58 protein-coding genes and 1 pseudogene (2 of these 59 running past the window's edge) are annotated in these 55,302 nt (G+C 75.8%); 38 read left to right on the top strand and 21 right to left on the bottom strand.

The window, feature by feature from the left end; translation table 11 throughout:
• The 4 genes from HLV61_RS14440 to HLV61_RS14425 form a co-directional block, all read left to right on the top strand.
• A protein-coding gene (locus HLV61_RS14440) for an AAA family ATPase (RefSeq protein ID WP_369256572.1) crosses the window boundary here: on the top strand, positions 1 to 591 show its 3' portion. The gene continues 300 nt to the left of window position 1, outside the view; only the last 591 of its 891 coding nucleotides appear in the window; its start codon lies beyond the left edge, outside the window; its stop codon occupies positions 589 to 591.
• Positions 592 to 714: 123 nt separating this feature from the next.
• Positions 715 to 1,566, top strand: a complete 852-nt coding sequence (locus tag HLV61_RS14435) for a VWA domain-containing protein (protein WP_369256570.1) — start codon at positions 715 to 717, stop codon at positions 1,564 to 1,566.
• Positions 1,567 to 1,578: 12 nt separating this feature from the next.
• Complete coding sequence (locus HLV61_RS14430) at positions 1,579 to 2,610, top strand: nitronate monooxygenase (protein ID WP_369256568.1); 1,032 nt, start codon at positions 1,579 to 1,581, stop codon at positions 2,608 to 2,610.
• 88 nt (positions 2,611 to 2,698) lie between these two features.
• The gene (locus tag HLV61_RS14425; RefSeq protein ID WP_369256566.1) at positions 2,699 to 4,399 is read left to right on the top strand and encodes an AMP-binding protein; all 1,701 of its coding nucleotides are present in this window, start codon (positions 2,699 to 2,701) and stop codon (positions 4,397 to 4,399) included.
• Positions 4,400 to 4,448: 49 nt separating this feature from the next.
• Here the strand turns inward: HLV61_RS14425 and HLV61_RS14420 are convergent, their stop codons facing one another.
• From HLV61_RS14420 to HLV61_RS14410, 3 genes are all read right to left on the bottom strand, one after another.
• Entirely contained in the window at positions 4,449 to 5,576 is a 1,128-nt protein-coding gene (locus tag HLV61_RS14420; RefSeq protein ID WP_369256564.1) for an NDMA-dependent alcohol dehydrogenase, read from the bottom strand.
• A 140-nt stretch (positions 5,577 to 5,716) separates the two neighbouring features.
• A complete protein-coding gene (locus tag HLV61_RS14415; protein WP_204264048.1) occupies positions 5,717 to 5,878 on the bottom strand; it encodes a hypothetical protein in 162 nt (53 codons plus the stop codon).
• A 9-nt stretch (positions 5,879 to 5,887) separates the two neighbouring features.
• Positions 5,888 to 6,664 carry a class E sortase gene (locus HLV61_RS14410; protein ID WP_369256562.1) on the bottom strand — a complete coding sequence of 259 codons (777 nt, stop codon included), beginning with the start codon at positions 6,662 to 6,664 and terminating at the stop codon, positions 5,888 to 5,890.
• A gap of 53 nt (positions 6,665 to 6,717) precedes the next feature.
• On the opposite strand from HLV61_RS14410, the gene HLV61_RS14405 reads away from it, so the two are divergent.
• From HLV61_RS14405 to HLV61_RS14395, 3 genes are all read left to right on the top strand, one after another.
• Positions 6,718 to 8,178, top strand: a complete 1,461-nt coding sequence (locus HLV61_RS14405; RefSeq protein WP_369256560.1) for a bifunctional 3-(3-hydroxy-phenyl)propionate/3-hydroxycinnamic acid hydroxylase — start codon at positions 6,718 to 6,720, stop codon at positions 8,176 to 8,178.
• Between the two features lie 39 nt (positions 8,179 to 8,217).
• Positions 8,218 to 8,448, top strand: coding sequence for a hypothetical protein (locus tag HLV61_RS14400; RefSeq protein WP_369256559.1), 231 nt, complete (start codon positions 8,218 to 8,220; stop codon positions 8,446 to 8,448).
• A gap of 289 nt (positions 8,449 to 8,737) precedes the next feature.
• On the top strand, positions 8,738 to 9,724 hold the full coding sequence (locus HLV61_RS14395; RefSeq protein ID WP_369256557.1) for an oxidoreductase: 987 nt from the start codon (positions 8,738 to 8,740) through the stop codon (positions 9,722 to 9,724).
• Between the two features lie 106 nt (positions 9,725 to 9,830).
• On the opposite strand, the gene HLV61_RS14390 is transcribed toward HLV61_RS14395, so the two are convergent.
• Positions 9,831 to 10,292, bottom strand: coding sequence for an SRPBCC family protein (locus tag HLV61_RS14390; RefSeq protein WP_369256555.1), 462 nt, complete (start codon positions 10,290 to 10,292; stop codon positions 9,831 to 9,833).
• A 45-nt stretch (positions 10,293 to 10,337) separates the two neighbouring features.
• On the opposite strand from HLV61_RS14390, the gene HLV61_RS14385 reads away from it, so the two are divergent.
• Positions 10,338 to 11,558, top strand: coding sequence for a cysteine desulfurase-like protein (locus HLV61_RS14385; protein ID WP_369256553.1), 1,221 nt, complete (start codon positions 10,338 to 10,340; stop codon positions 11,556 to 11,558).
• A 62-nt stretch (positions 11,559 to 11,620) separates the two neighbouring features.
• Here the strand turns inward: HLV61_RS14385 and mftR are convergent, their stop codons facing one another.
• Complete coding sequence (gene mftR, locus HLV61_RS14380) at positions 11,621 to 12,256, bottom strand: mycofactocin system transcriptional regulator (protein ID WP_369256551.1); 636 nt, start codon at positions 12,254 to 12,256, stop codon at positions 11,621 to 11,623.
• A gap of 134 nt (positions 12,257 to 12,390) precedes the next feature.
• On the opposite strand from mftR, the gene mftA reads away from it, so the two are divergent.
• Genes mftA through mftC form a run of 3 tightly spaced genes read left to right on the top strand, consistent with a single transcriptional unit; the run spans position 12,391 to position 14,053 of the window.
• Positions 12,391 to 12,513: a mycofactocin precursor MftA gene (gene mftA, locus HLV61_RS14375; RefSeq protein WP_369256549.1), complete on the top strand. Its 123-nt coding sequence runs from the start codon at positions 12,391 to 12,393 to the stop codon at positions 12,511 to 12,513.
• An 11-nt stretch (positions 12,514 to 12,524) separates the two neighbouring features.
• Positions 12,525 to 12,818, top strand: a complete 294-nt coding sequence (gene mftB, locus HLV61_RS14370) for a mycofactocin biosynthesis chaperone MftB (RefSeq protein WP_369256547.1) — start codon at positions 12,525 to 12,527, stop codon at positions 12,816 to 12,818.
• Positions 12,815 to 14,053, top strand: coding sequence for a mycofactocin radical SAM maturase (mftC, locus tag HLV61_RS14365; protein WP_369256545.1), 1,239 nt, complete (start codon positions 12,815 to 12,817; stop codon positions 14,051 to 14,053). The genes mftB and mftC overlap by 4 nt, the downstream gene beginning before the upstream one ends.
• Before the next feature lie 244 nt (positions 14,054 to 14,297).
• On the opposite strand, the gene HLV61_RS14360 is transcribed toward mftC, so the two are convergent.
• The gene (locus HLV61_RS14360; RefSeq protein WP_369256543.1) at positions 14,298 to 14,789 is read right to left on the bottom strand and encodes a pyridoxamine 5'-phosphate oxidase family protein; all 492 of its coding nucleotides are present in this window, start codon (positions 14,787 to 14,789) and stop codon (positions 14,298 to 14,300) included.
• 90 nt (positions 14,790 to 14,879) lie between these two features.
• On the opposite strand from HLV61_RS14360, the gene HLV61_RS14355 reads away from it, so the two are divergent.
• Genes HLV61_RS14355 through HLV61_RS14345 form a run of 3 tightly spaced genes read left to right on the top strand, consistent with a single transcriptional unit; the run spans position 14,880 to position 18,466 of the window.
• Entirely contained in the window at positions 14,880 to 16,163 is a 1,284-nt protein-coding gene (locus tag HLV61_RS14355; protein ID WP_369256541.1) for a multidrug effflux MFS transporter, read from the top strand.
• Positions 16,164 to 16,208: 45 nt separating this feature from the next.
• Complete coding sequence (mftE, locus tag HLV61_RS14350) at positions 16,209 to 16,892, top strand: mycofactocin biosynthesis peptidyl-dipeptidase MftE (RefSeq protein WP_369256539.1); 684 nt, start codon at positions 16,209 to 16,211, stop codon at positions 16,890 to 16,892.
• A 53-nt stretch (positions 16,893 to 16,945) separates the two neighbouring features.
• A complete protein-coding gene (locus HLV61_RS14345) occupies positions 16,946 to 18,466 on the top strand; it encodes a purine-cytosine permease family protein (RefSeq protein WP_369256537.1) in 1,521 nt (506 codons plus the stop codon).
• Between the two features lie 4 nt (positions 18,467 to 18,470).
• Here HLV61_RS14345 and HLV61_RS14340 read toward each other — a convergent pair whose 3' ends face one another.
• Positions 18,471 to 19,481 (bottom strand): ABC transporter substrate-binding protein, encoded by a 1,011-nt coding sequence (locus HLV61_RS14340; protein ID WP_369256535.1) that lies wholly within the window; start codon positions 19,479 to 19,481, stop codon positions 18,471 to 18,473.
• Positions 19,482 to 19,574: 93 nt separating this feature from the next.
• Here HLV61_RS14340 and HLV61_RS14335 point away from each other — a divergent pair, with 93 nt between their 5' ends.
• The 8 genes from HLV61_RS14335 to HLV61_RS14300 all read left to right on the top strand — a co-directional run bounded on the left by HLV61_RS14335 (position 19,575) and on the right by HLV61_RS14300 (position 29,573).
• Entirely contained in the window at positions 19,575 to 20,114 is a 540-nt protein-coding gene (locus HLV61_RS14335; RefSeq protein ID WP_369256533.1) for a cysteine hydrolase family protein, read from the top strand.
• Entirely contained in the window at positions 20,111 to 21,538 is a 1,428-nt protein-coding gene (gene mftF / locus HLV61_RS14330; RefSeq protein WP_369256531.1) for a mycofactocin biosynthesis glycosyltransferase MftF, read from the top strand. The genes HLV61_RS14335 and mftF overlap by 4 nt, the downstream gene beginning before the upstream one ends.
• An 80-nt stretch (positions 21,539 to 21,618) precedes the next feature.
• Complete coding sequence (locus HLV61_RS14325; protein ID WP_369256529.1) at positions 21,619 to 22,938, top strand: phytochrome sensor protein; 1,320 nt, start codon at positions 21,619 to 21,621, stop codon at positions 22,936 to 22,938.
• A 77-nt stretch (positions 22,939 to 23,015) separates the two neighbouring features.
• A complete protein-coding gene (locus HLV61_RS14320; protein WP_369256527.1) occupies positions 23,016 to 24,239 on the top strand; it encodes an MFS transporter in 1,224 nt (407 codons plus the stop codon).
• Between the two features lie 236 nt (positions 24,240 to 24,475).
• Positions 24,476 to 24,970: a (2Fe-2S)-binding protein gene (locus HLV61_RS14315; protein ID WP_369256525.1), complete on the top strand. Its 495-nt coding sequence runs from the start codon at positions 24,476 to 24,478 to the stop codon at positions 24,968 to 24,970.
• Complete coding sequence (locus HLV61_RS14310; protein ID WP_369256523.1) at positions 24,967 to 27,465, top strand: xanthine dehydrogenase family protein molybdopterin-binding subunit; 2,499 nt, start codon at positions 24,967 to 24,969, stop codon at positions 27,463 to 27,465. Before HLV61_RS14315 ends, HLV61_RS14310 begins: the two co-directional genes overlap by 4 nt.
• Positions 27,466 to 27,493: 28 nt before the next feature.
• On the top strand, positions 27,494 to 28,351 hold the full coding sequence (locus HLV61_RS14305; RefSeq protein WP_369256521.1) for an FAD binding domain-containing protein: 858 nt from the start codon (positions 27,494 to 27,496) through the stop codon (positions 28,349 to 28,351).
• A gap of 94 nt (positions 28,352 to 28,445) precedes the next feature.
• Positions 28,446 to 29,573 carry an SRPBCC family protein gene (locus HLV61_RS14300; RefSeq protein WP_369256519.1) on the top strand — a complete coding sequence of 376 codons (1,128 nt, stop codon included), beginning with the start codon at positions 28,446 to 28,448 and terminating at the stop codon, positions 29,571 to 29,573.
• A 73-nt stretch (positions 29,574 to 29,646) separates the two neighbouring features.
• Here the strand turns inward: HLV61_RS14300 and HLV61_RS14295 are convergent, their stop codons facing one another.
• The 3 genes from HLV61_RS14295 to HLV61_RS14285 are packed head-to-tail and all read right to left on the bottom strand — an operon-like array spanning position 29,647 to position 31,618.
• On the bottom strand, positions 29,647 to 30,279 hold the full coding sequence (locus HLV61_RS14295; RefSeq protein ID WP_369256517.1) for an alpha/beta hydrolase family protein: 633 nt from the start codon (positions 30,277 to 30,279) through the stop codon (positions 29,647 to 29,649).
• Positions 30,276 to 30,932 (bottom strand): HAD family hydrolase, encoded by a 657-nt coding sequence (locus HLV61_RS14290; protein WP_369256515.1) that lies wholly within the window; start codon positions 30,930 to 30,932, stop codon positions 30,276 to 30,278. Before HLV61_RS14290 ends, HLV61_RS14295 begins: the two co-directional genes overlap by 4 nt.
• Entirely contained in the window at positions 30,929 to 31,618 is a 690-nt protein-coding gene (locus HLV61_RS14285; RefSeq protein WP_369256514.1) for a DedA family protein, read from the bottom strand. Before HLV61_RS14285 ends, HLV61_RS14290 begins: the two co-directional genes overlap by 4 nt.
• An 81-nt stretch (positions 31,619 to 31,699) precedes the next feature.
• Here HLV61_RS14285 and HLV61_RS14280 point away from each other — a divergent pair, with 81 nt between their 5' ends.
• On the top strand, positions 31,700 to 32,995 hold the full coding sequence (locus HLV61_RS14280) for an amidohydrolase family protein (protein ID WP_369256512.1): 1,296 nt from the start codon (positions 31,700 to 31,702) through the stop codon (positions 32,993 to 32,995).
• 98 nt (positions 32,996 to 33,093) lie between these two features.
• Here HLV61_RS14280 and HLV61_RS14275 read toward each other — a convergent pair whose 3' ends face one another.
• A complete protein-coding gene (locus HLV61_RS14275; RefSeq protein ID WP_369256511.1) occupies positions 33,094 to 33,567 on the bottom strand; it encodes a hypothetical protein in 474 nt (157 codons plus the stop codon).
• A gap of 23 nt (positions 33,568 to 33,590) precedes the next feature.
• Between HLV61_RS14275 and HLV61_RS14270 the strand changes: the two are divergent.
• From HLV61_RS14270 to HLV61_RS14260, 3 genes and pseudogenes are all read left to right on the top strand, one after another.
• Positions 33,591 to 34,259, top strand: a pseudogene (locus tag HLV61_RS14270) (endonuclease/exonuclease/phosphatase family protein); the annotation flags it as partial.
• A 60-nt stretch (positions 34,260 to 34,319) separates the two neighbouring features.
• Positions 34,320 to 34,682, top strand: coding sequence for an ArsR/SmtB family transcription factor (locus HLV61_RS14265; RefSeq protein WP_369256509.1), 363 nt, complete (start codon positions 34,320 to 34,322; stop codon positions 34,680 to 34,682).
• Positions 34,679 to 35,158 (top strand): SRPBCC family protein, encoded by a 480-nt coding sequence (locus HLV61_RS14260; RefSeq protein WP_369256507.1) that lies wholly within the window; start codon positions 34,679 to 34,681, stop codon positions 35,156 to 35,158. The genes HLV61_RS14265 and HLV61_RS14260 overlap by 4 nt, the downstream gene beginning before the upstream one ends.
• 31 nt (positions 35,159 to 35,189) lie before the next feature.
• Here the strand turns inward: HLV61_RS14260 and HLV61_RS14255 are convergent, their stop codons facing one another.
• Positions 35,190 to 35,993 carry an MBL fold metallo-hydrolase gene (locus tag HLV61_RS14255; protein ID WP_369256505.1) on the bottom strand — a complete coding sequence of 268 codons (804 nt, stop codon included), beginning with the start codon at positions 35,991 to 35,993 and terminating at the stop codon, positions 35,190 to 35,192.
• 135 nt (positions 35,994 to 36,128) lie between these two features.
• Here HLV61_RS14255 and HLV61_RS14250 point away from each other — a divergent pair, with 135 nt between their 5' ends.
• The 7 genes from HLV61_RS14250 to HLV61_RS14220 all read left to right on the top strand — a co-directional run bounded on the left by HLV61_RS14250 (position 36,129) and on the right by HLV61_RS14220 (position 43,259).
• On the top strand, positions 36,129 to 36,467 hold the full coding sequence (locus tag HLV61_RS14250) for a UBP-type zinc finger domain-containing protein (RefSeq protein WP_369256503.1): 339 nt from the start codon (positions 36,129 to 36,131) through the stop codon (positions 36,465 to 36,467).
• Positions 36,468 to 36,553: 86 nt separating this feature from the next.
• Complete coding sequence (locus tag HLV61_RS14245) at positions 36,554 to 38,065, top strand: TldD/PmbA family protein (RefSeq protein WP_369256501.1); 1,512 nt, start codon at positions 36,554 to 36,556, stop codon at positions 38,063 to 38,065.
• A complete protein-coding gene (locus HLV61_RS14240; protein ID WP_369256499.1) occupies positions 38,062 to 39,450 on the top strand; it encodes a metallopeptidase TldD-related protein in 1,389 nt (462 codons plus the stop codon). The genes HLV61_RS14245 and HLV61_RS14240 overlap by 4 nt, the downstream gene beginning before the upstream one ends.
• A gap of 186 nt (positions 39,451 to 39,636) precedes the next feature.
• On the top strand, positions 39,637 to 39,939 hold the full coding sequence (locus HLV61_RS14235; protein ID WP_369256497.1) for a hypothetical protein: 303 nt from the start codon (positions 39,637 to 39,639) through the stop codon (positions 39,937 to 39,939).
• 96 nt (positions 39,940 to 40,035) lie between these two features.
• The gene (locus HLV61_RS14230; protein ID WP_369256495.1) at positions 40,036 to 40,485 is read left to right on the top strand and encodes a hypothetical protein; all 450 of its coding nucleotides are present in this window, start codon (positions 40,036 to 40,038) and stop codon (positions 40,483 to 40,485) included.
• Between the two features lie 186 nt (positions 40,486 to 40,671).
• Positions 40,672 to 41,700 carry a C40 family peptidase gene (locus HLV61_RS14225; protein ID WP_369256493.1) on the top strand — a complete coding sequence of 343 codons (1,029 nt, stop codon included), beginning with the start codon at positions 40,672 to 40,674 and terminating at the stop codon, positions 41,698 to 41,700.
• Positions 41,701 to 41,774: 74 nt separating this feature from the next.
• The gene (locus tag HLV61_RS14220; RefSeq protein ID WP_369256491.1) at positions 41,775 to 43,259 is read left to right on the top strand and encodes an APC family permease; all 1,485 of its coding nucleotides are present in this window, start codon (positions 41,775 to 41,777) and stop codon (positions 43,257 to 43,259) included.
• Here HLV61_RS14220 and HLV61_RS14215 read toward each other — a convergent pair.
• On the bottom strand, positions 43,256 to 43,834 hold the full coding sequence (locus HLV61_RS14215; RefSeq protein WP_369256489.1) for a YdeI/OmpD-associated family protein: 579 nt from the start codon (positions 43,832 to 43,834) through the stop codon (positions 43,256 to 43,258). The two genes, HLV61_RS14220 and HLV61_RS14215, sit on opposite strands and share 4 nt — an antisense overlap.
• A 109-nt stretch (positions 43,835 to 43,943) precedes the next feature.
• Here HLV61_RS14215 and HLV61_RS14210 point away from each other — a divergent pair, with 109 nt between their 5' ends.
• The 5 genes from HLV61_RS14210 (at position 43,944) to HLV61_RS14190 (ending at position 46,932) form a co-directional block, all read left to right on the top strand.
• Positions 43,944 to 44,351 carry a hypothetical protein gene (locus HLV61_RS14210; protein ID WP_369256487.1) on the top strand — a complete coding sequence of 136 codons (408 nt, stop codon included), beginning with the start codon at positions 43,944 to 43,946 and terminating at the stop codon, positions 44,349 to 44,351.
• Between the two features lie 6 nt (positions 44,352 to 44,357).
• The gene (locus tag HLV61_RS14205) at positions 44,358 to 44,603 is read left to right on the top strand and encodes a helix-turn-helix transcriptional regulator (RefSeq protein WP_369256485.1); all 246 of its coding nucleotides are present in this window, start codon (positions 44,358 to 44,360) and stop codon (positions 44,601 to 44,603) included.
• Entirely contained in the window at positions 44,584 to 44,895 is a 312-nt protein-coding gene (locus HLV61_RS14200; RefSeq protein ID WP_369256483.1) for a hypothetical protein, read from the top strand. Before HLV61_RS14205 ends, HLV61_RS14200 begins: the two co-directional genes overlap by 20 nt.
• 57 nt (positions 44,896 to 44,952) lie before the next feature.
• Positions 44,953 to 45,531 (top strand): gamma carbonic anhydrase family protein, encoded by a 579-nt coding sequence (locus tag HLV61_RS14195; protein WP_369256481.1) that lies wholly within the window; start codon positions 44,953 to 44,955, stop codon positions 45,529 to 45,531.
• A 159-nt stretch (positions 45,532 to 45,690) separates the two neighbouring features.
• Positions 45,691 to 46,932, top strand: coding sequence for an epoxide hydrolase family protein (locus HLV61_RS14190; protein WP_369256479.1), 1,242 nt, complete (start codon positions 45,691 to 45,693; stop codon positions 46,930 to 46,932).
• Positions 46,933 to 46,992: 60 nt separating this feature from the next.
• Here the strand turns inward: HLV61_RS14190 and HLV61_RS14185 are convergent, their stop codons facing one another.
• The 8 genes from HLV61_RS14185 to HLV61_RS14150 all read right to left on the bottom strand — a co-directional run.
• Positions 46,993 to 47,373: an ATP-binding protein gene (locus HLV61_RS14185; protein ID WP_369256477.1), complete on the bottom strand. Its 381-nt coding sequence runs from the start codon at positions 47,371 to 47,373 to the stop codon at positions 46,993 to 46,995.
• 19 nt (positions 47,374 to 47,392) lie between these two features.
• Positions 47,393 to 47,734, bottom strand: coding sequence for an STAS domain-containing protein (locus HLV61_RS14180; protein WP_369256475.1), 342 nt, complete (start codon positions 47,732 to 47,734; stop codon positions 47,393 to 47,395).
• The gene (locus HLV61_RS14175) at positions 47,731 to 49,764 is read right to left on the bottom strand and encodes a glycosyltransferase family 2 protein (protein WP_369256473.1); all 2,034 of its coding nucleotides are present in this window, start codon (positions 49,762 to 49,764) and stop codon (positions 47,731 to 47,733) included. Before HLV61_RS14175 ends, HLV61_RS14180 begins: the two co-directional genes overlap by 4 nt.
• Positions 49,761 to 51,029: a PP2C family protein-serine/threonine phosphatase gene (locus tag HLV61_RS14170; protein WP_369256471.1), complete on the bottom strand. Its 1,269-nt coding sequence runs from the start codon at positions 51,027 to 51,029 to the stop codon at positions 49,761 to 49,763. Before HLV61_RS14170 ends, HLV61_RS14175 begins: the two co-directional genes overlap by 4 nt.
• Entirely contained in the window at positions 51,026 to 51,964 is a 939-nt protein-coding gene (locus HLV61_RS14165; protein ID WP_369256469.1) for a glycoside hydrolase family 26 protein, read from the bottom strand. Before HLV61_RS14165 ends, HLV61_RS14170 begins: the two co-directional genes overlap by 4 nt.
• Before the next feature lie 104 nt (positions 51,965 to 52,068).
• Positions 52,069 to 53,139 carry a threonine aldolase family protein gene (locus HLV61_RS14160; protein ID WP_369256467.1) on the bottom strand — a complete coding sequence of 357 codons (1,071 nt, stop codon included), beginning with the start codon at positions 53,137 to 53,139 and terminating at the stop codon, positions 52,069 to 52,071.
• A gap of 79 nt (positions 53,140 to 53,218) precedes the next feature.
• Positions 53,219 to 54,340, bottom strand: a complete 1,122-nt coding sequence (gene metX / locus HLV61_RS14155) for a homoserine O-acetyltransferase MetX (RefSeq protein ID WP_369256465.1) — start codon at positions 54,338 to 54,340, stop codon at positions 53,219 to 53,221.
• Position 54,341: 1 nt separating this feature from the next.
• On the bottom strand, positions 54,342 to 55,302 hold the 3' portion of the coding sequence (locus HLV61_RS14150; protein ID WP_369256463.1) for a bifunctional o-acetylhomoserine/o-acetylserine sulfhydrylase. 332 nt of this gene lie beyond the right edge of the window; 961 of the gene's 1,293 nt are visible here — the last part of the coding sequence; its start codon lies off the right edge, out of view; it ends in the stop codon at positions 54,342 to 54,344.

Genomic DNA, 55,302 nt, shown 5'->3' with positions numbered 1-55,302 from the left:
CTGCTCTACCTCGAGGAGCTCAACCGCATCCCCGAGGAGACGCTCAACGTCCTCATCACCGTGCTCACCGAGGGCGAGATCACCGTGCCGCGCCTCGGGCACGTGCGGGCCGCCGCCGGGTTCCGGCTGATCGCGGCGATGAACCCCTTCGACGCGATCGGCACCGCGCGCGTGGGCCAGGCGATCGCCGACCGGATGTGCCGCGTCGTCCTCGGCTACCAGGACGCCGAGGCCGAGCGGGCCATCGTCACCGCCGTCACGGGGGCGCCCCCGGCGCTCATCGGCCTCGCCGTCCGGCTGGTGCGCGCCACCCGCGAGCACCGCGACGTCCGGATGGGCTCGTCGGTGCGCGGCGCCACCGACCTCGTGCTGCTGCTCGGCGGCCTGCTCGACGTCCGCGGGCAGTCCGGCCTCGGCGCCGAGGGCGCCCGCGAGACCGCCCGCGACGCCGCGTACGCCGCGCTGTCGGGGCGCATCCGCGTCGCCGACGGCGTCGAGCGCACGCCCGAGGCGGTCATCGACGACATCCTCGACGACGTCTGGCCACCGGACGGGCCGCCACCGCAGGACGACGAGTCGGCCGACCCTTGAAGGGCCCCTGGGGAGGGAGGAGGTGAGGGCCCGCCGGAGTCCCCGGCGGGCACCGACTCCCCCTCCGCGCCGCGCCGCGACCGCTCGGGCGGTGGCCGCCGGAGGCAGACCGGCAGGCGGGAGATGGCCGCCCGGCACGACGCCTTCGAGGAGGTCAGCCCGGAGGTCGGCGAGCTCGACGAGGAGGCCTTCGCCGCGCTGATGGCCGAGGACGCCGACGCCGCGGCCGCGCTGCTCACCGACCTCGCCGCGGCCACCGACCGGGAGCTGCGGACGGCGGCCCAGCGGCTCGCCGCGCGGGTGTTCGTGCAGGTGGGCCGGGTCGGGCGGGCGCGCACCCGCGGCACGCGCCGGCTGGTGCCCGACCGCCGGGGCGACGGCGACCTGGACCTCGACCGCACGCTCGACCGCTGGGACGTCGGGACGCCGCTGGCCGAGGGCGACCTGGTGACGCGCCGCTGGACGGGGCACCGCCGCACGGTCTGCCTCGCCGTCGACACGTCGGGGTCGATGACGGGGCTCGGCGTGGCGATCGCGGCGGTGGCCGCGGCCGGCGTCGTCCTCACCGGCGACGAGAAGCTGCGCACCAGCCTGCTCACCTTCGGCCGGGAGGTCGACGTCGTGCAGCGGCCGGGCCAGCGGCGCGCCGCCGAGGACGTCGTGACGCACCTGATCGGGCTGCGCGGGCACGGGATGACCGACCTGTCCGCCGCGCTGCGGGCCGCGCGGCTGCAGCTGGCGCCCGAGGTCGCCGACGAGCGGGTGGTCGTGCTGCTCTCGGACTGCCTGCACACCACCGGCGACCCGCCGGAGACGGCGCTGGCCGGCATCGACCGGCTCGACGTGCTCTGCCCGCTGCCCACGCCCGAGGCGGAGGAGGCGGCCCGCGCCCTGGCCGCCCGGGGCGGGGGGACGGCGCAGATGGTGCGGACGGTGCGCGACCTCGGCCCCGCCCTCACCCGCCTGCTCGGCTGAGAGGCTGGGTGCATGGTGCTGGGACTCCGCGAGCCGATCGTGCAGGCCCCGATGGCAGGTGGTCCGTCCACCCCGGCGCTGGCCGCCGCGGTCTCGGGAGCCGGCGGCCTGGGCTTCCTCGCCGCGGGCTACCGGTCGCCGGAGGCCGTGCGGGAGGAGATCCGGGCGACCCGGGAGCTGACGCCGGAGCGCTTCGGCGTCAACGTCTTCCTCCCGGGGCCGCCCGGCGACGACGCGGCGGTGCGCCGCTATGCCGCGCAGCTGAGCGCGGAGGCCGGGCGCCGGGGCGTCGAGCTGGGCGAGCCGCGATGGGACGACGACGCGTGGGAGGCGAAGGTCGCCGTCCTCGCCGAGGAGCGGGTGCCGGTGGCGTCGTTCACCTTCGGCCTGCCCCGGCCCGACGTCGTCGCGGTGCTGCACGACGCCGGCGCCACCGTGCTGGTCACCGTGACCAGCCCCGAGGAGGCCGTGGCCGCCGCGGAGGCCGGTGCGGACGCGCTGGTCGTCCAGGGCGTCGAGGCCGGCGGCCACCGGGGCGGCTTCCGCGACGAGGACGGCATGGGCGAGTACGGGCTGCTCGTGCTGCTGCGGCTCGTCGCCCGGGCCGTGGACCTGCCGCTGGTGGCCGCCGGCGGGCTCGGGGACGGCGCCTCGGTGGCCGCGGTGCTGGTGGCCGGGGCGGAGGCGGCGCAACTCGGCACGGCGTTCCTGGGGTGCCCCGAGGCCGGCACGAGCCCGCTGCACCGCGCGGCCCTCGCCACGGGCGGGGAGACGGCGCTGACCCGCGCGTTCAGCGGCCGCCGGGCCCGGGCCCTGGTCAACCGCTTCCTCGCCGAGCACGGCGCGACCGCCCCGGCCGCCTATCCCCAGGTCCACCACCTGACGACGCCGCTGCGCGCCGCCGCCCGCTCGGCCGGGGACGCCGACGGGATCAACCTGTGGGCCGGGCAGGGGCACCGCCTGGTCGAGCCGCTGCCCGCCGGCGAGCAGGTCCGCCGCCTCGCCGACGACGCCCGGGCGGCGCTGGCCCGCGCCGCCCGCTGACCGGTCGCCGGGCGAGGTCGGGGTGGTGGCCGCGGGCCGATCGTCCGACCATGCCGGGGCCACGACCGCACGATCGAGGAGCCGCCGCATGACCGGCACCGCCACGACCGCCTACCGCGCCGCCCGCGACCAGTTGCTGGCGCTGCGCGGGGACCCCGTCCGGGCCGCCGCGGAGTTCCGCTGGCCGGTGATCGACGGCCCGTTCAACTGGGCGGTCGACTGGTTCGACGAGATCGCCCGGGGCGTCGAGCGGCCCGGGCTGGTGATCGCGCAGGACGACGGCAGCGAGGGCAGCTGGACCTTCGACGGGCTCGCCCGCCGCTCGGACCAGGTGGCCGCATGGCTGCGCGAGCGCGGCGTGCGGCGCGGTGACCGCGTCGTCCTCATGCTCGGCAACCGGGTGGAGCTGTGGGAGTCGATGCTCGCCGTCATGAAGCTCGGCGCGGTGATCATGCCGACGACGACGGCCCTGCCGCCCGCGGACCTCGCCGACCGCATCGGCCGCACCGGCGCCCGCCACGTGGTCGTCGACGTCGCCGAGACCGCCAAGTTCGCCGACGTCCCCCCCGGCGACTACGGGCGGATCGCCGTGGGCGGCGAGGCGCCCGGCTGGGCGCCCTACGCCGACGCGGCCGGTGCCCCCGACCGACCGCTGGGACATCCCGGCACCGAGCCCGGTGACCCGCTGCTCCTGTACTTCACCAGCGGCACCACCAGCCGGCCCAAGCTGGTCGAGCACACCCAGGTCAGCTACCCGGTCGGGCACCTGTCGACGATGTACTGGCAGGGCCTGCAGCCCGGCGACCGGCACCTCAACATCAGCTCCCCGGGCTGGGCCAAGCACGCCTGGAGCTGCTTCTTCGCCCCGTGGGCGGCGGAGGCGACCGTCCACCTGCTCGACTACCGGCGCTTCGACCCCGCGGTGCTGCTCGGCCGCATCCGCGACGCCGGCATCACCACGTTCTGCGCACCGCCCACGGTGTGGCGGATGCTCATCCAGGCCGACCTCACCGGCGGGCCGGGGCAGCTGCGGGAGGTGCTGGCCGCCGGCGAGCCGCTCAACCCCGAGGTCATCGAGCAGGTCCGCCGGCGGTGGGGGCTGACGCTGCGCGACGGCTACGGGCAGACCGAGACGACGGCGGCGGTGGGCAACCCGCCCGGCGCCGAGGTGCGGCCGGGCTCGATGGGCCGGCCGCTGCCGGGCGTGCCGGTGGTGCTGGTCGACCCGGTCACCGGCGAGCGGGGCGACGACGGCGAGATCTGCCTGGACCTCGCGCAGCGGCCGCTGAACCTGATGACCGGCTACCGGGGCGACCCCGAGCGGGCGGCCGAGGCGATGGCCGGCGGCTACTACCACACCGGCGACGTCGCGACCCGGGACGCCGACGGCTACGTCACCTACGTCGGGCGCACCGACGACGTGTTCAAGGCCAGCGACTACAAGATCAGCCCGTTCGAGCTGGAGAGCGTGCTCATCGAGCACCCGGCGGTGGTGGAGGCCGCCGTCGTCCCCGTGCCCGACCCGGTGCGGCTGGCGGTGCCCAAGGCCTACGTCACGCTGGCGCCGGGCTGGGAGCCGGGGCCGGAGACGGCGCTGGCGGTGCTGCGGCACGCGCGTGAGCGGCTGGCGCCCTTCCTGCGGGTGCGGCGGGTGGAGTTCGCGGAGCTGCCGAAGACGATCTCGGGGAAGATCCGCCGGGTCGAGTTGCGGCAGCGCGAGGAGCGGGCGGCTCCGCGGGGCACCGGCACCGACTGGGCCGACACCGACTTCCCGGAGCTGCGCGGCTGAGGCGCCCCCGTTCCCGCCGGCGCGGCGCCGGCGGGAACGGGGGAGCGGGTCAGCGGTCGGAGTCGGAGTAGACGACCATCCCGCGGATGTTCTTGCCGTCGCGCATGTCCTGGTAGCCCTGGTTGATGTCCTCGAGCTTGTACTTCGTGGTGGCGAGCTCGTCGAGCTTGAGCTGACCCTCCTGGTAGAGGCTGAGCAGCTCGGGGATCGCCGCCCGCGGGGCCAGGCCGCCGAAGATCGCGCCCTGCAGGTCCTTCTGCAGCAGCGTGAGCTCGAAGAGGCTGAGCTTGACGTCGGTGTTGGCGGCGTTGCCCATGCCGGTGACGACGGCGCGGCCGCCCTTGCCGGTCAGGGTGAGCGCGGCCTGGATGTCCTCGCCCTGGATGTCGCCGACGGTGATGATCGTCTTCTCGGCCATCCGGCCCCAGGTCAGCTCGTTGACCTTCTCCGTGGCCTCCTCGGCCGACTCGAAGACGTGCGTGGCGCCCATCTCCATCGCCCACTCGCGCTTGCGCGCCACCGGGTCGATGACCATGACCCGCTTGGCCCCGGCCGCCGCCGCGCCCTGCACGGCGTTCATGCCGACGCCGCCGGCGCCCATGACGACGACGTTCTCCCCGGGACGGACGTCGGCGACCTTGGTGGCCGAGCCCCAGCCGGTGGTGACGCCGCAGCCGACCAGCGCGGCGATCTCCAGCGGGATGTCGGGCTCGATCTTCACCACCGACGCCTGGTGCACCGTGACGTAGGGCGAGAAGGTACCCAGCAGGCACATCGGGATGACGTCCTGGCCGCGGGCCTGGACGCGGTAGCTGCCGTCGGAGATCGACGTGCCGGCGAGCAGGCTGGCCCCGAGGTCGCAGAGGTTCTGCATCCCCTTCGAACACGGCGGGCACTGCCCGCACGCGGGGATGAACGCGGTGACGACGTGGTCGCCCTCCTGCAGCCCCGTGACGCCGGGACCGACCTTGGTGACGACGCCGGAGCCCTCGTGCCCGCCGATCACCGGGTAGAAGGCGACGGGGGTGCCGCCGGTGACCAGGTGCTCGTCGCTGTGGCAGAGCCCGGAGGCGGCCAGCTGGACCTGGACCTCGCCCTCCCTCGGGTCACCCAGCTCGATCTCCTCGATCGACCACTCCTCGCCCACGCCCCACAGGATCGCGCCCTTGGTCTTCACCCGGTCTCCTCTCGGTCCGGCCCGCCGACGGTGGCGGGCAGGCTGGTACGCACACTCCACCGGAGTGTGCGCCAGGCCACAGACTCTGTGCGGCACCGGGTGCCGTCAAGGGGCGCAACGGTGTGCAACGCGCCGCGGCGTCACCGCCCGTCGACGGTCACCGCGGTGAAGGGGAGGTGCGGTTCCACCCACGGGAAGACGACGAACAGCAGCAGCGCGGCCACCGCCAGGGCGAGCAGCAGCGACAGCCCCGAGCGGGTCGCCGTCCCGCCGGGCAGGTGCCGCCAGATCCACCGGTACACCGGTCCTCCTCAGCCCTCGGTCAGGGCCGGCGGCCCGTCGGGTGCCTGTGCGCGGGTGACGCCCGGGCCGTCGAGGACGGCGTGCACGACCAGCCGCTGCCGCGCCGAGTACCGGGGGTGGCAGGTGGTGAGCGTCAGGTAGGCACCGGTGGGCGCGGCGTCGGGGGCGCCGCCGGGCGTCGGCGCGATGACCTCGACGTCGGCCGGTGACACGATCTGCGAGCCGGGGACGCCGTTCGGGTCCTGGCCGTCGGCGAGCACGCGGTAGGTGAACCAGCCGTCGGCCACCTCGACGACGATCGGGTCGCCGGGCCGCATCCGGTCCAGGTCCAGGAAGGGCGAGCCGCGGCCCACCCGGTGCCCGGCGAGGGCGACGTTGCCCGGCCGGCCGGGCATGGCCGTCCCCGCGTAGTGGCCCGGCCCCTGCGACAGCTGGTCCTCGGCGGTCCCCTCGAGGACGACGCGCGACCAGTCCTCGCCCAGCCGCGGCACGTGCAGCACGGCGAACGGCTGCCCCACCGGCACCGCGGCCGGCGACGTCGGCACGCCGGCGGCCGGCTGCTGCGCGGTCCACTCGGTCTGCAGCCGGTCGGCGAGCCGGTCCTGGTCGCGGGCGCTGAACAGGTCGGTGACCCACAGCTCGTAGACGGCGAACAGCAGCAGCACGACACCGGCGGTGAGCAGCGTCTGCCCCAGGCCGCTGACGAGCGTGCGCCAGCGGTCCCCGCCCGTCCGGCCGTACCGGCGCCACTCGGCCGGGGGCGCCGGCGCCTCCGTGGATGTCATCGCGCGCCCACGATGCCAGCCCGGACCCGGGGCGGTCGGCGACACTGGACGGCGTGTCGTCGCAGACGGTGGTACCCCCGGTGGTGGTGGTCGGCGCCGGACCCGTCGGCGCCACCGCTGCGCTGCTCCTCGCCCGGCGCGGGCTGCCCGTGCTCCTGCTCGACCGGCGGCCGCGCCCCTCCGGGCTGCCGCGGGCGGTCCACCTCGACGACGAGGCGCTGCGCGCGCTGGCCGACGCCGGCGTCGCCGAGGAGTTCCTGGCGGTCAGCCGGCCCATGGCGGGGCTGCGGCTGCTCGACGCGGAGCACCGCACCCTCGCCGAGTTCCGCCGCACCGAGGGCGCCGGGCGGCACGGCTGGCCGCAGGCGTCGATGTTCCACCAGCCCGACCTCGAGCGGCTGCTGCGCGCCGCGATCGACCGCACCCCGGGCATCGAGGTGCGCGGCGGCGAGGAGGTCGTGGGGCTGTCGGAGGCTGACCGGTCCGTCACGGTGGCGGTGCTCGAGCGGGCCACCGGGCGCCGCCGCGACGTCGTCGCCTCGGCCGTGCTGGGCTGCGACGGGGCGAACAGCTCCGTCCGCGGGCTGGTCGGCGCGCGCCTGCGCGACCTCGGCCGGCCCGACCGGTGGCTGGTCGTCGACCTGCGCAGGCGGGTCCCGCTGCCGGTGTGGCCCGGCGTGCACCAGGTGTGCGACCCGGTCCGCGCGGCGACGTTCATGCCGGTCAGCGGCGACCGCTACCGCTTCGAGGCGCGGCTGCGGCCGGGGGAGGACGCCCCGGACCTGGCCGGCCCGGCGCTGACCGCCCTGCTGGCGCCGTTCGGGGCGCAGGACGCCGAGGTGGTGCGCGCCTCGGAGTACGTGCACCGCGCGCAGGTGGCCGACCGCTGGCGGCGCGGCCGGGTGCTGCTGGCCGGCGACGCCGCCCACCTCACCCCGCCGTTCGTCGGGCAGGGCCTGGGGCTGGGCCTGCGCGACGTGCACCAGCTGGCGTGGAAGGTGGCCGCCGTGGTGACCGGCGCGGCCGGCGAGGACCTCCTCGACACCCACGGGGCCGAGCGGGGGCCACACGCACGGGCGCTGGTCCGGCTCGCGGCCCTGGTCGGGCGTCTGATGACCGGCGGGGGTGCCGGCGCGGTGCCGGTGCGGCGGGCGGTGCTCGCCGCCGTCGCGCGGGTGCCGGCGCTGGCCGCCTACGCCACCGACAGCCGGACGCCGCCGCTGCGCCGGGGTCCCCTGGTCGACCGGCGCGGCCCGGCCGGCCGCCGGCTGGCCGGGACCCTCGTGCCGCGCGCCCGGGTCCGCTCCGGCGGGGAGGAGTGCCGGATCGACGACGTCCTGGGCCCCGGCACCGCGGTCGTGGCGCTCGCGGGCCCGGGGCGCGTCGCGGTGACCTCCGGCGACCGGCGCACCGAGGTGGAGGACGCCGACGGCACGCTGACCTGCTGGCTGAAGGGGGCGGGAGCGCGCTTCGCCGTCGTCCGGCCCGACCGCGTCGTGCGCGCGGCCGGCTGAGGCGCATCCCCGCGCGCCGGGCGGGGTACGGGGCCGGTCATGCAGATCGACAAGGCACAGATCCTCCAGCTGCTGCAGTCCCAGGGCGACGACGCCAAGGCGCAGCAGGCCGACCAGGAACTGCCCGGGACGGTCGACACCGACCAGCACGCCGGGATCCTGCAGAAGCTCGGACTCGACCCGATGGACCTGATCAAGATGCTCGGCGGTGGCGGAGGGGGCCAGGGCGGCGGCATCGGCGGCGCGATCGGCGGCATCCTCGGCCGCTAGGCGAAGGCCCCCCTGCCCCCCGCTCGCAGGCTCGCGGCGGACCACTGCAGGGGGGGCGTACGGCGCCGGGTGGGGGGCGTCCCCCGCCCGGCGTCGTCGGCCGAGCGGTCCACCCGCGACACGGAGCTGCCGCCCGCCGGTTCCGAGCTCGGCCTGATCTGACACGCCGCCCGTACCGCGGCGACACGCGCATGACACCCTGTAGTCGCTCCACGACGCGTGACTGCCACGCCGGGAGCCGGCGTCGGAGGTGCCGTCCGGCGGCCACCCGGCCCTAGGTTCGCCCGGCATGACGACCACCGTGACGCGCTCCGGACAGGTCTCCCTCGGCGAGCGCGTGGTGCACCGCATGGGCTATGGCGGCATGAGGCTCACCGGGCCTCGGATGACGGGGCCGCCGGCCGACCGCGAGTCCGCTCTCGCCGTCCTGAGCCGGGCGGTGGAGCTGGGGGTCGACCACATCGACACCAGCGGCCTCTACGGCCCGCACGTCGTCGACGACCTGATCCGTGAGGCCCTGCACCCCTACCCCGAGGACCTGGTCATCGTCACCCGGGTGGGTGCCCGCCGGACCCCGGAGGGGGGCTGGGACGAGGCGCTGGGTCCCGATGAGCTGCGCCGGGCGGTGGAGGAGGAACTGGAGCACCTCGGGCTCGACGCGCTGCACGTGGCCAACCTGCGGATGCCGGGACTGGGCGAGCCCGCGGAGCGCTCGCTCACCGAGCCGTTCGAGGCGCTGGCCCAGCTGCGGCAGCAGGGTCTCGTCCGCAACCTCGGGGTGAGCCACATCACCGCCCGGCAGGTCGACGAGGCGCGCCGCATCGCGCCGCTGGCGTGCGTGCAGAACCACTACAACCTGATCCACCGCACCGACGACCGCCTCGTCGAGGACCTGGCCCGCGACGGGATCGCCTTCACGGCGCTGGAGGGGGTCTCCTACACGTCGTTCTTCCCGATGGGGGAGATGACGCCGCCGCAGACGGCGGTGCTGGAGACGGTCGCGCGGCGGGTGGACGCGAGCCCGGTGCAGGTGGCCGTGGCGTGGCTGCTCGCCCGCTCACCGAACGTGCTGGTCATCCCGGGCGCCACCTCGGTGGCGCAGCTGGAGGAGGTGCTCGCGGCGGGCGCGGTGGTGCTCGGCTCCGCCGACATCGAGGAGCTGGACCGCATCGTGACGATGGGCGGACCGCCCGCTGGCGGCGCACCCGCGTGGGGCGGCGGTCCCGGCGGCCGGCCTCCCGGCGGTGGGTGGCCCGGGGGCCGGCCTCCCGGGTGACCGCTCAGCGGCCGGCGGCGCGGGGGGCGGCGTCGGTCCACGCGGGCCGTCGGCCGCGAACCGGGAGGTCCGGTCCGCGTCGGACACGGCCCCGGCTCAGCCGGGATCAGGCCTCGGCGACCCGCTTGATCGCCGCGAGGGTGGCGGGGATGCCCTCGTGGGCGGCACGGATGCGGGCCTGCACCTGCTGCGGGGCGTCGTCGCCGTAGCGCTCCTCCATGAAGGCCAGGCCGTCGGGCAGGAACTCCCAGGTCTCGGTCAGCCGGGTGCCGCCGTCGACCGGCTCCAGCAGGTAGCCCCAGCGCGCCCGCGAGCCGCCCACCAGCCAGGCGAACTCCCGGCCGCGGTCGGCCACGTCGACCCGGCTGCGGGTCTCCCACGTCCGCTCCGGGGTGACGTTGCGGCCGGTGAACCAGTCGCCCACCTGCCCGGTCGCGCCCTCGTCCCACCAGCAGGCGACGCACACCGGGCTCCACTCGCCGGTGCGGGTCACGTCGCTGACCAGGTCGTAGAGCGCCTCCGGGGAGACGGCGACGACGACGGAGTCCGAGTGCGTGAGGTCGTCCACGTCCGGGAGTGTGCCGTCCTCCGCCGTGGCGCATGCTGTCCGGCGATGACCAGCACGAGCACCGCCTACGACGTCGCCGCCGTCCGCGCGGACTTCCCCGCCCTGCGCGCCGGGGCCGCCCACTTCGACGGCCCGGGCGGCTCGCAGGTGCCGCGCCAGGTCGCGCACGCGGTGGCCGCCACGCTGACCGCGCCGATCGCCAACCGCGGCCGGCTCACCGAGGCCGAGCGCAACGCCGACGACGTCGTGCTGGCCGCCCGCGCCGCCGTCGCCGACCTGGCCGGGGGCGACCCCGGCGGCGTCGTGTTCGGGCGCTCGATGACGCAGCTGACCTACGACCTCTCCCGCGCGCTGGCGGCGGGCTGGGGCCCCGGCGACGAGGTGGTCGTCACCCGGCTGGACCACGACGCGAACGTGCGCCCCTGGGTACAGGCCGCGGCCGCCCGGGGGGCCACCGTCCGCTGGGCCGACCTCGACCCGGCCACCGGCGAGCTGACCCCCGAGGCGCTCGCCGCGGTGCTGTCCGACCGCACGCGGGTGGTCGCGGTCACCGGCGCCTCGAACCTGATCGGCACCCGGCCCGACGTCCCGGCGCTCACCGCGCTGGCCCACGAGGCCGGCGCGCTCACCTACGTCGACGGCGTGCACCTCACCGCGCACGCGCCGGTCGACGTCGCGGCACTCGGCGCGGACGTCTTCGCCTGCTCGCCGTACAAGTTCCTCGGCCCGCACCTGGGCTGCGTGGTCGCCGCGCCGTCGCTGCTGGAGACGCTGCACCCGGACAAGCTGCTGCCCTCGACCGACGCCGTCCCCGAGCGCTTCGAGCTCGGCACCCTGCCCTACGAGCTGCTCGCCGGGACCACCGCGGCGGTCGACTACCTCGCCTCCCTCGGTGGGGACGACGGCGACCGGCGGGCGCGGCTGCTGGCCGGCATGGCCGCCGTCGAGGCGCACGAGGACCGGCTGCGCGAGCGGGTCGAGGAGGGCGTCGCGGAGCTGCCCGGCGTCACGCTGTGGTCGCGCGCCCGGCACCGCACGCCGACGCTGCTGCTGACCTGGGCCGACCGGCCCGCCGCCGAGGTGTCCCGCGCGCTGGCCGGGCGCGGCGTCAACGCCCCGGCCGGCAGCTTCTACGCGATCGAGGCATCGCGGGCGCTGGGCCTCGGCGACGCCGGCGGCCTGCGGGTGGGCCTGGCGCCCTACAGCGACGACGACGACGTCGACCGCCTGCTCGAGGGCCTGCACGCCGCGACCTCCCGGGCATAGGAAGCTCTCCCCACGTTCCGCGGCCCGGGACCTGCGTAGCGCTTCCCCTGCCGCGCCGGGGGTCAGCGCAGGCCGGGGAAGCCCTCCGCGAGCTGGCCGAACGCCGTCCGCAGCGCCTCGGCCAGCGAGCCGTCCTCCCCCGCCAGCCACACCTCGAAGGCGGTGGTGGCCGCCGCGCGGGTGGTGGTGGCGACCAGCCGGGGGAGCAGCGCCGAGGGGGCCTGCCCGCACCGGCGGGCGACGTAGCGCGCCACCACCTCGTCGACGTCGGCGTAGCGCACCTGCGAGTGCGCCTGCAGCGCCGGCTCGGTGAGGATCAGCCGCATCCGCCGGCGCAGCACCGGGAGGTCGGCCTCGGCGTAGTCGTTGGCCTCGACGTAGGCGCCGAAGACGGCGGGCAGCACGGCGACGTCGTCGCCGGCCGCGTCGAGCAGGGCGGCCAGCCGGGCCACGTGGCCGGCGAAGTCGCCCCACACGGCGTCGGCCTTGCTGCCCACGTGCCGGAAGAACGTGCGGCGGCTCGTGCCCGCGACCGCGGCGATCTCCTCGATGGTCACCTGCTCGAACCCCTGCGCGCCGAAGAGCTCCAGGGCCGCCCGCTCGATCCGGGCGCGGGTGCCCCCCCGGCCGTCCCCCACGCGCAGCGGGACGGCGGAGAGGGTCCCGGGCGGGACGTCGGCGGCCGACGACGAGCTCACGGGTCCATCCTGGCCCACCCCGCCGGGGAGGTCAGCCCCCGACTCCCCGGGGGTGACCGGCCCTCGCTTGCCGGTGGCACTCGGTGTCTCTAACGTCCCCCGCATCCCGTTCCGCCGTTCCCCCGGAGGTCCGCATGCCCGAGACGACCGCCTCGACCGAGACCCAGGCAGAGACCCAGACGGCCGCCGAGGAGGCCCTGGTCGAGGAGTCCCTCGTGGAGGAGGTCTCCATCGACGGCATGTGCGGCGTCTACTGAGCGCACCCGTCGTGGACCCCACCGCTCCGGCCGCGGACGTCTTCGACCCCGCGCTGCCCTGGCGGCGCGCCCGGTCGGTGGCCCTGCGGCCGGAGCCGTTCGGGGCGCTCGTCTACCACTTCGGCAACCGGAAGCTGTCGTTCCTCAAGTCGAAGACGCTGGTCACCGTCGTCGAGACGCTGGCCGACCACCCCAGCGCCGACGCGACCCTCGTCGCGTGCGGCGTCCCCGAGGCCCAGCGGCCCGCCTACGTCAAGGCGCTCGCCGACCTCGCCCGCTCCCAGATGATCGAGGTGCGCGCATGACCGCCGTGGTTCCCCAGCGGCCGACCGGTGGGCGGCTCGTCGACCAGTTCGAGTACGGCCTCGACGCCCCCATCTGCCTCACCTGGGAGCTCACCTACGCCTGCAACCTGGCGTGCGTGCACTGCCTGTCCTCCTCGGGCCGGCGCGACCCGCGCGAGCTGAGCACCGCCGAGGCCGAGGGCGTCATCGACGAGCTGCAGCGGATGCAGGTCTTCTACGTCAACGTCGGCGGCGGCGAGCCCACCGTCCGGCCGGACTTCTGGCACCTGCTCGACTACGCCATCGGCCACGACGTCGGCGTGAAGTTCTCCACCAACGGCGTCAAGCTGGACCGGGAGCGGGCCGCGCAGCTGGCGGCCACCGACTACGTCGACGTGCAGATCTCCCTCGACGGCGCGACCGCCGAGGTGAACGACCGCGTCCGCGGCACCGGCTCGTTCGCCACCGCCGTCACGGCCCTGGAGAACCTCGCCGAGGCCGGGATGAAGGACTTCAAGGTCTCCGTGGTGGTCACGCGGGAGAACGTCTCCCAGCTCGACGAGTTCCGGGCACTGACCGACCGCTACGGCGCCCAGCTGCGGATCACCCGGCTGCGGCCCTCCGGCCGCGGGGCCGACGTCTGGGACCAGCTGCACCCCACCCAGGCCCAGCAGCGCGAGCTGTACGCGTGGCTGCTGGCCAACGGCGACCGCGTGCTCACCGGTGACTCGTTCTTCCACCTGTCGGCCTACGGCGAGGCGCTGCCCGGCCTCAACCTCTGCGGTGCCGGGCGCGTGGTGTGCCTGATCGACCCGGTCGGCGACGTCTACGCCTGCCCCTTCGCCATCCACGAGCAGTTCCTCGCCGGCAACGTGCGCGGCGAGGGCGGCTTCCAGCGGGTGTGGCAGCAGTCGGACCTGTTCCAGGAGCTGCGCAGCCCGCAGACCGGCGGCGCGTGCACGAAGTGCGCGCACTTCGACGCCTGCCGCGGCGGCTGCATGGCGGCGAAGTTCTTCACCGGCCTGCCGCTGGACGGGCCCGACCCCGAGTGCGTGCAGGGCCACGGCGAGTCCGCCCTGGCCGCGCGGGACCTCGACCTGGTCACGCCCAGGAGCCACCTCGACCACTCGCACACCGGCCCGGTCCGCGGCCAGCCCACGCTGCTCGGCATGCCCGCGATCCCGACTCGGCCCACACCCGCACCACCCGCCCGGATCTGCGACGAGTCGCCGCTCGCCGGCGTCCCGCTCGGCTGACGCTCAGCGGGTCGGGGCCACGACGGACGGCTGCGACCCTGGCGGGCAGGAGACCGGGGGCGAGGTCGGCCAGGGTCATGGTCGCGAACAGGGCGACCAGGACGGCGAGGATGAGCACGGGGCACCTCCGGGTGACGTGCCCCCAGCCTGACCGCCGTCCCTGACCGCTCCCGGGGACCTGCCCGGGAGCCGGCTGGACACCCGCGCGGGTGCGGCGGCCGAACGGGCCGCCGCACCCGTGGCGTCACGGGAGGTCGACGACGTCCTTCTCACCGGTGCTGGGCTGGCTGCCGGTGGCCTTGGCCTTGACGAAGCTCAGCGCCGTCGCCAGGCGGTTGCCCGGGCTGTCCCAGTACTCCGCGGTGTCGCCCTCGACCTTGACCAGCACCACGGCGGGGTCCTCGGGGCCCTGGGGCAGCCACGCCTCGACGCCGCTGTTCCACAGCTCCTTCTTCTTCGCGACGTCGTCGACCACCCGGGCGGTGCCGGTCAGGGAGACCCAGGTGCCGCCGGAGCCCAGGCCCACGTTGACCTGCGGCGAGGTGGTGATGTGTGCCAGCCACGGGGCGTCGTGCTCGGCGAAGAACCAGAGGTCGCCGTCGAACTCGACCTCCTGCAGCGCCATCGGGCGGCTGGTCAGCCGGCCGTCGGGCATGGTCGTGGTGAGGAAGCCGAACTTCTGGCCCTTGAGGAGCTCGGCGACCTTACGGGTGGCTTCCGGGGAGTCGGTGGTCATGTCCCTGCTCTTCCCCGATTCCGCCGGGGAACACGGGCACCGACGCGTGTCGGGCCGGGAACGGTCCTGTGACCTGCCCGGCACGGCGGAATGCACCGGTACCGGGGTGGCTTCGCCATCGACGTGACGACGATCCAGGACCGGCCGACCGCGCCGCCCGCGACGACCGACCGGCCCGGGACGGCCCGCACCGCCCTCACCCTCGGCGCCTTCGTGGCGCTGGGCCCGCTGACGGTGGACATGTACCTGCCCGCGCTGCCGACCATCGCCGACGACCTGCAGACCAGCGCGTCGACGGTGCAGCTCACGCTCACCGGCACCCTGGTCGGTCTCGCGCTCGGCCAGCTGGTCCTGGGCCCGCTGTCCGACGCCCTCGGGCGCAGGCGGCCGCTGCTGGCCGGGACGGCGCTGCACGTCGTCGCCTCGCTGCTGGTGCTCGTCGCGCCGTCGATCGAGGTGCTCGGCCTGCTGCGCTTCGTGCAGGGCGTGGGGACGGCGGCCGGCGCGGTGATCGCCCTCGCCGTCGTGCGGGACCTGTTCGAGGGGCGGGCCGCGGCGACCATGCTGTCGCGGCTCTTCCTCGTCCTCGGGGCGGCACCGGTGCTGGCGCCGACCGTGGGGGGCGAGGTCCTGCGGATCACCTCCTGGCGCGGCGTCTTCCTCGTGCTCGCGGTGTACGGGCTGCTGCTGCTCGCCGTCGGCTGGTTCGCCGTCCGCGAGACGCTCCCCCCGGAGCGCCGGCGCAGCAGCGGCCTGGCCGGGACGCTGCGCAGCTACCGGGCGCTGTTCCGCGACCGGGCCTACGTCGGCCTGGTGCTGGTCGCCGGCCTGACCATGGCCGGGCTGTTCAGCTACGTCTCGGGCTCCTCGTTCGTGTTCCAGGACCAGTTCGGCCTCGACGAGCAGCAGTTCGGCCTGCTCTTCGGCGCCGGCGCCATCTGGCTGATCGGGGCCACCCAGCTCAACCCGGTGGTCCTGCGCTGGTTCTCCCCGGCCCAGGTGCTCGTGACCGGCGTCGTGGCCGGCGCGCTGGCCGGCGCGGTCCTGCTCGTGCTCGCGGGCACCGGGACCGGCGGGCTGTGGGCGGTCGCGCTGTCGCTGTGGGCGGTGCTGTTCGCCTGCGGGCTGGCGCTGCCCAACGCCCCCGCGCTGGCGCTGTCCCGGCACGGCGAGGCCGCCGGTACCGCCGCGGCGCTGCTCGGCGCCGTGCAGTTCGGGGTCGGCGCGGCGGTCGCCCCGCTGGTCGGCGTCCTCGGCAACGACGCGGTCGCCATGGGCACCGTCGTCGTCGGCGCGCTGGTGATCGCGCTCGCCGTCCTGGTGTTCGTCGTCCGGCCGTGGCAACTGCCCGTGGACGACGACGCCACCGCCTGACCCCGGGCGGCAGGAACGGCCGTTCCTGCCGCCTAGGGTGGGCGCGTGCCCGACCTGGCCGGGGCCGCGTGGCCGGAGCTGCCCGAGCGGCCGCTGCTGGTCGTCCCGCTCGGCTCGGTCGAGCAGCACGGGCGCCACCTGCCGTCCGCCACGGACACGGTCGTCGCCGAGGCGGTCACCCGGGCCGCCGGCCTGGACGCCGTGCTGGCCCCCGCGCTCGCCTACGGCGCCAGCGGCGAGCACGAGGACTTCCCCGGCACCGTGTCCCTCGGCACCGCGGCGCTGACCGCGCTGCTGGTCGAGTACGGGCGCTCGGCGTGCCGCTGGGCCGGCCGGCTGCTGGTGGTCAACGGGCACGGGGGCAACCTCGACGCGCTGCGGGGGGCGGTGCCGCTGCTGCGCACCGAGGGCCGCGACGCCGCCTGGTTCCCCTGCGGCGTCCCCGGCGGCGACGCGCACGCCGGGCGCACCGAGACCTCGCTGCTGCTGCACGTGGAACCGGGGTCGGTGCGGACCGACCGGTCCGTCCCGGGTGTGACGACGCCGATCGCCGACCTGCTGCCCCGGCTGCGCGCCGAGGGCGTGCGGGCGGTGAGCCCCACCGGCGTGCTCGGCGACCCGGCCGGCGCCTCCGCGGAGGAGGGCGCCCGGCTGCTGGCGGACCTCGCCTCCCGGCTCGCGGCGGCGGTCGCCCGGTGGGACGTCCGCGACGACGGGCGGCTGCGCTGAGCCGGGTCCGGAGCGACAGGATGGCGGCGGACGCGATCGGGGAGGGGACGTCGATGACCCAGCAGGAGGCCGTGGACCAGGGCGCCGGCGCGCCCGGACGGGGCGCCGTGGAGACCAACGGCATCAACGTCATCGCCGAGGAGGAGCGCCGCGGGCGGCCGCGCTCGCTCTTCTGGCCGTGGTTCGGCGCCAACGTGAGCGTCCTCGGCCTGGCGTACGGCTCGTTCCTGCTCGGCTTCGGCATCTCCGCGAGGCAGGCGCTGGTCGCCGGCGCGGTCGGCATCGTCGTGTCGTTCCTGTTGTGCGGGCTGGTCGCGATCGCCGGCAAGCGGGGGTCGGCGCCCACGCTCGTGCTCAGCCGCGCGGCGTTCGGCGTCCACGGCAACCGGGTGCCGGCCGCGCTGTCCTGGGTGCTCACCGTCGGCTGGGAGACGGTGCTGGTCAGCCTGGCCACCCTCGCGACGGCGACGGTCTTCGGCCAGCTCGGCTGGAGCGGCGGGACGACGACCCAGGTGGTCGCGCTCCTCGTCGTCGCGGCGCTGGTCGTGGTCGGCGGCGTGCTCGGCTTCGACGCGATCATGCGCATGCAGGCGGTCGTCACCGTGGTCGGCGGCGTGCTCACCGTCGTCTACGTCGTCCTGGTGGCCGGCGACATCCGGTGGTCGGCGGTGACCGCGGTGCCGAACGGGACGACGGCGGCCGTCGTCGGCGGGCTCGTGCTGGCGATGACCGGCTACGGCTTCGGCTGGGTCAACGCCGCCGCCGACTACTCGCGCTACCTGCCGCGGACGGCGTCGACCCGCGGCGTCGTCGGGTGGACGACGTTCGGGGGCGCGCTGGCCCCGGTCGTGCTGCTCGGCACCGGCCTGCTGCTGGCGGCTTCGGACCCGGAGCTGTCGGGCACGATCGCCGGGGACCCGATCGGCGCGCTCGCCGCCCTGCTCCCGACCTGGTTCCTCGTGCCGTTCGTCGTCGTGGCGGTGCTCGGCCTGGTGGGCGGCGCGCTGCTGGACATCTACTCGTCGGGGCTGTCGCTGCTGGCCGCGGGCGTGCGGGTGCCCCGCCCGGTCGCGGCGGGCATCGACGGCGCGCTGATGGTGCTGGGCGCCATCTGGGTGGTCTTCGTCGCCACCGGCGGGTTCTTCGTGCAGTTCCAGGGCTTCCTGATCACCCTGGGCGTCCCGATCGCGGCCTGGTGCGGCATCTTCCTGGCCGACCTCGCGCTGCGCCGCCGGTCCTACGCCGAGGTCGACCTGTACGACGCGCGGGGCCGCTACGGCGCCGTCCCGCCGGTGCCGCTGCTGCTCCTGGGGGCCGGCACCGTCCTCGGCTGGGGGCTGGTCACCAACACCTACGCCGGCTGGCTCGACTGGCAGGGCTACCTGCTCGGGCCGCTGGGCCTCGGCGGCCGCGAGGGTGACTGGGCGTTCGCCAACCTCGGCGTGCTGGCCGCCTTCGCCGTCGGGCTGCTCGGCACGCTCGCGCTGCGCCGCGGGGCCGTCCGGGCGCAGGAGACCCGGGGGACGCAGGAGGCCGCCCCGGCGGCGCCGGGACGGCCTCCTGCGGTGCGCTGAGCGCTCAGCCCTGCAGCGCCTCGGCGAACAGCGGCACCGCGTTGTCCAGCGCGTACTCCGTGCCGAGCACCGAGCCGCTGGAGAAGGCGTTGGCCAGCGCCTCGTCGTCGAGCAGGACCGCCGAGCCCTGCTGCACCGAGCTCAGCGTCTGCCACAGCGGGTTGCCGGTGATCTGCGACGGGTCGACGAAGATCGGGAAGACGACGGTCAGCGGCGCGTCGAGCAGCGAGACCTGCTCGTCGGAGACCGGCACGAAGAAGCTCTCCGTGGCGAGGTCCTGGATCGCCTGCTTGTTCGTGAAGCCGAGGGTCTCCATGAAGTCCACGCGGGTGTCGCCGCGGACGTAGGCGCCGAAGCCCTCGGAGGAGTACGCGCCGACGGCGACCTCGGTGCCGTCGAACGGTGGGTTGGCCGCGGCGGCGTCGGCGAAGCGCTGCTCGAGGTCGGTACGCAGCTGCTCGGCCTCGTCGGTCCGGCCGAGCGCCTGTCCCACCAGGTCGAGCTGCTGCTGCCAGGTGGTGAGGTACGGGTCGACGCCCTCGGGCTGGCCGATCGTCGGGGCGATGGCGCTGAGCTGGTCGTAGCGCTCCTGGGTGGCCGGCGAGCGGGTGTCCAGGATCAGGTCGGGCTCCAGCGCGGCGATCGCCTCGAGGCTGGGCTCGAGCGTCTCGATGAGCTCGGGCGCCTCGTCGTAGCGGCCCTCGGCCCACGGGCCCACGCCCTCGCCGCCGAAGGCCAGCCAGTCGCTCGCCCCGACCGGCTGCACGCCGAGCGCGAGTGCCGTCTCGGCGTCGGACCAGCCGAGGGCCACCACGCGCTGCGGCTCCTCCTCGACCTCGACGTCGCCGAACGCGGTGCCCACGGTGACCGGGAAGGCCCCGTCACCGCCGGCGGACGGGGACGACGGCGCGTCGGCCGACGAGCCGGCGTCGCCGGAACCGCACGCGGCCAGCGCCCCGGCGGTGGTGAAGGCGGCCGCGACCAGGGTGGCGCGCCGGAGCAGGGGACGGGACATGCGGATCTCCTCGATCAGTGGAAAGGGCAGCCTAACCTCACCTTCCTCCGGGAGGTGGCCGCCGGGTGCGGCGGCCCCCGTTAGGGTCCGGACGTGACGCACCTCCCCGGCTGGCTCGTCGTCGTGGACATGCAGCGGGTGTTCGGCGACCCGGGCTCCCCGTGGACGGCGCCCCGCTTCGAGGAGGTCCGCCCGCGCGTGCGGCGCCTGGTGGAGGCCTACGGCGAGCGGGTCGTCCTCACCCGCTTCGTGGCACCGCTCGAGCCCGCCGGCGCGTGGGTCGGCTACTACGAGCAGTACCCCTTCGCGCTGCAGCCGCCGGACGCCCCGCTCTACGACCTCGTCGACGACCCGGGCACCGCGCGGGTGCTGACGGCGACCACGTTCGGCAAGTGGGGCCCGGAGCTGGCGGATGTGGTCGGCGGCGGGCCGCTGACCGTGGCCGGCGTGGCCACCGACTGCTGCGTCGTCTCCACCGTGCTGCCGGCCGCCGACGCCGGCGTGCCCGTGCGGGTGGTCGCCGACGCCTGCGCCGGCAGCAGTGACGACGACCACCGCGGGGCGCTGCGCCTCATGGGCCTGTACGCGCCGCTGGTCGAGGTCACCACCACCGACGCCGTGCTGGCCGGGTGAGGATCCCGCTCGCGCCGGAGGCCCGGCTGCCCGACGGCTGGGCGGTGCGCCTCGACCCGCGCACCCGCCGCCTCGAGGGCGGGGCGGCGCTGCTCGGCGGCTCGCCGCTGCGGCTGCTGCGCCTGGCCCCTCGTGCCGTCGACCTGCTCGACGCCGACCGCCTCGTCGTCACCGGCCCGGCCACGGCGACGCTGGCCGCCCGGTTGCAGGACGCCGGGGTCGCGGTCCCGGAGCCCGCGGGCCCCGCGCCCGGACCCGGTGACGTCACCGTCGTCGTCCCGGTGCGCGACCGCGCCGCCGGGGTGGCCCGGCTGCTGGCCGCACTGCGCGCCGACCCGGACACCGCGGGCCTGCGGGTGCTCGTCGTCGACGACGGATCGGCCGACGCCCCGGCGCTGGCCGCCGCCGCGGGCGGTGCGGAGGTGCTCCGGCACGACCGTTCGCGGGGCCCCGCGGCGGCGCGCAACACCGGGCTGCGCGCCACGACGACGCCGGCCGTGGCCTTCCTCGACTCCGACTGCGTGCCGCGGCCGGGCTGGCTGGGCGAGCTGCTGCCGCACCTCGCCGATCCCCGGCTGGCCGTGGTCGCGCCGCGGATCACCGCCCTGCCGGCCACGCGGCCGGGCTGGGTGACGCCCTACGAGACGGCGGTCAGCGCCCTGGACATGGGGCCGCGGCCGGGCCCGGTCGCGCCCCTGTCGGGCCTGTCCTACCTGCCCAGCGCGGCCCTGCTGGCGCGGCGGACGGCGGTGGGGGAGGGCTTCGACGCGGGCATGCGGGTGGCCGAGGACGTCGACCTGGTGTGGCGGCTGGCCGCGGCGGGCTGGCGGGTGCGCTACGAGCCGGCCGCGCGTGTCGACCACGAGCACCCGTCGTCCACGGTCGCCTGGCTGCGCCGGCGGGCCGTCTACGGCACCGGCGCGGCACCGCTGGCCGCGCGGCACGGCCGCGCCGTCGCGCCGGTGGTGATCAGCCCCTGGTCGGCGGCCGCGCTCGTCCTGGCCGGAGGCGGCGGCCGGGCGGGGCGGGTGCTGGCGGCCGCCGTGCTCGGCGACGCGACGGTCCGCCTGGCGCACCGGCTGGCCGGTCCCGGCCGCCGCGCCCCCTACGGACTGGCCGCCGCGCTCGTGCTGCGCGGCACCGCCGCGGCCGGTCGCACGCTGACCCGCTCGGCCACCCGGCACCACTGGCCGCTCACCGCCGTCGCCGCGCTGGTCTCCCGCCGGGCGCGGCGGGCCGCGCTCGCCGTCGCCGCAGCCGACGCCGTCCTGGCGTGGTGGCCGCACCGGGCCGACGTGGGCCCGCTGCGCTTCGCCGCCGCCCGCCGGCTGGAGGACCTCGCCTACGGCGCCGGGCTGTGGGCGGGCGCGCTGCGCCGGCGGGACCCCTCGGCGCTGCTCCCGGCCTCGCCACCCCGCGTCTGACCTGCGGCCCCGCGCCTGGCGCAATCCTGCGACGCGGGTCACCATGGGCGGACCATGACTGTGCGCCCCGGGGGAACGCCGTGACCGGTGTCAGCCCGTGGCTCGCCCTGCCCGACGGCGCCCCGACGCCCGGGCTGACCCGCCGGCTGCGGGCGGCGCACGAGACGCTGGTGACCCGCGGCGCCCCGCCGCCGCGGCCGGGCGTGCGGTCGGTGGTCTGGGACTCCTGGCGGCGCAGCCTGCGCAGCGGCGTCGACCCCGACGGCCAGGGGCCGCCGGTCGACCTGCTCGACGACGACCTGGCCGCCTACCGCGCCGCGCACCCGCTGGCGCCGGTGCTGCCGGTGATCCGCCGGCTGCTCGTGGAGGACGCCGAGGCCGACCGGATGATCGTGGCGGTCACCGACGCCGACGGCCGGATGCTGTGGGTGGAGGGCGACCGCCGGCTGCGCGCACTCGCCGAGAACATGAACTTCGTGGCCGGCGCCCGGTGGTCGGAGGAGGTCGCCGGCACCAACGCCCCCGGGACGGCGCTGGCGGTCGACCACCCGGTGCAGATCTACGGCAGCGAGCACTACCGCCGTCCGGTGCAGCCCTGGAGCTGCTCGGCCGCGCCGGTGCACCACCCGGTCACCGGCGTGCTCCTCGGCGCGATCGACGTCACCGGCGGCGACCACGTGGCCGGCCCGCACGTGTTCACCCTCGTGCGCGCCACCGTGGCCGCCGTCGAGTCGGAGCTGCGCTGGCTGCACCGCGAGGAGCAGCGCGACGCCGTCCGCGGGCCCCGCCCCGCGCCGGTGCGCCCCGTCGCGCCGCTGCTCGAGGTGCTCGGCCGGGAGCGTGCCCGGCTCACCGGCCCCGCGGGGCCGGCGGAGCTGTCGCTGCGCCACTCCGAGCTGCTGCTCCTGCTGGCCGAGGCCGCCGCCGCGGGGGAGGGGCGCAGCACCGAGCAGCTGGCCGCCGAGTGCCACGCCGGCGACACCGCCGCGGTCACCGTGCGCGCCGAGCTGTCGCGGCTGCGCCGCCTGGTGGGGGACGACCTCGTGGGCTCGCGTCCCTACCGGCTGCTGCGCCCGCTGCAGACCGACGTCGACCGGGTCCGCCGGCTGCTCGACCGGGGGGCGGTCGCCGCCGCGCTGGACGCCTACCCCGGTCCGGTGCTGCCCCGCTCCACCGCGCCCGGCGTCGCCGCGGCCCGCCGCCGGACCGCCACCGCGCTGCGGGCGGCCGTGCTGACGAGCCGCCGGCCCGAGCTGCTGCTGCGCTGGGTCGCGCTGCCCGAGGCCCGCGACGACGCCGCCGCCTGGCAGGCCTGCCTCGAGGTGCTGCCCGCCGGGTCCCCGCGGCGCGCCGCGGTCGCCACCCACCTGCTGGCACTGCGGCGGGCGTCCCGCACCTGACCCGTCCGGGCGGCGGTGATGGCCATCTCCGCCGCCTCCGGAATAGCGCACGGCCGCCGGGTCCTTGGCACGGCTACGTGAGTGCCCGCACCGCCGTCCCCCCGGCTCCCGCGACCACGACCCTGGCCACCCCGCGGGTGGCCGTCGCGCTCGTCGCGCTCGCGCTGGGCGGGTTCGCGATCGGCACCACCGAGTTCGTCACGATGGGCCTGCTGCCCGACATCGCCGGCGGCGTCGGGGTGGACATCCCGACGGCGGGGCACGTCATCTCCGCCTACGCCCTCGGCGTCGTCGTCGGCGCGCCGGTGATCGCCGCGCTCGGCGCCCGGCTGCCGCGCCGCGCCCTCCTCGTCGGGTTGATGGCCGCCTTCCTCGCCGGGAACGCGCTCAGCGCGCTGGCGCCGGGCTCCACCACCCTGCTGCTCGCCCGGTTCGTCAGCGGCCTGCCGCACGGCGCCTACTTCGGCGTCGCCTCGCTGGTCGCCGCGTCGCTGGTCCCGGACGCGCTGCGGGGCCGGGCCGTGAGCACGGTGATGCTCGGCCTGGCGGTGGCCAACGTCGCCGGAGTCCCCGCGGCCACCTGGCTGGGGCAGACGACGGGCTGGCGGTCGGCGTACTGGGCGGTCGTCGTGCTCGCCGCGCTCACCGTGGCCGCCGTGCTCGCCGTCGTGCCCTCCTCGCGCGGCGACCGGGACGCCACGGTGCGCGCCGAGCTGGGTGCGCTGCGCCGGCCGCAGGTGCTGCTCACCCTCGTGGTGGCCACGGTCGGGTTCGGCGGCATGTTCGCCGTCTACAGCTACGTCGCGCCGCTCACCACCGAGGTCACCGGGCTCTCCCGCGGAGCCGTGCCGTGGGTGCTGCTCGCCTTCGGCGTCGGCGGCGTCGCCGGCACCGCCCTCGGCGGGCGGCTGGCCGACGTCGCGCTGTTCCGCTCGCTGACCGGCGCGCTGGTCGCCGTCGCGGTGCTGCTCGCCCTCATCGGGCCGGCCGCCGCCACCGGTCCCACCCTGCTCGCCGGGATCTTCCTGCTCGCGCTCAGCGCCTCGACGCTCGTCGTCTGCCTGCAGCTGCGGCTGATGGAGGTGGCCGGGGAGGCGCAGATGCTCGGCGCCGCGCTCAACCACTCCGCGCTCAACGCCGCCAACGCCCTCGGCGCCTGGCTCGGCGGCGTGGTCATCGCCGCCGGGCTCGGCTACACCGCGCCCAGCCTGGTCGGCGTGGGGCTGGCGGCCCTCGGCCTGGTCGCGCTCCTGGCCAGCGCGCTGCTCCGGCGGCGCGAGCTGCGCGCCGTCGCCGCCTGAGGGACGTCCCTCTCCGGCCGCTGCAACGGGGGTGCAACCTCCGCCGTGCGGACCCACGCCCCGGGACCTCTTCCGCGCCTGCGGAGGACGCGCATACGATCCGCCGCTGATGCGGTCGTGACCCCTCGCGGGTCACAGGTAAGCGTGGCCTAAGTCACTCCGCCGTTGACAGACTCCGCCGCAAGAGCGCCCGTGACACCGGGCGCACTCGCCCCCTGCAACGGAGCGGAGGATCCATGACCCAGGTCAGCATGCGGGTCGACGGAGTGGGTTACACCGACGAGGTGGAACCCCGGACCCTGCTGGTCCACCACCTGCGCGAGGCCCTCGGCAAGGTGGGCACGGTCGTCGGCTGCGACACCAGCAACTGCGGCGCGTGCACGGTCCACCTCGACGGGCAGGCCGTGAAGTCCTGCACGGTCTTCGCCGTCCAGGCCGACGGCGCCGAGGTCACCACGATCGAGGGCATCGGCAGCCAGGGCGACCTGCACCCGGTGCAGAAGGCCTTCCACGAGATGCACGGGCTCCAGTGCGGCTTCTGCACGCCCGGGATGATCATGGCCTCGATCGACCTGCTCAAGGAGAACCCGAACCCGAGCGAGGCCGAGGTCCGCGAGGGCATCGAGGGCAACCTCTGCCGGTGTACCGGCTACCAGAACATCGTCCGGGCGGTGCAGCAGGCCGCCGGTGAGATGGCGGGCTCCTCCGACACGCTGGGAGCGCAGTCGTGACCGTCACCGAGGACCCGGCGACCGCCGAGGTCGCGCCGGAGCGCGAGGTCGGCAAGGCCCGCCGCCGCAAGGAGGACGCCCGCCTCATCACCGGGCGCACCACCTGGACCGACAACATGGTCCTGCCCGGGATGCTGCACATGTCGGTCGTCCGCAGCCCCGTGGCCCACGGCAAGATCGCCAACATCGACGTCAGCGCCGCTCAGCAGGCGCCGGGCGTCGTCGCCGTCCTCACCGGCCGCGACCTCGCCGAGGAGCAGGGCTCGATCCCCTGCGCCTGGCCGGTCACCGCGGACATGGTCAACCCCGGGCACCCCTCGATCGCCGTCGACGAGGTCAACCACGTCGGCGAGGCCGTCGCCGTCATCATCGCCCGGTCGCGGTCGGCGGCCGCCGACGCGATCGAGCTGGTCGACGTCGACTACGACCTGCTGCCGCCGGTCCTCGACATGGAGGAGGCGGTCAAGCACGAGGCCGACCTCTGCCACGACCACATCGACTCCAACACCAGCTACCACTTCGTCTTCGACGCCGGCGAGGCCGGCACGGGCGGGGACACCGAGCAGGCGTTCGCCGACGCCGACGTCGTCGTCAGCCGGCGGTTCGTCAACCAGCGGCTGATCCCGGCGTTCATGGAGCCGCGCTCGGTCGTCGTCCAGCCGCAGGGCGACAACTTCACGATGTGGTCGGCCACCCAGATCCCGCACGTGCTGCGGGTGATGCTGGCGATGGTCACCGGCGTCCCGGAGCACAAGCTGCGCGTCGTCGCCCCCGACGTCGGCGGCGGCTTCGGCGGCAAGCTGCAGGTCAACCCCGAGGAGGTCATCGCGCTGCTCGTGGCGCGGCGCCTCGGCAAGCCGGTCAAGTGGACCGAGACCCGCAGCGAGTCGCTCATGGCCGCCCACCACGGCCGCGACCAGATCCAGTACGTCGACGTCGCCGCCACCCGGGAGGGCGACGTCACGGGCCTGCGCGTGCGGATCCTCGCCGACATGGGCGCCTACCTGCGGCTGATCACGCCGGGCGTGCCGGCCCTGGGCGCCTTCATGTTCCCGGGCATCTACAAGTTCCCGGCCTACCGCTTCGAGTGCGACGGCGTGTTCACCAACAAGGTGCCCACCGACGCCTACCGCGGCGCCGGCCGGCCCGAGGCCACCTTCGCCATCGAGCGGATCATGGACGAGCTCGCCGTCGAGCTGGGCATGGACCCGCTGGAGCTGCGGCGCAGGAACTGGATCCAGTCGCAGGAGTTCCCGTTCACCACGGTGGCCGGCCTGGAGTACGACAGCGGCGACTACGACACCGCCACGCAGCAGGCCCTCGAGCTCCTCGGCTACGACGAGCTCCGCGAGGAGCAGCGCCGCCGCCGCGAGTCGAACGACCCGGTGCAGCTGGGCATCGGCTTCTCCACCTTCACCGAGATGTGCGGCCTGGCGCCTTCCCGCGTGCTCGGCTCGCTGTCCTACGGCGCGGGCGGCTGGGAGTCGGCGTCGATCCGGATGCTGCCCACCGGCAAGGTCGAGGTGGTCACCGGCTCGACGCCGCACGGGCAGGGTCACGAGACGGCGTGGAGCCAGCTGGTCGCCGACCAGCTCGGCGTGCCGTTCGAGGACGTCGAGGTCCTGCACGGCGACACCGCCGTCGCCCCGAAGGGCATGGACACCTACGGCTCGCGCTCGCTGGTCGTCGGCGGCACCGCGGTGGTCAAGGCCGCCGACAAGGTGATCGCCAAGGCGCGCAAGGTCGCCGCGCACCTGCTCGAGGCCAACGAGGACGACCTGGACTTCTCGAACGGGAAGTTCACCGTCCGCGGCACCCCCGGGACGGCGCTGTCGATCCAGGAGATCGCGCTGGCCGTGTTCGCGGCGCACGACTACCCGGAGGACGTCGAGCCGTCGATCGACGCCGACGCGACCTTCGACCCGGTGAACTTCTCCTTCCCGCACGGCACGCACGTGTGCGCCATGGAGGTCGACACCGAGACCGGGTTCGTGAAGATCCGCAAGTACGCCTGCGTCGACGACGTCGGCACGATCGTCAACCCGCTCATCGTCGAGGGGCAGGTGCACGGCGGCCTGGCGCAGGGCATCGCGCAGGCGCTGTACGAGGAGGCCGTCTACGACGCCGACGGCAACCTCACCACCGGCAGCTTCGTGGACTACCTGGTCCCCTCGGCCGCGGACCTGCCGCACTTCGACACGGGCAACACCGTGCACGTGGCGCCGGGCAACCCCATCGGCGCCAAGGGCGTGGGCGAGGCCGGGTGCATCGCCAGCACGCCGGCGGTGGTCAACGCCGCGCTCGACGCCGTCCGGCACCTCGGGGTGCAGGACATCCGGATGCCGCTGACCCCGGAGCGGGTCTGGCGGGCCCTCCACCACGGCGGCGACGGCGGCGACCGGGCCACGGCCGGGTCCAACGCCTACGGCGGCGCCCAGACCGAGACCACCGCCGGTGTCTCGACCCCGCAGTCGTCCCTGGGAGGCGACCGGTGATCTGCCGACACGACGAAGGAGTGGAGCCGTGATCCCCGCCGCGTTCGAGTACGCCCGGCCGACCACCGTCGACGAGGCCCTGCAGGCGGTCGCGGAGGGCGGTGAGGACGTCAAGATCATGGCCGGTGGGCAGTCGCTCATCCCGGTCATGCGGCTGCGCCTGGCCGCGCCGTCGACCGTCGTCGACCTCGGCCGGGTCGCCGAGATGCGCGGCGTGCGGGACGACGGCGACGCGCTGGTCATCGGCGCGATGACCACGCACGCCGAGATCGTCACCGACCCGCTCGTCGCGCAGTACGCGAAGCTGATCGCCGAGGCGACGGAGACGGTGGCCGACCGGCAGACCCGCCGGCGCGGGACCTTCGGCGGCGCGCTCGCGCACGCCGACCCGGCCGGGGACCTGCCGGCGGTGGCGCTCGCCCTGGACGCCGACATGGTCGTCGCCGGGCCGAACGGCCGCCGGACGGTGCCCGCCCGCGAGTTCTTCGTCGACTACCTCACGACGACGCTGGACGAGGGCGAGATCCTCGTCGAGATCCGGGTGCCCAAGCTGGCCGGCGACTGGGGCGTGCGCTACGAGAAGTTCAACCGCGTGGCGCAGGCGTGGTCGATCGTCGCGGTCGCCGCGGCGGTCCGGCGCGAGAACGGGTCCATCGCCGAGGCGCGGATCGGGCTGACCAACATGGGCCCGACCCCGCTGCGGGCCTCGGCCACCGAGGCCGCCCTGGCCGGTGCCGCGGCGTCCCCGGACTCGGTGGCCGCGGCGGCGCGGTCGGCGGCCGAGGGCACCAGCCCGAGCAGCGACCTCAACGCCCAGGCCGACTACCGCGAGCACCTCGCGCAGGTGCTGACCCGCCGGGCGGTCATCGCCGCCGCCGGGTTGTAGGTTCCGACCCAACCCCGGCTCCGCCCGTCCCCTCGGCCGGCCCGCCCTCCCGGGCGGACCGGCCGAGGTCCGTTCCCACCCCGGAGGTCGCACCGTGCAGCTGGAGAACTCCTTCACCGTCCCCGTGCCCGTCGACGAGGCCTGGCGGGTGCTGCTCGACATCGAGCGGATCGCGCCCTGCATGCCCGGTGCCGCACTGGACTCGGTCACCGGTGACGACTTCACCGGCCGGGTCAAGGTCAAGCTCGGCCCGATCAACCTGACGTACCAGGGCAAGGCGTCGTTCATCGAGAAGGACGAGGCCGCCCACCGCGCCGTCATCGACGCCCGCGGCAAGGACCAGCGGGGCAACGGGACGGCCACGGCCACGATCACCGCGAAGCTGCAGGGTGAGGGCCCGACCACGCGGGTCGACGTCCTCACCGACCTCAACATCACCGGCCGCCCGGCCCAGTTCGGCCGCGGCGTGATGACCGACGTCGGCAACAAGCTGCTCGGCCAGTTCGCCGACAAGCTCGCCGCCCAGCTGGGCGAGGGCGACGCGCAGGGCGACGCCGAGCGGGCCGACAGCGCCGCCGCCTCGGCTGCCGCCACCGCCACGGGGGTCGTGGAGGAGGTGGCGGCGTCGGTGGAGCAGGTGCCCGGCGACAACGTCGTCGCGGAGAAGGTGCGCCAGGCCGGCACGGCGGCGAAGAAGGCCGCGGCGTCGGCCTCCGACTCCGCCTCGGGCAAGCCCGCGAGGAAGCAGGCCGCGAAGAAGGCCGCCGCGGCCGCCCCGCCGCCCACGGAGACCGCGCCGATCACCGCGCCGATCGCCGCCACGGGCGCCACCGACACCGTCTCGATCACCGCCGTGGGCAGCGGCGCCCCGGCCGCGTCGGACACCGCGCCGGCGGCCTCGGACACCGCGCCGGCGGCCTCGGACACCGCGCCGGCGGCGCCGCCCACCGCCCCGGTCGCGGCCGTGGGCCGGGCGCCGAGCACACCGCCGTCGGGCAACACCGCGCCGCCGAGCCGGCCGGCCACCGGTGCCCCGCCGCGCAGCACCCCGACCGGCACGGCGGAGACGGTGCGCAGGCAGCCCGTGGCCGAGCCCGAGCCGATCGACCTGCTCGAGGTGGCCGGCGGTGCCGCCCTCGCCCGCTACGCCGCGCCCGCCGCCGGGGTCGGCGCCGTCCTGCTGCTGCTCGTGCTGGCCGTCCGGCGGCGCCGCCGTCGCTGAGCTCGCGTCGATCATCGGCTCGTTGCCGCCGACACGCGCGGACACGCCGCCGGGAGCGGCAACGACCCGACGATCAACGGCTGAGCAGGTCCTCCAGCCAGCCCAGCGCGGCAGCGGCCACCGCGTCGGGCGCCCGCTCCAGCGAGTGGTCGCCCGGCACCGCGAGCACGGTCGCCGTCGCCACGCCGTCCAGCGCGGCGAGGACCTCCGCGGGCCGGCCGAAGGCGTCGGTCCCGCCCTGGACGACGGCCAGCGGCACGCCGGCGCTGGTGAGCTCGGCGGCGCGGCTGCGCTCGGGGCGCCCCGGCGGGTGCAGCGGGAAGGCCAGCGCCAGCACGCCGTCGGCCCCCTGCGCGGTCGCCGTCCGGCAGGCCACGCGGGCGCCCGCGCTGCGGCCGCCCAGCACGAGGGGCCCGGTCAGCGCGCCGCCGGTGCGCAGGGCCTCGAGGACGGCGGTCCAGGCGAGGTCCAGCCGCGGCGGGGCGGGCGCGATCCGCCCGCCGGCCACCCGCCACGGCTGCTCGACCCGCAGCACCCGCCAGCCGGCCGCGGCCGCGGTGCCGGTGACGGCGACCAGGTCCGCCGAGCCGACGCCCCCGCCCGCCCCGTGGCCCAGCACCAGCGTGCCGCGGGCGCCCTCGACCGGGCCGTGGGCGTGCACCGCCGCCGGGCCGAGCGGGGTGCTGACCAGCGCGGGTGAGCTCACCGGGCCAGGAGGGCGTCGACCGCGCCCGCCAGGTCCGGCGCGACGACGGCCGGCGCGGGCAGGCCCGGCGGGTAGACCCGCTCGGTGCGCGGGAACCACGCCCCGGTCAGCCCGGCCCGCTCGGCACCCAGCACGTCCCAGCCGTGCGCGGCCACCAGCGCCATGCCGCCGGGAGCGACACCGCACGCGCCGGCGGCCCACAGGTAGGCCTCCCGCGAGGGCTTCCACGCCCGCACCGACTCGCTGGTCAGCGTCCGCTCCACCAGCGGGGTGATCCCGCCGCGCTCCAGCCCCGCCTCGGCCACGCCGGGGGAGCCGTGCGAGAGCGTCACCACCCGGACGCCCGCCGTCGCCAGCCGGCGCAGCGCGGGCTCCACGTCGGGGTGCGGGGACAGCTCGAGGAACGCGTCGGCCACCCGCGCGCGGTCGCCGTCGGACAGGTCGGTGAGCTGAGCGAGCGCGGAGTCGAAGGCCGCGCGGAAGGACAGCCAGACGCCGGCCACGGTGGCGGCGGCGCCGGTGTGCAGGGTCCGCCCGAAGACGGTGGCCAGCAGCGAGGCCGGCTGCCCGTGCTCGACGAGCGCCGCGCCCACGGGAGACAGGTCCAGCAGCGTCTCGTTGACGTCGAAGGCGACGACCTCGGGGCGGCTCACGCGGGGCGGTCGCCGGTCCCGCGGACGTCCTGGGTCCGGCCGGCGGTGGTCTGCCGGCGGCGGTGGTGGCGGATGTCCTTGACCCGCTTGTAGACCAGGTAGGCCACGGCGAGGACGACGACGGCGACCACGACGTAGTCCAGGTAGTGCAGGTTCGCCTCGATGAAGTCGCGGGCCAGCCAGCCGAGGGTCACGAGGACCGCGTTCCAGATCAGGCTGCCGGCGGCGGAGTAGAGGACGAACTGGCCGAACGGCATCCGCACGACGCCGGCGGGCACCGAGATGAAGCTGCGCACGATCGGCACCATGCGGCCGAAGAACACCGCCGAGCGGCCGTGCCGCTCGAACCAGGCGAAGGTCTTGTCGACGTCGGCGGTCTCCACCAGCGGGAGCCGGTCGAGGAAGGCGTGCGAACGCCGGGGCCCGAGCGCCCGGCCGATGTAGTAGAAGAAGACCGCCCCGAGGATCGAGCCGATCGTCGCGGCCCCGACGACGGCCACGAACGCCCACGGGCTGTCGATGAGGACCCCGGCCGCACCGAGGACCGCCTCGCTCGGGATCGGCGGGATCACCGTCTCCAGCAGGATGCTGAAGCCGACGCCGATCGGGCCCAGCGAGTCGACGAGGGACAGCAGCCAGGCGGTGAGCCCGCCCTGGTCGGACGAGGCGGCGGCCAGGAAGGACATGGCTCCCACGGTACGGGCGGCCCCTGGGCACTGCCTGCACGTCGGCCGGACGGCCGGGGCGGATGGGGCTAGCGTGCCGCCATGCGTCAGCGCCTCACCGCCCGGGCCGTCGTCGTGGGGGACCGGGCGGGCACCGTCGTCCCCGACGCCGTCGTGGACGTCGAGGACGGGCGGATCGCGTGGGCGGGGCCGGCCTCCGACGCCCCACCGGCCGGGGACGCCGACGTCGTGGCGCTGCCCGGCCTGCTCACGCCCGGGCTGGTGAACACCCACTCGCACGCACCGATGGTGCTGTTCCGCGGCCAGGGCGAGGGGCTGCCGCTGGACCGCTGGCTGCGTGAGGTGATGTGGCCGCGGGAGTCGCGCCTGACCGACGACGACGTCGAGGTGGCGATGACCGCCGCCTCGGCGGAGATGCTGCGTGGCGGGGTCACCACCAGCGTCGAGATGTACTTCGCCGCGGAGCGGATCGCCGCGGCGGTCGGGGCCACCGGCGCCCGTGCGGTGGTCGCCGCGCCGATGGTGCCGCTGCCCGGGATGCCGCCGCTGGAGGAGCAGATGGCCGCCGCGGTCGACCTGGCCGCCCGCGCCGGTGACGACGGCGTCGTCGAGTACGGCCTCGGCCCGCACGCGGCCTACACCGTGCCGCTGCCCCTGCTGCGCCGCGCCGCGGAGCTCTGCCGCGAGCACGGGTTGCTGCTGCACCTGCACGTGGCCGAGACCGCCGGCGAGGGCGCCGACCTGCTGGCCGCGCACGGGCTGTCGGTGCCCTCGCTGCTGGCCGCGCACGACGTCCTGGGCGGACGGGTGCTGGCCGCGCACTGCGTGCACATGGACGACGGCGACCTGGAGCTGTGGGCCGAGTACGACGTCGCCGTCGCGCACTGCCCGGCCAGCAACGCCAAGCTCGCCAGCGGCATCGCGCGGGTGCGGGACATGCTCGACCGCGGCATCCGGGTGGGGCTGGGCACCGACGGGCCGGCCTCCAACGACGGGCTGGACCTGCTCGCCGACGTGCGCCTGGCGGCCGGGCTGGCCCGGCTGCGCGGGTCCTCCGCCACCGCGCTCACCGCCGCGGAGGCGTACTGGCTGGCCACGGGCGCGGCTGCCGCGGCGATCGGCCGCCCGGACCTGGGGCAGGTCGAGGCCGGCCGGCGGGCCGACCTGGTGCACGTGGACACCCGCGACCTGGGCTTCGAGCCGGTCGGGGACGACGCCGACCTGCTCACCCACCTGGTCTGGTCCGGCGCCTCGCGGCTGGTCCGCGACGTCTGGGTGGGCGGCCGGCAGGTGGTCGCCGACGGCGCGGTCACCACCGTCGACGCCGGGGCGCTGCGCACCGAGGTCGCCGAGCGCGCGGCGCGGCTGGCCGGCTGACGCCCGGCAGCACGATCAGGTGACCTGATCGTGCTGCGTCCCGGCTCGGCGTCGGCGGTGAGCCGGGACGCGTGACGGTGAGCCAGGACGGCGCCCGCTCAGGCCTGCGGGTCGGAGCCGGTCCAGGTGTAGAGGTGGCCGTCGACGACGACGGTCACCCAGCCCTCGCACAGCACCGCCTGCTCGCCGGTGAGGTCGGGCCACGGGCCGCCGCCGTCCCAGGGCATGCCTGGGTGCGGCAGCGGCGTGCAGGCGGCGGGCAGCCCGGTGCCGGGGGCGAGGTCCATGTCCGCGCGCACGCTGCCGTCGTCGTCGCCGTAGGCCTCCCCGGGCCGGACGACGGTGACGTCGGCGCCGACCGCGCGGGTCCAGTACGGCACCGCCCCCTCCGGCGCCTGCGCGGCCGTGCCGGCGTCGCTGGTGTCGGTGTGGCCCTGCAGCTCGGCCACCATGGCGCCGAACCCGTGCACGCCCGCGGGCATCGTCACCAGCAGGCCGGCCACCGCGGCCGCGGTGACCGCCACCGTCCCCGTGAACGTGCCCAGGACCATCTTCGCCGCCGTGCCGGCCACCGTGCTCTCCCCTCGTCGCGCCACCCGGCGGTCGCGGGACGAGCCTCGGGCCGGCGGCCCTCTCCCGGCGTCGGCTGCCGGGACGATCTGCCCGGAGGCCGCACGTCCCACCGGGGGAGGACCCGCGTGCGACCGGGGCTGGAGGGCCGGGCCCCGCGGCGGTTGACTGCCGGTGTGGGAGCGTCCCTCCGGGTCCTGACCATGAACGTGCTCGGCCCGGCCGATCCGGACTGGGAGCGCCGCAGTGCGCTGACCGGGGAGCCCTCACCGCCGCTCGTGCGCTCGAGCGCCTGGCCGGTGGTGCGGACCACGTCGTCGTCCTGGGCGACTTCGACGCGCCGCCGGACGCGGCCAGCATGCGGTTCTGGCGCGGCCGCGCGTCGCTCGAGGGCGCCAGCGTCTGCTTCCAGGACGCGTGGGAGACCGTGCACCCCGGCGACCCCGGGCCCACCTTCGACGCGCGCAACCCGCTGGTGCGGGCCGGCGAGGTGGCCACCGCCGTCAGCCGGCGCATCGACGTCGTCCTCGTGCGCAGCGGCATCCACGGACCGACGCTGCAGGTCCGCTCGTGCGCCCGCGTGCTCGACGAGCCGGTCGGCGGCGTCTGGGCGAGCGACCACTTCGGCGTCGTCGCCGACCTCGACCTCCCCGCCTCCCCGCCGGGCTCCTGGGATCTGCAACCGAACGGTTGACGAGGTGCGGACGACGCCGTACCGTCTTACTCAACCAAAGAGTTGAAGAAGGAGGTCGCGGTGGCGGCAGATCCGCTCTCCCGGGTGTTCGCGGCGCTGGCCGACCCGACGCGGCGCGACATGGTCGCCCGGCTCGCGGTCGGTGACGCGACGGTCGGCGAGCTCGCCGCCCCCTACGACGTGACCGTGCAGGCGGTCTCCAAGCACCTGCGGGTGCTCGAGGACGCCGGCCTGGTCAGCCGGAGCCGGGAGGCCCAGCGCCGCCCGGTCCACCTGGAGGCGGAGGTGTTCGACCTGATGACGAAGTGGATCGAGCGCTACCGGCGCCAGGCCGAGGAGCGCTACCGCCGCCTCGACGACGTCCTCCGGTCCATGCCGGACGACGAGACCCCACCCACCGCGCAGGGAAGGAACCCGTCATGACCACCAGCACCCGCGAGACCCGCATCGAGGCCGACCCCCAGGTGCCGCTCATCCGCATCACCCGCGAGTTCGACGCGCCGCCGAGCAAGGTGTTCCGCGCGCACACCGACCCCGACCTGGTCGTGCAGTGGCTCGGCCCGCGGGGGCTGGAGATGCGGATCGACCACTACGACTGCCGGCCCGGTGGCTCCTACCGCTACGTGCACAGCGACGCGAACGGTGAGTACGCCTTCCGCGGCTGCTTCCACGACGTCCGCCCCGACGAGCTGATCGTGCAGACCTTCACCTTCGAGGGCATGCCCGACGGCGTCGCCCTGGAGAAGCTCGTGCTCGAGGACCTCGGCGACGGCCGCACGCGGCTCACCACCACCTCGCTGTGCGACTCCTTCGCCGACCGCGACGCGATGCTGGCCGGCGGGATGGAGGTCGGCGTCGTGCAGGGCTACGAGCGCCTCGACGAGGTGCTGGCGCGCTGAGCGCGCCTCGACGAGGTGCTGGCCCGCCGGGTCAGGCGCGCAGCGAGATCGTCTCCCCGCGCGAGACGGTCCGCAGCTCACCGGGCACCCGCCGCTCGGCGACCTCGCGCACGAAGTCGCCGAGCGGCGAGGCGAACCGGTCGTAGTCGTCGTAGTGCACGGGCACGGTGACCGGCGGCTCGAGCAGCTCCACCAGGTCGGCCCCCTGCCGGCCGTCCATCGTGACGGTGATCCCGAGCGCCTTCGTCCCGCCCAGGTGCGCGATCACGGTGTCCAGCGGCCCGCAGCGCTGCAGCACCTCACCCAGCCACGGCCGGTAGAGGGTGTCCCCGGTGACGTAGCCGCGCCAGGTGACCTCGCCGCCGCGGTACAGCTCGAGCACGCTGCCCATCACCGGCGGCAGCACCCTCGCCAGCGGCCCGGGCCCGTGCACGCCGGGAACCGAGGTGATCCGCAGCGTCTCGCCGTCCCCGCCGATCTCGTGCACCTGCCAGGGGCGCAGGTCCGCCGTCGCCCGGAACCCGCGGGAGGACAGCGCCCGCGCCGCGGCCTGGGTGGTGACGATGGGCGTCTCGCGGTCGATGGTCGCGTAGGCGATCCGGTCCCAGTGGTCGCCGTGCAGGTGCGAGAGCAGGACGGCGTCGAGGTCGGGCAGGTCGTCGGGCAGGATCGCCGGGTCGGTCAGGCGCTTGGCCCACAGGCCCTTGCCGAGGTAGACGCGCTGCCCCCGCCCGATGAAGTTCGGGTCGGTGAGCAGCGTGAAGCCGCCCAGCCGCAGCAGCGTCGTCGCGTTGCCGCCGAAGGTGAGGGTGACGTCGTCCCCGGGACCGGCCATGCCGCGCCGCTACCCGTCAGCCGCCGGTTCGCAACCCGGGAGGCCGTGCGCTCTTCCCCGCGGCGGACCGAGGCAGTTGCATGACGACGTCGCGACGACGAGACGGCCGCAGCGAGCCGGCCCGAGGAGGACCCGATGAGCCAGGTCGACCCGAGCGTGCCGCCCAGCGGCACCGGCTGCGTCGAGTGCGACGCCACCGGCGGCTGGTGGTTCCACCTGCGCCGCTGCGCCGCCTGCGGCCACGTGGGCTGCTGCGACTCCTCGCCGGACCGGCACGCCTCCGCGCACGCCGCGGACACCGGGCACCGGATCGCGCAGAGCTACGAGCCCGGCGAGGACTGGTCCTGGGACTACGGCGCCGAGCAGTTCGGCGAGGGCCTGCAGCTCGCGCCGCCGACCTCGCACCCGATCAGCCAGCCGGCACCGGGGCCGGCCGGCCGGGTGCCCGCCGACTGGCAGCGCCACCTGCACTGACGGGCGCGCTCCGCGAGGTCCGGGCGCCCGTGCACGTCCGCGGAAGTGCACGGAGGGGCGGCGGGACGGACTGGTAGACAGGGGCGATGGTGCAGCCCCGGGACGTCGACGAGTCCTTCCTCGCCCTGCCCCTGTCCGCGCTCACCGAGGCGGCGCTGACCCGCGCGGTCGACCTCGGCTGCGAGCACGCCGACCTCCGCGTGGAGCGGATCCGCACCCAGTCGATCAGCCTGCGCGACGCCCGGCTCGAGGCCCTGGCCGACGGCGAGGACCTCGGCCTGGCCGTCCGCGTCGTGCACGAGGGCACCTGGGGGTTCGCCGCCGGTGTCGTCCTCACCGCGGCCGAGGCGGTGCGGCTGGCCGAGCAGGCGGTCGCGGTCGCGAAGGTGTCGGCGGCGGTCGCCAGCGACCGGGTCGAGCTCGCGCCCGAGCCGCCGCACGAGGGCGCCTGGGTGTCGGCCTACGACGTCGACCCGTTCGACGTGCCCGACGCGGACAAGGCCGCACTGCTCACCGAGCTGTCCGAGCGGCTCATGGCCGCCGACGGCGTGGAGCACGTGCAGTCGGGCTGCATGCACGTCAAGGAGCAGAAGTACTACGCCGACACCGCCGGCACCCGGACCCGCCAGCAGCGGGTGCGCATCTCCCCGGAGTTCACCGCGCTCACCGTCGACCGGTCGACCGGTGCGTTCGAGAGCATGCGGACGCTCGCGCCGCCGGTGGGCCGCGGCTGGGAGTACCTCACCGACGGGCGGTACGACTGGGACGGCGAGCTGGCGCAGGTCCCCGAGCTGCTGCGGGAGAAGACCAAGGCGCCGTCGGTCGAGGCGGGCCGGTACGACCTCGTCGTCGACCCGTCCAACCTGTGGCTGACCATCCACGAGTCGGTCGGGCACGCCACCGAGCTGGACCGGGCGCTGGGCTACGAGGCCGCCTACGCCGGCACGTCGTTCGCCACCGTCGACGGACTCGGGAGCCTGCGGTACGGCTCGGCGCTCATGCACGTCACCGGCGACCGCACGGTCGAGCACGGCCTGTCGACCGTCGGCTGGGACGACGAGGGCGTCGAGGCCCAGCAGTGGGACGTCGTCCGCGACGGCGTGCTGGTGGGCTACCAGGTCGACCGCAACACCGCCCGGCTCGGCGGCATGGCGCGGTCCAACGGCTGCGCGTTCGCCGACTCCCCGCGGCACGTGCCGGTGCAGCGGATGGCCAACGTGTCGCTGCAGCCGGCTGCCGACGGCCCCGACCTCGAGGGGCTGATCGGCGGGGTGGAGCGCGGCATCTACGTCGTCGGCGACAAGAGCTGGTCGATCGACATGCAGCGCTACAACTTCCAGTTCACCGGCCAGCGCTTCCACCGCATCGAGGGCGGGAAGCTCGCCGGGCAGCTGCGGGACGTCGCCTACCAGGCCACGACGACGGACTTCTGGGGCTCGATGCGCGCCGTCGGCGGGCCCTCGACGTACCGCCTCGGCGGGGCGTTCAACTGCGGCAAGGCCCAGCCCGGGCAGGTCGCGCCGGTGAGCCACGGCTGCCCGGCGGCGCTCTTCGAGGGCGTCACCATCCTCAACACGGTGCAGGAGGGCGGGCGATGAGCTCCATGACCGCGCAGCAGCTGGTCGAGAAGGCGCTGGCCGCCTCGACGGCCGACGGGTGCGTCGCCTACGTCGTCGAGAGCACCGAGACCAACCTGCGGTGGGCGTCGAACAGCCTGACCACCAACGGGGCGATGCGCTCGCGCCAGGTCGTCGTCGTCTCGTTCGTCGACGGCGGGTCGGGCATGGCCACGGGCACGGTGGCGCGGACCGGCACGCCCGACGTCGCCGCGCTCGTCGCGGCCAGCGAGCAGGCCGCCCGGGACGCCGGACCGGCCGAGGACGCCGTCCCGCTGGTGTCGGAGACGCCGCCGGGCACAGGGGACTGGGACGCCGACCCGGCCGAGACCTCCATCGAGGTGTTCGCCGACTTCGCGCCGGCCCTCGGCGAGGCCTTCGGCGCCGCCCGCGACCGCGGTGACCTGCTGTTCGGGTACGCCGAGCACTCCCTGACGACGACGTACCTGGGCACCTCGACCGGCCTGCGGCTGCGCACCGACCAGCCCGCCGGCCGCGTGGAGCTCAACGGCAAGAGCACCGACTTCTCGCGGTCGGTGTGGGCCGGCGTCGGGACGCGCGACTTCCGCGACGTGTCGGTGGCCGACCTCGCCGCCGACGTCGAGCGCAAGCTCGGCTGGTCGCAGCGGCGCGTCGACCTGCCCGCCGGCCGCTACGAGACGCTGCTGCCGCCGTCGGCGGTGAGCGACCTGATGATCTACGCGTACTGGACGATGGAGGCCCGCGACGCCGACGAGGGCCGCAACGTGTACGCGCGCAAGGGCGGCGGCAACCGGATCGGCGACCGGCTGGCCGAGCTGCCGCTGACCCTGCGCAGTGACCCCGCCGCGCCGGGGCTGGAGACCGCGCCGTTCCAGGTGGTGGGCAGCTCGTCGGGCTCGGCCAGCGTGTTCGACAACGGCATGGCCACGCCCGCCGTCGACTGGATCTCCGGCGGGGTGCTCACCAACCTGATCCGGCCGCGGGCCTGGGCGCTGAAGACGACGGCGCCCGCGGTGGCCGCCGTCGACAACCTGCTGCTCGAGGACCCGACGGCGACCGCCACGCAGGACGAGATGGTGGCCGCCACCGACCGCGGGCTGCTGCTGACCACGCTCTGGTACATCCGCGAGGTCGACCCGCAGACCCTCCTGCTGACCGGCCTGACCCGCGACGGCGTCTTCCTCGTGGAGGGCGGCGAGGTGACCGGCGCGGTGAACAACTTCCGGTGGAACGAGTCGCCGGTGGACCTGCTGGGCCGGATCGACCAGGTCGGGCGCACCGAGCGGACGCTGCCGCGCGAGTGGAACGACTGGTTCACCCGCGCCGCGATGCCGCCGGTGCGCGTGCCGGACTTCAACATGAGCTCGGTCTCCCCGGCCAGCTGACGCCCTTCGTAGCGCTGTTGGCTCCCCGGAGGAGGCGGCGGGGCACACGCGTGGGGCGCCTGGTGCGCCAGGGTCGGGAGGCGTGTCGTTCCCCGCACGGCAGCAGTCCCGGGCACGGTCCCCGGACTACTTTTCCGGCCAACCGCAACAGGCCCCCACGGACGGGGGCGCCGAGGGGAGCCGGCCATGACCCGCACGCAGAAGCCCTCCGTCTTCCAGGTGGGCCAGATCTGGGACGACGGCCGGACGGTCGTCGTCTCCGGGTGGGGGATCGGGACGTGCGCCTCCGACTGCCCCTGCCACCGCTCGCCGATGGACGGGCACCTCGCCATCGACGAGGACCAGTCCGGCGGCACCCTGGGCCTGCGCTGCTTCCACGAGGACGGCTGCGACTGCTGCGAGCCGTGGACCGCCGACGAGCTGTCCTCGGTGCTGCGTGACCTGGAGAGCATGGCCGGCCTCGACGCCCAGGAGCCGCTCGCGGGCTGAGCGCCCTCGGCCCGGGTGCGACACGTCCCGGGGGGCGGGCGCCGTTCGGTGCCCGCCCCGCGGGGTACCCGGCCGCCCATGCTGGGACGAGCGGCGATGCGCGGTGCACTGGCGGGACTCGCCGGCACCGCGGCGATGACACTGGCCGAGAAGGTCGAGCAGCAGGTGACCGGCCGGCCGGACTCCTACGTGCCGGCGCGCACGCTCACCGCGCTGGTCACGCGCCGCCGTCCACCGGGATCCGAGCGGCCGTTCCTCCGCAACCACCTCATGCACTGGGGCACCGGTGCGACGGTCGGCGCACTGCGCGGCATCTGGAGCGCCAGCGGCCTGCGCGGCTGGCGCGCCTCGGCCTGGCACACCTCCGTCCGGCTGGCCACCGACCAGACCCTGGAGAACGCCACCGGCGTCGGTGCCCCTCCGTGGACGTGGTCGCGCCAGGACCAGGTCGTCGACGTCGCGGGCAAGGCCGTCTACTCGTTCGTCACCGGCGCGGTCGCCGACGCTCTGGTGCCCCTCGCCCCCGACCGCCGCGGCCGCTCCTGACCCGACCCCGGTACCGACGGCGCCGGCTCCCGACGGGACGCCCGGGGCGCGTGGGACGACCGTGCCGCGTGGGACCCCACGCGGCACGCGGGTCCGCGCGCCGCCCCCCTCTCCCAGTGACGACCTCCCTACGGTCCGTACGGACAACCAGGGGCGCCGCCGTCGGGCGGCAGGGGGAGGGCGATCGTGCTGCGCAACCGGACGTCGGGACGCCGCTGGTCGGGTGCCGTCGTGGCGGCGGCCGGCCTCACCGCCGTCCTGCTGGCCCCCGTCCCCGCCTCGGCGGCGCCCGGGGACCCGCCGGCGACCGCCGCCGAGGCCGCGGACCTGGTCGAGCGGACCGCCCAGCAGCTCACCGCCCTCGACGAGCAGGTGCACCAGGCCGAGCTCGCCGTCGCCGCACGGCAGCAGGCCGCCGCCGACGCCGACGCGGCCGCCGACGCCGCCGAGGCCACGCTGGCGCGGTACGCCCCGACCATCCGTGCCATCGCGCAGAACGGCTACACCGGCAGCACCCAGTCCCGGGTGGCCACCTTCCTGGGCAGCGAGTCCGCCGACGACCTCGTCGCGCAGATGACCATGCTCGACCTGATCGCCGACCACACCGACGGGGTCCTGGCCGAGGTGTCCGTCGCACAGGCCCAGGCCGAGCAGGCCCGCGCCGACGCCGACGTGGCGGCCGCCGAGGCCACCGCGGCGCTGGGCGCCCTGCACGAGCAGCAGGCGCAGGTGCAGGCGCAGGCCGACGAGTACGAGGCCGAGTTCGCGCGCCTGACCGCAGCCGAGCAGGTCCGGGTCACCACCGCGCTGGCCGGCCCGGTGCTCGAGGCGCCGTCGGCCGCGGTCGCGGCAGCCGCCGCTCCCGGCCCCTCCGCCGCGACCGCCGTCCAGACGGCGCTGGCGCAGATCGGCGACCCCTACGTGTGGGGCGCGTCGGGGCCCGACGGCTTCGACTGCTCGGGGCTGACCTCCTACGCCTACGCCGCCGCCGGCATCTCCCTGCCGCACTCCAGCGGGGCGCAGTCGCGGCTGGGCACCCCGGTGGCGCGCGCGGACCTCATGCCGGGCGACATCGTCTACTTCTACTCACCGGTCAGCCACGTGGGCATCTACATCGGCGACGGCAAGATGGTGCACGCCCGCACCTTCGGCCAGCCGGTCGCGGTGACCAGCGTCGACCAGTCGGGGTACCGCGGCGCCGTCCGCGTCGCCTGAGCCGACCGGCCCCCGGCCGGGGGTCGACCCGTCCGGCGCGCTCCGCACCCGTGCGCGCCGTACCGTTGCCCCCCGTGACCCGGGCACTGCCGCGAGAGGAACCCGCGCTGCGGCCCGGGGCGATCGGCTTCCTCGACTCCCTCGTCATCGGCCTGGCCGCCACCTCGCCGGCCTACTCGCTGGCCGCGGTCATCGGCCCCGTCGTCGCGCTGGTCGGGGTGCACGCGCCGGGCGTGATGCTGGCGTCGTTCGTCCCGATGCTGCTCATCGCCGGGGCGTTCGCCGCGCTCAACCGGGTCGACCCCGACTGCGGGACGACCTTCTCGTGGGTGACCCGCGCCTTCGGCCCGACGGCGGGCTGGATCGGCGGCTGGGCCATCACGATGACCGGCGTCCTGGTGGTCGGGTCGCTGGCCGAGGTCGGCGTCCGGTTCACCCTGCTCATGCTGGGCCTCGACGCCCTGGCCGACTCCACGCCCGCGGTCGTCGCGCTCAGCGTGGTGCTGGTCGTCGTCATGTCGGCGATCTGCGTGCTGGGCACCGAGATCTCCGCGCGGCTGCAGAACGCGCTGATCCTCGCCCAGACCGTCGCGTTGCTCGTCTTCGCCGTCGTCGCGCTGGTGCGCGGGGTCCGGGGCGACTCGCCGTTCGGCGGGCTGACGCCGTCGTGGGAGTGGCTGGACCCCTTCGGCTCCGGCGGCGCCGCGCTCACCGGCGGCCTGCTCCTCGGCGTCTTCGCCTACTGGGGCTGGGAGTCGGCGATCAACCTGACGGAGGAGACCACCGACTCGCGCGTCGCGCCGGGACGGGCCGGCGTGCTCTCCACGGTCGTCCTGCTGCTCACCTACGTCGGCGTCGCGGTCGCCGTCGTCTCCTTCGCCGGGACGGCGTGGCTGGCGGGCAACGCCGACGAGGAGGAGGCGGTGTTCGCGCTGCTGTCCACGCAGGCGCTGGGCGGCTGGGACTGGGTGGTGCTGGCCGCCGTCGCCACCTCGGCGATCGCCTCCACGCAGACGACGATCATCCCGGCCTCCCGCACCGGCCTGTCGATGGCGCGGCGGGCGGCGCTGCCGGCGCGCTTCGGGTCGGTGTCCGAGCGGTTCCGGACGCCGGACGTCTCCACCTGGTGGGTCGCCGGCGTGGCGGTCGCCTGGTACGTCGGCGTCCACCTGGTGAGCGAGAACGCGCTGTTCGACTCGATCACGGCGCTGTCGCTGCTGATCGCGCTGTACTACGCGCTGACCGGGTTGGCCTGCGCCTGGTACTTCCGCCGCCGCCTGGTGCGCAGCGTGCGCGACGCGCTGCTGCTGGGCGCCGGCCCGCTGATCGGGGCCGGGATGCTGGCCTGGCTGCTGGTGCTCTCGGTGCGCGACCTCGCCGACCCGGACAACAGCTACACCGGCCAGGCGTGGTTCGGCCTCGGCCCGCCGCTGGTGATCGGCGTCGGCATCATGCTGACCGGCATCGTGCTCATGCTGCTGTGGCGGTGGCGCGACGCCCGCTTCTGGCGCGAGCGGCCCGGCGTGGCCCCCGAGGACACCGACCCCCTGGCCCCCTAGTGCAGCCGCCCGCCCTCCGCCAGCTTGGTGACGAGGGCGGCGATCCGCTTGGCCCGCGTGGCCGGGGTGGCCGCGGTGTGCACCCGCCAGAGGACGGCGTAGCGGTTGGTGCCGTCGAGCCCCGCGAACGCCTCCTGCGCGGCCGGCTCGGCGGCCAGCGCGGCGGTGAGGTCGTCGGGGACGGTGATGGTGGCGGGGCCGGCGTAGGCGCGGTCCCAGCGGCCGTCGGCCCGCGCCGCCTCCACCTGGGCGATCCCGGCGGGGCGCATCCGGCCGGCCGCGGTGAGCTCCTCGACGATGCCGACGTTCTTGCGCGACCACACGCTGCGCGGCCGCCGCGGGGTCACGCGGGTGAGCCACCAGTGCTCGTCCACGGAGTTGCTGCGGCCGTCGATCCAGCCGAAGCACAGCAGCGACTCGACCATCTCGTCCCGCGTCACCGACGGCACGCCGGCGCCCTTCCTGGCCAGCTTCACGTAGCAGCCGGGCGCCGTGGCGTGCTCGCCCTCCAGCCACTCCTCGAAGGCGGCCTGGTCGGGGAAGGCGAGCACCGGGAGGTCGGTCGGCAGCGTCACGCCGGGGATCCTCGCGGCGCGCTCCGTGGTGGTCAAGGTTGCTTGACAGATGGCCACCGGGACGGTGCACTGCTCCTGTCAAGTCCGCTTGTCACAACGGGAGCCGGTCGTGTTCGTGCGTCACCTCGCCGCCGGAGTCACGGGGCTGCTGGTCGCCGCCGCCCTGGGGCTGCTGGCCGCCCTGTTCGGCGACCCCGACGAGGCCCGGCTGCGCGCCCTCGTCTTCGGCGCGTGCACCCTCGGTCCGGGCTACGGGCTCGGCTGGCTGCTGTTCGTCTCCGGCGCATCGGGACCGGACCCGGTCGTCCACCCGGAGGAGAGCGTCGAGCAGACCTGGTGGCAGCGCAGCGCCTCGGGCTCGTTCCTCGACCTGCTGGTCGTGGCGGGGGTGGGCGCGACCGCGCTGTCGGTCACCGATCTGCGGGTCGACGCCACGAGCGCGCTGGCCGCGCTGATCGTCGTCGGCTTCGCCGACGTCGCCGTCCGGCTGACGGTGCTGCGCCGGCGCGACGCCTGAGCCGCCGTGGACAACGACCTGGCCGAGCGGCGGGCCGCCCGCGGCTGGTCGCAGGGACGGCTGGCCGAGGAGCTCGGCGTGTCCCGCCAGACGGTCATCTCCCTGGAGAAGGGGCGCTTCGACCCCAGCCTCCCCCTCGCGTTCCGCATCGCAGCGCTGTTCGGCTGCCGGATCGAGGACGTCTTCACCCCGGATGCTGGGCAGGGTCCCCGGGCTGCGCCACACTCCCGGCATGGCAGTCCCGGAGGGTGACCTGCGCGCCGCGGCGGTCTACGTCGCCGACCTCGAACCGCGTCCGGGCGGGCGGGTCCGGCACTGGGTCCGCGTCGCCGGCGCCTTCGCCGCCGAGATGGTGCAGGGCCTGGTCCCCGGGCCGACGGTGCACGACGTGGTGGTGCGCCGTCGCGACGACGGGGCGGAGGTCCTCCGCGTGCCCAGCGAGGACCCCACCGCGCCGGGGGCCGTGCTGTGGGCGATCCGGGACGAGCTGGGGTCGGTGGGCCCGGAGGAGTTCCTCGCCCGGTGGAGCGTCCGCGTCCCCTGAGGGAGTGGCGCGGCGTCCCGCGCGCCGTACGGGGGCCACCTGTGCTGGGGTGGAGCCGTGGCGGACAACTACATCGCGGAACTGCCCTTCGGCGCCCCGGCCATCGACGACGACGCCTTCGTCGCGCCGACGGCCGTGGTGGTCGGCGCGGTGACCATGGGACCCCGGTCGAGCATCTGGTACGGCGCGGTCGCCCGGGCCGACGGCGAGGTCATCGAGATCGGCCCCGAGTCGAACATCCAGGACGGCTGCACCCTGCACTCCGACCCCGGCTTCCCGCTGGTCGTCGGCCGCGGGGTGAGCGTGGGACACCGCGTCGTGCTGCACGGCGCCCGCGTCGACGACGACGTCCTCGTCGGCATGGGCAGCGTGGTGATGAACGGCGCGCACATCGGGTCGGGCTGCATCGTGGCCGCGGGCGCCGTCGTCACCCAGGGCACGGTCGTGCCGCCGGGCTCGCTGGTGGCCGGCGTCCCGGCGCGGGTCCTCCGGCAGACCACCGAGGACGACCTCACGCACATCCGGCTCAACGCGGCGAGCTACACCGAGCGGCTCGACGCGGCCCGCAAGGTGCGGCCGGTCGTGCGCCGCCCGCTGCCCTCGGCCGGCCACGTCCCCGGCGACTCGGCGGACTGACCGCGCCGCCGCGCGCGGAAGGGGTCCTTGTCCCCTCCCGCTCCCCGGAGTCCCGGAGCAGGGTGGCTCGGGTCCCGGGAGCGCCGACCCGTGCCCAGCTCCGCTGGTCCGTACGGGGACTGCGACCTCCCCGCAATCGAGCAAGGGGGCAGGTCGGTCATGACCGCAGTCGCAGAACAGACGGGCGCCGCCATCCGCCCGTTCCGCGTGCAGGTGCCGGACGAGGCGCTCACGGAGATGCGCCGGCGCATCCGGGAGACGGTGTGGCCGGAGGCGGAGACGGTGCCGGACACCTCGCAGGGCGTGCCGCTGGCGACGATGCAGGACCTCGCGCGGTACTGGGCCACCGACCACGACTGGCGTGCGTGCGAGGCGCGGCTGAACGCGCTGCCGCAGTTCACCACGGAGATCGACGGGCTGGACGTCCACTTCGTCCACGTCCGCTCGCGGCACGACGACGCGCTGCCCCTGGTCGTCAACCACGGATGGCCCGGCTCGGTCATCGAGCAGCTCAAGATCATCGACCCGCTCGTCGATCCCACGGCGCACGGCGGCAGCGCCTCGGACGCCTTCCACCTGGTGATCCCGTCGATGCCGGGCTACGGCTTCAGCGGCAAGCCGACGACCACCGGATGGGGCCCCGAGCGCATGGGCCGGGCGTGGGCGGAGCTGATGCACCGCCTCGGCTACGGCCGCTACGTCGCCCAGGGCGGTGACTGGGGCGCGTTCGTCGTCGACCAGATGGGCCTGCAGGCCCCCGACGGACTGCTGGGCATCCACACCAACATGCCCGCCGTCGTCCCGGCCGACGTCAACGCGGCGGCCGTGGCCGGCGCTCCGCCGCCCGCCGGGCTGTCGACCGAGGAGCGACGCGCCTACGACCAGCTCGTCAGGACGTTCGGGCAGGTCGAGTACGCGCGGTACATGGCCGCCCGCCCGCAGACCCTGTACGGGATCGCCGACTCACCCGTCGGCCTGGCCGCCTGGCTCCTCGACCACAACGACGCCGACGGTCAGCCGGCCGCGGCGGTCACCGCCGCGCTGGGTCGGACGTCGAGCGCCACGGGTGAGCTGACCCGGGACGAGGTCCTCGACAACATCACCCTGTACTGGCTGACGAACACCGGTGTCTCGGCGTCCCGCCTCTACTGGGAGTACCGGGGCGGCTTCTTCGACGCGAAGGGGGTCACCATCCCCGTCGCCGTGAGCGTCTTCCCCGGCGAGCAGTACCAGGCCCCGCGCAGCTGGACGGAGCGGGCCTATCCCGGCCTCGTCCACTTCAACGAGGTGGACCGGGGCGGTCACTTCGCGGCGTGGGAGCAGCCGCAGCTGTTCGCCGAGGAGCTGCGCGCGGGCTTCCGGTCACTGCGCAGGCCGGGGATCCCCACACCGCGCGGCTGAGGCGGGTCGAGGCCGGTGGTGTGCCGCTCGCCGGTGCGCCCCGACGGTCCGCCGCGGGCGTCAGCGGCCGAGGACGACGACCCAGCGGTTGCGGCCGCCGTCGCGCTCGTAGCGCAGCGCGTCCACAGCCGCCCGGACCAGCTCCAGGCCCCGGCCGCGCTCGGCGTCGTCGGGCGGCCAGCCGCCGGGGCCGGGGGCGACCGGACCGCCGTCGTCCTCGAAGACGGCCTCGACCCGGTCGGGCAGTCCGCGCAGTCTCAGCTCCAGCACGCTGGCGCCCGAGGCGGCGGCGTGCTCGGCGATGTTGGCGGCGATCTCGGCCACCGCCGTCTCGAACCGGAGCCGCGCCGGCTCGTCGATGCCGGGCTCGCCGGCCCACAGCTGCGCGAGCAGGTCGTGGACGGGGCCGAGCGCCTCCGGCCCGGCGGGGGCGCGCAGCACGTGGGTCCTGCCGGGCACCTCAGTCGCCGACGGGGAAGGCGCTGGCCACGTCCGGTCGCGGACGCAGGACCCGGCCCAGGTTGGTCAGCTCCAGCACCGCCTGCACCTGCGGCCCGGCACCGGCCAGCCGCAGGTCACCCCCGGCCTGACGGGTGGTCTTCAGGCCGGCGATCAGCGCCCCGAGACCGGAGGAGTCCATCGAGTCGGTGCTGGAGAGGTCGACCACCACCCGCGCCGTCCCTCCGGCCACCAGTTGGCTGACCAGGGCGCGCAACCGGGGGGCGGCGACCATGTTGAGCCGGCCCACCGGCCTGATGACCCCGACGCCGGCGTCGGTCGTCTCGGTCTCGAACTCGGTCATGCACTCGCTCCCTCGGGCTGCTCGGGTCCGCGGTAGCGGACGGCCTGGACGACGACGCTGAGGACGGCCAGGTCGAAGGCGACCCACACCAGGTTGGTGACGGTGCCCAGGACCGACGCGTCGGCGACGACCATGCGCACCGTGCCGACGACGGCCGCCACGACCAGCAGCGACATGACGGCCAGCTGCGGGCGGACCAGGTGCCAGGGGCGACGGTCGACCGACTGGCGCTCCTTGGGGGTCACCGCGAAGGCCAGGCTGCGGCCGAACACCACGTTGCCGACCGCCGAGGTCACCGACCGGATCCACACCGGGAACAGCGCCAGTGAGTACTGCTGCCCGCGCCACGTGCGCCGGCCGCGGCCGACGACGGTGAAGAGCAGCTGGTTGACCAGCAGGAAGGGCACCAGCCGGAGGAAGAACTCCGCGGTCAACCCGGTCACCGGCAGCACGCCGAAGACGAGGTAGACGACCGGCGCGGCGAAGTAGACGACGGCCGCGAAACCGGACAGGTAGCTCCACATCGTCGCCCAGTACATGAGCCGCTGGGCCAGGGTGAGCCCGCGCTGCACCAGCGGGTTCTCCCGCAGCATCACCTGCACGGTGCCCTGCGCCCAGCGGAGCCGCTGGGTGAGCATGGTGCCGAGGTCCTCAGGCGCCAGGCCGAGGGCCAGCGTCTCGTCGTGGTAGGCCGTGCGCCAGCCGAGGGCGTGCAGGCGCATGCACGTGGCCATGTCCTCGGTGACCGAGATGGTGGCCATGGGCATGACCGGCTGGGCCTCGTCGTCCTTGTCGACGTCGACGGCGCGCACGAGGGCCCGCACCGTCTCGATCGCACCCAACGGGGACCAGTCACGGGCGGCGAGGCGGGTCAGCGCCCCCCGGTCGACCTCGGCCAGCCCGCCGTCCTCCTCGTCCAGCTCGCTGGACAGCTCGGCGATCGCGGCGAGGTCGGCCTGGAGGGAGTCGACGTCGGCGGCCACGATCTCCCGGGCGGCAGCGTCGACCCGCTGCTGGAAGCGGTAGGTGACGTCGGCGAGCGCCGCGCCGTCGCGTAGCTCGGCCCGCGCCCGGGCCACGGCCGCGACGACCTGGTCGAGCGCGGCGCGGGCCTCCGTCTGCGCCGGGTCCAGCGAGCGGCGTGCCCGGGCCAGGACCCGGTCGGCGGTGCGCAGTGCGCGGCTGACGGCCAGCTGCACCTCGCTGACGTAGCGGGTGATCCCCAGCTGCATCAGCGCCTCACGGCGCAGCACCGCGTTCGAGCCGCAGAAGAAGGCCGCGTTCCAGCCGTCCTTGCCCTGCTGGATGGGCCCGTAGAACAGCGGCGCCTGGCTGCCGAGGGGGTCGTCGCCGGGCACGTTGACGAACACCTGCGGCGTCTGCACCAGGGCCATCCGCGGGTCCCGGAACCAGCCCAGCGTGCGGTCGAGGATCGCCGGGTCGGGCACCTGGTCGGCGTCGAGGATCAGGATGAACTCGCCGTCGGTGGTCATGAGCGCGTTGTTGAGGTTGCCCGCCTTGGCGTGCCGGGAGTGCCCGGCCCAGTCGGCGGACCGGGTGATCCAGCCGATCCCGGCGGCCTCGGCACGAGCGCGCAGCTCGGGTCGCGCGCCGTCGTCCAGGATCCAGGTGCGGTGCGGGTACCGGATGCGCTGCGCCGCCTCGGCGGTGGCCATCACCAGGTCCAGCGGCTCGTTGTAGGTGGTGACGAAGACGTCGACGGTGGCGCCCTCCGGGGGCGGCGGCGCCTCCCCGCGGCGGCGCAGCCGCCACATGGTCAGTCCGAACAGCAGCGAGTCCACGAGGCTGTAGGTCTCGGCGAGGACCAGCGGGACGGCGATCCACCACGCCGACCAGTTGATCGACTCCAGCCACCGCCACGTCACGTAGTTGATGCCCAGGACCGCGGTCACGAGGACCAGCACGCGCAGGGCCAGCAGTCGCCCGGTGAGGGGCACCTTCGGCGTCCTCGCGGTCACCGACGCACCGCTCAGCGGGTCGCGGCCGCGGGCCGCCCGGTGGGTGGTCACGACGTCGCCAGCCGGCGGAGCGCGATGGCGGTGACGTCGTCGAGCGGCCGGGCCGCGGCGGTCAGCCCCCGCACCTGGTCGAGCAGGGTCTCCGGGTCCGGGTGCGCGCGCACCAGTCGCGCGACGTGCTCGAGCGCCTCCCGGGTGCCGCCGAGGACGTCGAAGAGCCCGTCGCTGAAGACGAGGAGCGTGTCGCCCGGGTCGAGCACGAGCTCGTGCGCCGCCCAGGGCAGGTCGGCCTCGACGCCGAGGGGCAGGTCCTCTCCGGCGAGGTGCTGCGTGCTCCCGTCCGCCCGGTGCACCACTGCCAGGCCGTGCCCGGCGTCGGCGTAGCGCAGCCGCCCGGTCGCGGCCTCCAGTCGGCCGGTGAAGCAGGTGACGAAGGAGCCCGCGCGGGCGAGGTCGGGCTGCAGCGTCCGGGCCGCCGCGGCGAGCACAGCGCTCTCCGGGCGGTCGGCGGCGGCGCCGGGGGTGTCCCCGCGGGAGGCGGCCCGCAGCACCGCCCGCACGGTCGCCATGAGGATCGCCGCCCCGGCGCCCTTGCCCATGACGTCGGCCAAGGTGACCACGAGGTCCCCGTCGACGACGTCGAGGTCGAGCAGGTCCCCGCCGACGGCCGCAGCCGGGCGGCAGGTCCCGGCGATCGCGTAGCCGGGGACCTCCGGTGGCCGGTCGGGCAGCAGCGCCGCCTGGACCTCGCGTGCCCGCTCCATGTCGGCGGAGGTGGCGAGCTCCTCCTCCGTCCACCGGGCCAGCTCCTCGAGCACGGCGACCCCACGGGTGTCGAGCGTGCGCGGGCGGGTGTCGAACAGGCAGAGCGTGCCGATCACCATGCCGCCCGGCCCGGTGAGCGGGTGGCCGGCGTAGAAGCGCACGTTCGGTGGCCCGCAGACCGCCGGGGCGGTGGCGAAGACCGGGTCCTGGAGGGCGTCGGGCACCACGTGGGTGCCGCGCAGGACCATCGTGCGGTCGCAGAAGGACGCCTGGCGGTCGGCCCGGTCCACCGGCATGCCCTGCGCGGACTTGAACCAGAGGTGGTCCTCGGCGATGAGGGTCACCGTCGCGATCGGCACGTCGAACACGCGCTGCGCCAGGCGGGTGATCCGGTCGAAGCGCTCCTCGCGGCCGGTGCCGAGCAGTTGGAGCTGTTCGAGGGCCTCCAGGCGCCGGCTCTCGCCGGGGTCGACGGCGGGAACCGGGCGGGCCACGGCGGAGCCGGTGGAGGGGAGCACCGGGGCGCTGCCGGTGGCCGGGAGCGCGCTCACCGCCGGCCCCCGACGAGGCTCCGGGCGGCCAGGGCCCGGCGCGCCGCCCGGGCGCTGGCGGGACTGCTGGCCAGCCGCCAGTCGGTCTCCTTGTCGTGGTCGAACCACACGAAGGCGCCGACGTCGGCCTGCTCGTCCAGCCAGGCGACGAGGTCGCTCACCCACTCGGCCTTGTCGCCGCCGGACTCGGCGCAGGCGACCTCGGCCACCAGCAGGGGCAGGTCCCCGGCCAGTCCGCGCAGCTCGTCGAGGCTCGGGCCGAACAGCTCCGCGGGCTCCTGCCAGCCGCCGCGGCCCGGGACGGCGCCCCAGTTGTAGCCGTCGAGCGCCACCCGGCCGACGGAGCCGCTGCCGGGCCAGGTCTCGGCCATCGGCGTCGACCCGGGATACCGGACGTTCGGGTTCCACACCAGCTCGACGTTGTCCGCGCCGGCCTGGGTGAGCACCTCCGCGAGGTGCCGCCAGGCGGCGACGTGGTCACGGGCCGTCGTCCCCGCCACGCCGACCGCCCACGGGTACCAGTCGCCGTTCTGCTCGTGCGCGAAGCGCAGGAGCACCCGACGGCCCCAGTCGCGCAGCGCGCCGGCCCACCACCACAGCTGCCCGTCCCAGACGCCGGCGGCCAGGTCGGCCAGCGTGGAACGGCCCCCGTCGGCCGGGTCCCACGGCTCCCAGGTCACCATCGGCGTCGCTCCGCGCGCGACGACGGCGTCGAGGTCGGCCAGCGGTGGTGGCGCACCGAGCGCGACGTAGGAGAGCACCAGTGAGGGGCGCTCGCCGGTCACCGCCTCGACCGCCTCGAGTTCCGCGGTCGCCTGCGGGCCGCCGGGTGTGGACACCCCGAAGGCCAGCGGCTCGGTCCGGCGCGGCCGCCCGGGCCCCGCTGTGCACGCTGCCGCGCCGAGCGCGGCCAGCCCCACGCCGGCGGCCAGCACCGACCGGCGGGTATGTCCCCGTTCCCCGTTCACGGCTCTCGTCTTCCCCGCAGATGCGAGACGGAACCGTCCCCCGTGGGTGACGTCCCGGCGCGGGTGCAGGGTCAGACGGCGCCCGCGAGGCGGGCGACGGCGGTCCGGGCCTCCTCCAGGGGCAGCGCCAGCGTCGCGTCGCCCACCGGCAGCTCCACGCGCACCACGGTGGGGTCGCCGGTGACCCCCGGCTGCGCCCACGTCCACAGGCCCTCCTCGGCCAGCGCGCGGGCGGCGGCACGGAAGGCGTCCGACGTCGTCGACAGCAGCAGGTGCAGCATCGGCGTCTGCGGCGGGTCGGGGACGACGCGCACGCCGGGCAGGTCGCGCACGGCGTCGGCCACCTCCCGCGCGCGGTCGAGGTAGGCGGGGAACAGCGGCAGCCGGCGGCGCAGGCAGGTCAGCGCCGAGGCCGCCCCGGGCCACAGGCCGAACAGCGTGCCGCCCATCCGCCCGCGCCACTCCCGCACCTCGGCGACGACGTCGGCCGGCCCGGCCAGGGCGCACCCGGCCAGCGCGCCGATGCCCTTGTAGAAGCTGACGTAGACGGTGTCGAAGGGCGCCGCGACGTCGGAGGGCGGGAGCTCGTACCCGGCCGCGGCCTCCCACAGCCGGGCGCCGTCGAGGTGGGCGACCGTGGCGTGGTCGTGCGCCCACGCGGCCTGCTCGACGACGTCGTCCCAGGGCGGCAGCGGCCCGCCGAGGTCGCGCTGCGGCAGCTCCACCACCAGCGCGGCCGGTGCCTCGGCGACGTCGTCGAGGTCGCTGCGCAGCAGCATCCGGTGCCGGTCGCCCACCGGGCGCTCGACCAGGCCCTGCAGCCGCGCCAGGGCGCCGCCCTCGTGCCGGAACAGGTGGCACTCGGGGTGCCCGACCACGGTGTGCCGGCCGCTGCGCCCGGCGTGCACGCGCAGCACCGCCTGCTGGGCCATCGTGCCGCTGGGCAGGTAGACGGCGGCCGGCTTGCCCAGCACCTGCGCGACCTCCGCCTCGAGCTCGGCGACGACGCCGCCCGTGCCGTAGCGGTCCTGCTCGGTGTCCGGCGGGATGGTGGCCAGCAGGTCGGCGGCGCGCTGGGGACCGTGGCCGGCCAGTGCGCGGTCGCAGGCCAGCCGCAGGGCGTCGAGGGCGGGATCGCTCACGGGACCAGTCTGTCGAGATCGCGTGATCTCGCACGCCCGGCCCCCGGGAACCGTGCGAGATCGCGCGATCTCGACGGGGTCAGGCGTCCAGCAGGTCGCGCAGGAGCGTGCCCACGGCGTCGGCCTCGACGAGGAAGCCGTCGTGCCCGTACGGCGAGGACACCACCCGCAGCGGCACGCCGAGCGCGTCGGCCACCCGCTGCTGCAGCCCCAGCGGGTACAGCCGGTCGGAGTCGACGCCGGCCACCACCGCCCGCGCCGTCACCCGCGCCAGCGCGGCCTCCACCCCGCCCCGGCCGCGGCCGACGTCCCAGCTGTTCATCGCCTCGGTGAGCAGCACGTAGCTGCCGGCGTCGAAGCGGCGGGCCAGCTTGTCGGCGTGGTGGTCGAGGTAGGAGGCGACCGCGAACCGGCCGTCGCCCTGCACGACCGGGCCGAAGCGCTCCTCCAGCTCCAGGGCGCTGCGGTAGGTGAGGTGCGCGATCCGCCGCGCGACGCCGAGCCCGGCCACGGGCCCCGGACCCGGCAGGTGGTCGCCGCCGGCCCACGCGGGGTCGGCGCGGATGGCGGCCTGCTGGGTGGTCTGCGTGCCGATCTGGTCGGCCGTGGCCGCGGCACCCGAGGCGAGGAAGAACAGCCCGGCCACCCGGTCGGGCAGCGCGACCGCCCACTCCAGCGCCCGCATGCCGCCCATCGACCCGCCGACGACGGCGGCCCAGCGGCGCACGCCGAGCGTGTCGGCGAGCGCGGCCTCGACCAGCACCTGGTCGGCCACGGTCACCTCGGGGAACCGCGAGCCCCACGGCCGGCCGTCGGGCGCCGTCGACGACGGGCCGGTCGTCCCCTGGCAGCCGCCGAGCACGTTGGCGCACACGACGAAGAACCGGTCGGTGTCCAGGGCCGCGCCCGGGCCGACCAGCGACGCCCACCAGCCCGGCGTCGGGTGCCCCGGACCGCCGGGGCCGGTGACGTGGCTGTCGCCGGTGAGCGCGTGCTCGACCAGCACTGCGTTGCCGCCGTCCGGGGCGAGGGTGCCCCAGGTCTCGTAGGCCACCCGCACGCCGGGCAGCACCCCGCCGCGCTCGAGCCGGACCGGTCCGTCCAGGTCGAGGAAGAGCCGGTCCCCGGCGGGGTCGCCGTCGCGCCACCCGCCCGTGCGCGGCGGGGCCGGGGACGCCGCGGCGTCCCCCACCCCGCCCATGTCAGGCGCCCTTGGCGGCGCGGAACCCCGCCTCGAGGTCGGCCAGGATGTCCTCGATCCCCTCCAGGCCGGCGGCCAGGCGCACCAGGCCGGGCGTGACGCCGGTGGTCCGCTGCTCCTCGGGGGTCAGCTGGGAGTGCGTCGTCGAGGCCGGGTGGATCACCAGGCTGCGCACGTCGCCGATGTTGGCCACGTGGCTGTGCAGCTCCAGCGCCTCGACGAACCGCTGGCCGGCCTCCTTGCCGCCGCGGATCTCGAAGGCGAGGACGGCGCCGGCACCGCGCGGGGCGTAGCGCTGCTGGGCGGCGTGCCACGGCGAGGACGGCAGGCCGGCGTAGTGCACCGACTCGACCTCGTCGTGCGCCTCGAGGAACTCCGCCACCCGCTGGGCGTTGGCCACGTGCCGCTCCATGCGCAGCGACAGCGTCTCGATGCCCTGCACGATCAGCCACGCGTTGAACGGGCTGATCGCCGGCCCGAGGTCGCGCAGCAGCTGCACACGGGCCTTGAGCGCGAACGCGGGCGCACCGAGGTCGGCGTAGACGACGCCGTGGTAGGTCGGGTCCGGCGTGGTGAAGCCGGGGAACTTCCCGCGGGTCCAGTCGAAGTTGCCGCCGTCGACGATCAGGCCGGCGATGACGGTGCCGTGGCCGCCGAGGTACTTCGTGGCCGAGTGCACCACGACGTCGGCGCCGTGCTCGAGCGGGCGCACGAGGTAGGGCGTGGCGATGGTGTTGTCGACGATCAGCGGCGCGCCGTTGCGGTGCGCCACCTCCGACACCGCCGAGATGTCGAGGACGTCGCCCTTCGGGTTGCCGATCGACTCGGCGTAGAAGGCCTTGGTGTTCTCGCGGACCAGCGACTGCCAGTTCTCCGGGTCGTCGGGGTCCTCGACGAAGGAGACCTCGACGCCGAGCTTGGGCAGCGAGTGGTGCAGCAGGTTGTAGGTGCCGCCGTACAGC

The organism is Geodermatophilus amargosae (assembly GCF_041028265.1).
In the GTDB taxonomy this organism is placed as follows: Bacteria; Actinomycetota; Actinomycetes; order Mycobacteriales; family Geodermatophilaceae; genus Geodermatophilus; species Geodermatophilus amargosae_A.
The sequence above is the reverse complement of the archived record's forward strand: the minus strand, read 5'-3'. Positions and strand labels throughout refer to the sequence as shown.

What these genes read in the sequence shown, in the direction of transcription:
- HLV61_RS14435 (WP_369256570.1), top strand. Translation starts at nt 715, where the DNA reads ATGGCCGCCCGGCACGACGCCTTCGAGGAGGTCAGCCCGGAGGTCGGC.
- HLV61_RS14430 (WP_369256568.1), top strand. Translation starts at nt 1,579, where the DNA reads ATGGTGCTGGGACTCCGCGAGCCGATCGTGCAGGCCCCGATGGCAGGT.
- HLV61_RS14425 (WP_369256566.1), top strand. Translation starts at nt 2,699, where the DNA reads ATGACCGGCACCGCCACGACCGCCTACCGCGCCGCCCGCGACCAGTTG.
- HLV61_RS14410 (WP_369256562.1), bottom strand. Translation starts at nt 6,664, where the DNA reads ATGACATCCACGGAGGCGCCGGCGCCCCCGGCCGAGTGGCGCCGGTAC.
- HLV61_RS14400 (WP_369256559.1), top strand. Translation starts at nt 8,218, where the DNA reads ATGCAGATCGACAAGGCACAGATCCTCCAGCTGCTGCAGTCCCAGGGC.
- HLV61_RS14395 (WP_369256557.1), top strand. Translation starts at nt 8,738, where the DNA reads ATGACGACCACCGTGACGCGCTCCGGACAGGTCTCCCTCGGCGAGCGC.
- HLV61_RS14385 (WP_369256553.1), top strand. Translation starts at nt 10,338, where the DNA reads ATGACCAGCACGAGCACCGCCTACGACGTCGCCGCCGTCCGCGCGGAC.
- mftA (WP_369256549.1), top strand. Translation starts at nt 12,391, where the DNA reads ATGCCCGAGACGACCGCCTCGACCGAGACCCAGGCAGAGACCCAGACG.
- mftC (WP_369256545.1), top strand. Translation starts at nt 12,815, where the DNA reads ATGACCGCCGTGGTTCCCCAGCGGCCGACCGGTGGGCGGCTCGTCGAC.
- HLV61_RS14360 (WP_369256543.1), bottom strand. Translation starts at nt 14,789, where the DNA reads ATGACCACCGACTCCCCGGAAGCCACCCGTAAGGTCGCCGAGCTCCTC.
- HLV61_RS14355 (WP_369256541.1), top strand. Translation starts at nt 14,880, where the DNA reads ATGCACCGGTACCGGGGTGGCTTCGCCATCGACGTGACGACGATCCAG.
- HLV61_RS14345 (WP_369256537.1), top strand. Translation starts at nt 16,946, where the DNA reads ATGACCCAGCAGGAGGCCGTGGACCAGGGCGCCGGCGCGCCCGGACGG.
- HLV61_RS14340 (WP_369256535.1), bottom strand. Translation starts at nt 19,481, where the DNA reads ATGTCCCGTCCCCTGCTCCGGCGCGCCACCCTGGTCGCGGCCGCCTTC.
- HLV61_RS14315 (WP_369256525.1), top strand. Translation starts at nt 24,476, where the DNA reads ATGACCCAGGTCAGCATGCGGGTCGACGGAGTGGGTTACACCGACGAG.
- HLV61_RS14285 (WP_369256514.1), bottom strand. Translation starts at nt 31,618, where the DNA reads ATGTCCTTCCTGGCCGCCGCCTCGTCCGACCAGGGCGGGCTCACCGCC.
- HLV61_RS14280 (WP_369256512.1), top strand. Translation starts at nt 31,700, where the DNA reads ATGCGTCAGCGCCTCACCGCCCGGGCCGTCGTCGTGGGGGACCGGGCG.
- HLV61_RS14260 (WP_369256507.1), top strand. Translation starts at nt 34,679, where the DNA reads ATGACCACCAGCACCCGCGAGACCCGCATCGAGGCCGACCCCCAGGTG.
- HLV61_RS14255 (WP_369256505.1), bottom strand. Translation starts at nt 35,993, where the DNA reads ATGGCCGGTCCCGGGGACGACGTCACCCTCACCTTCGGCGGCAACGCG.
- HLV61_RS14250 (WP_369256503.1), top strand. Translation starts at nt 36,129, where the DNA reads ATGAGCCAGGTCGACCCGAGCGTGCCGCCCAGCGGCACCGGCTGCGTC.
- HLV61_RS14245 (WP_369256501.1), top strand. Translation starts at nt 36,554, where the DNA reads ATGGTGCAGCCCCGGGACGTCGACGAGTCCTTCCTCGCCCTGCCCCTG.
- HLV61_RS14240 (WP_369256499.1), top strand. Translation starts at nt 38,062, where the DNA reads ATGAGCTCCATGACCGCGCAGCAGCTGGTCGAGAAGGCGCTGGCCGCC.
- HLV61_RS14235 (WP_369256497.1), top strand. Translation starts at nt 39,637, where the DNA reads ATGACCCGCACGCAGAAGCCCTCCGTCTTCCAGGTGGGCCAGATCTGG.
- HLV61_RS14230 (WP_369256495.1), top strand. Translation starts at nt 40,036, where the DNA reads ATGCGCGGTGCACTGGCGGGACTCGCCGGCACCGCGGCGATGACACTG.
- HLV61_RS14200 (WP_369256483.1), top strand. Translation starts at nt 44,584, where the DNA reads ATGGCAGTCCCGGAGGGTGACCTGCGCGCCGCGGCGGTCTACGTCGCC.
- HLV61_RS14190 (WP_369256479.1), top strand. Translation starts at nt 45,691, where the DNA reads ATGACCGCAGTCGCAGAACAGACGGGCGCCGCCATCCGCCCGTTCCGC.
- HLV61_RS14180 (WP_369256475.1), bottom strand. Translation starts at nt 47,734, where the DNA reads ATGACCGAGTTCGAGACCGAGACGACCGACGCCGGCGTCGGGGTCATC.
- metX (WP_369256465.1), bottom strand. Translation starts at nt 54,340, where the DNA reads ATGGGCGGGGTGGGGGACGCCGCGGCGTCCCCGGCCCCGCCGCGCACG.